Below are 55,387 nucleotides of genomic sequence, written 5' to 3'. Positions count from 1 at the left end.
CGGTTGACCGCGGTCGAGGTGGCCGAGCACCGGGCCCGACTGGTGGCGCAGGCCACCCGCGGGCTGCCGGTCACCGTGGTGCACGCCGACGGGCGGGACGTCGGCGACGAGCCGAAGCTGCCGGCGGGGCACTTCGACCGGGTGCTCGTCGACGCGCCGTGCACCGGCCTGGGCTCGCTGCGCCGCCGGCCGGAGTCGCGTTGGCGTCGCCAGCCGTCGGACCTGCCGCCGCTGACCCGGCTGCAACGGGAGCTGCTCACCGCCGCGTTGCGGGCGGTCCGTCCGGGTGGCGTGGTCGCGTACGTGACCTGTTCGCCGCATGTGGTGGAGACGCACGTGACGGTGACCGAGGCGTCCCGGCGGTGCGGCTTCCCGGTCGACTTCGTCGACGCCCGGCCGCTGCTGCCGGCCGGCATGCCGGGCCTCGGCGACGGTCCGACGGTGCAGCTCTGGCCGCAGCGTCACGGCACCGACGCGATGTTCCTGGCCGTCCTGCGCCGAGGCTGACCCCGCCCCACCCACCCGCTGCTGATTCACGGAAAGTGGGCGCATTCCGGGTGCCATGCCCACTCTTTCGGTGAATCAGCGGGGGAGACCTGCGGGTGCATCCCGGGCGGGGGAGGGGGGTCGTGGGATGTGACGGGACATTGACTGCGCGATCGATACATGTAACTGTTCCGATCACCGGTCAACGGTACGTCACCCCCGCGTTCCCCCGAGGAGTCTCCATGAGACGCAGCACGCCGACCACGAGCCTCGCGCTCGCCCTCGTCGCCACCCTGACGACGGCGAGCCTGGCCGGCACCGCCTCCGCCGCCCCCGCCCCCGCCCCCGCCCCGGCCGCCGCGCTCGCCGCCCCGGACGTCTCCCTGACCAACGTCCAGGCCCACCTCACCCAGCTCAACGCCATCGCCAGCAGCAACGGCGGCAACCGGCGGGCCGGCTCGGCGGGCTACGCCGCGTCGGTCAGCTACGTCAAGGGCAAGCTCCAGGCCGCCGGTTACACCGTCACCGAGCAGACCTGCACCAGCTGCACCTACCCGGGCAGCAACCTGATCGCCGAGTGGCCGCAGGGCCCCGCCGACCAGGTGGTGATGTTCGGCTCCCACCTGGACAGCGTCTCCGCCGGCCCCGGCATCAACGACAACGGCTCCGGCTCGGCCACCCTGCTGGAGAACGCCCTGGTGCTGGCCGCGCAGCGGCCGACCATGACCAAGCGGGTCCGGTTCGCCTGGTGGAACGGCGAGGAGCAGGGGCTGCAAGGGTCGAAGCACTACGTCAACCAGCTCAGCTCCACCCAGCGGGGCTACATCAAGGGCTACTACAACTTCGACATGGTGGGCTCGCCCAACGGCGGCTACTTCATCAACCGGATCACCTCGGCCACCGCCGCGCCGCTGAAGGCGTACTGGGACTCGTTCGGCATCCAGCCGGAGGAGAACACCGAGGGCCAGGGCCGCTCCGACGACTACTCGTTCGCCAACGCGGGCATCCAGACCTCCGGCTACGCCGCCGGCGCCAGCTACAAGAAGACCTCGGCGCAGGCCGCCAAGTGGGGCGGCACCTCCGGCGCGGCCTACGACGGCTGCTACCACCGCTCCTGCGACACCACCAGCAACATCAACACGACGGTGCTCAACCGCAGCGCCGACGGCGTGGCGTACACCATCTGGGCGCTCGCGGTCGGCGGCGGCACCCCGGCCAACGACTTCTCCGTCGCGGTGAGCCCCACCTCCGGCAGCGTCGCCCGGGGCGGCTCCACCACCGCCACGGTCAGCACGGCCACCACCTCCGGCAGCGCCCAGACCGTCGCGCTGTCGGCCAGCGGCGCCCCGAGCGGGGTGACCGTCGCGTTCAGCCCGTCGTCGGTCACCTCCGGCGGCTCCGCCACCATGACGGTCAGCGCGTCCGCCTCGGCGACCACCGGCACGTTCACGCTCACCGTCACCGGGACCGGCTCGGCCACCCGCACCGCCACCTACACGCTCACCGTGACCGGCGGCAGCGGCGGCTGCACCGGCGGGCAGCTCATCGGCAACGGCGGCTTCGAATCGGGCAGCACGCCGTGGACGGCCACCTCGGGCGTGATCACGAACGACTCCGGCCAGGCGGCCCGGACCGGCTCCTACAAGGCGTGGCTGGACGGGTACGGCTCGTCGCACACCGACACGCTGAGTCAGTCGGTGACCCTGCCGGCCGGCTGCACCAGCTACACGCTGGCGTTCTGGCTGCACATCGACACGGCCGAGACCACCACCTCGACCGCGTACGACAAGCTGACCGTGCAGGTCGGGTCGACCACGCTGGCGACCTACTCGAACCTGAACAAGGCCAGCGGCTACACCCAGCGCAGCTTCAACCTCGCCGGGTACGCGGGCCAGACGGTCACGCTGAAGTGGACCGGCGTCGAGGACGCCTCGCTGCAGACCAGCTTCGTCGTCGACGACGTGACGCTGCAGGTCGGCTGAGCGCGGACGGGCGGGGTGGGCCGGTGCCCACCCCGCCCGGGCTCACCTGATCGGCAGGGCCTTGGCGCCCGCGCCACGGACCGAGCGGGTGAGCGTCCGGTCGGAGATCCAGAGGAAGCACTGTACGCCCCGGTCGCCGTCGCGCCACCGCTGCTCGAACGGGTGGTAGATGATCGTGCCGGCCCGATACTGCATGGTGCCGTCGTCGGGCGCCTTGGCGTACTTCGCGATCAAACCCCGGCACGCCTTGTGCGCCCGCAGCGAGGTGCGGTCGAACTCGGCGTAGCTGATGTCGGGCGCCTGCCAGATCCCGACGAACTCGGCGTGGTGCCGGCTGGTGCAGGCGACCGGCCGCATCGCCTGCACCTCGTCCTTGGTCAGCTTGGGGTTGAAGCAGGCCAGCGCCAACGGTGAGCCGGGCTTGAGGGCGCCGCGCAGGCTGCCGGTGCGGGCGGTCACGTTCCCCTCGTCCAGGCCGTCGATCTCGGCGACGTCGCAGCGGTACCAGCGGGCACCGCCGGACCAGGCCAGCGCCGACGGGAAGACCACCGAGAGCTGCAGTCGCCCGGAGCGCCAGTCCGCGCCGACCGCCCCGGTCACCCGCCGGGCGCACTCGGCGTTGGCGGTGCGGACGCCGGCCGAACCGGCCCGCGGTGGCGCGGAGCGCCCGGAGTCCGGGCCGGTCAGGGTGCCGACGTGCAGCGTCTCGACCCGGTGCGTGGTGGCGCAGTCGACCGGCTGGTAGCCGCTGAGGTAGCCCACGTCCGCGACGGTGGGGTGGCAGACGCCCGCCTCGGGCACGAAACCGACCGGGGCGGCGAACGCCGGCCACTCGTCGGTCAGGTCACGGTCGACCCCGGCCGGCGCGCGGCAACCGCCGAGCGCCAGCACCGTCACCGCGCCCGCGGCGACCGCCGCCCACCATCGCCGCATCGCGATCGACCTCCCCGCCGTCCGGAGCCGTCCGGTCGACCGGCACGCCTCGGCGACGCAGCATACGGCACCGGCGGCTAGATGACGGGCAGTCCCTCGGGGCCGGCGCCGCGCATCGAGCGGGTCAGCTTGCGGTCGTCGCTCCACAGGAAACACCGCACCCCCCGGTCGCCCTCCTCCCACTCCCGCTGCGACGGCGGATAGAAGATGGATCCGGCCCGGTAGGGCAGCTCCGCGTTGTCCGGCACGTTGGCGAACGCGGCGATCAGCGTCATGCACCGCCGGTGCGCCGCCGGCGCGGCCCGGGTGAACGCCGCCCAGGTCATGTCGCGTTCGGTGAAGACGCCGACGAACTCGGCCCGGTGCGGTTCGGTGCACAGCACCGGGGCCATGTAGTTCAGGTTCGCGCCGATCATTTTCGGGTCGAAGCAGCGGTGCACCAGCGGGTTGTCGCCGACCAAAGCCCCGCGCAAGCTGCCCACCCGGTTGACCGGCCGGGTGTTGTCGATGCTGCCGGTCTCGGCGAGGTCGCAGCGGAACCAGCGGGCGCCGGCCAGCCAGGCCGTCGCCGGTGGCAGGGCGATGTTGAGGGTGAGCCGGGCGGCGTGCCAGTCCCCGCCGATCATCTCCCGGGCCCGCTGGTCGCACTCGGCCCGGGCGGTGCGCAGCTCCGGTGAACCGGGTTCGGGGCGGGCGCCCAGCGCCGCCGGCCCGCGGAACGTGCCGACGTGCACCGCCTCGGCCAGGTGGCTGCGCGCGCAGTCCACCGTCTCGTACGTGGCCGCCTGCACCACCGCGGTCAGGCGCGGCAGGCAGGCGTCGGTGGCCGGGACGAAGAGCCGGGGCGCCGGCAACGCCGCCCAGTCGTCGACGAGGTCACCGTCGGCCCGGTGCGACTGGACGCAACCGGCGAGCACCGCCGTCATCGCGCCGCCCAGCGCGAGCGCGTGGAGCAACCGTCGCATCGTCCGCCCTTCGCCGGAGTGATGGCAGCCGGTCGCCGCGGGCCCGTGCGGCGTCCCCCGCGCCCGGGCGTGCAGCATATGCGACCGTCCCTGTAGGAGTTTCGCCACCTTTCAGTCGATCGGCCAGTGGCGGACGACTATTCGTGTCGATTTCCCACCCGGACGGGCCGATGCCGCACCGGAGGTGACCGGGAGGTCACCGCCCGTGCCTCGTGGTGCCGCGCCGCAGCCGGGCGGCGACCGCATTCGTACACTGACCCGGTGACCGTACCGCCGCCCGTCGTCGCGCCCAGCATCCTGGCCGCCGATTTCGCCCGCCTCGCCGACGAGGTCCGCGCCGTGGAGTCCGCCGCCGACTGGCTGCACGTGGACGTCATGGACAACCACTTCGTCCCCAACCTGACCATCGGCCTGCCGGTGGTGCAGAGCCTGCTGGCCGCCACCGAGCTGCCGTTCGACGTGCACCTGATGATCACCGACCCGCGCCGGTGGGCGCCGGGTTACGCCGACGCCGGGGCGTACAACGTCACGTTCCACGCCGAGGCCTGCGACGACCCGGTGGCGTTGGCGAAGGACCTGCGCTCCGCCGGGGCGAAGGCGGGGCTGGCGATCGACCGGGACACCCCGATCGAGCCCTACCTGGAGCTGCTGCCGCACTTCGACACGCTGCTGGTCATGACGATCAAGGCCGGCTTCGGCGGCCAGCGGTTCCTGCCGTCGCTGCTGGACAAGGTGCGCGCCGCCCGCCGGCACGTGGACAGCGGCCACCTGGAACTGCGCATCGAGGTCGACGGCGGCATCGCCGCCGACACCATCGAGCAGGCCGCCGCCGCCGGCGCCGACGCGTTCGTCGCCGGCACCGCGGTCTACGGCGCGGACGACCCGGCCGAGGCGGTACGCCGCCTGCGTGGCCTGGCGGAACGTGCGATGACCGGGGCCTGAGATGGACCCGGCCGGCGACCGACCCGACGTCATCCTGGTCGTCGACGACGACGAGGACATCGCCCGCTTCGTCGAGTTCAACTTGCGCCTGCACGGCTTCGAGGTGCTGCACGCCGCCGACGGGCAGGAGGCGCTGGAGGTGATCGAGCGGCAGCGGCCGGACCTGGCCGTGGTCGACCTGATGATGCCCCGCGTCGACGGCCTGGAGCTGACCCGCCGGCTACGCGCCGACCCGATGACCTCGGCGCTGCCGGTGATCATGCTGACCGCCAAGGGCATGACCTCCGACAAGGTGAACGGCCTCAGCGCGGGCGCCGACGACTACCTGGTCAAGCCGTTCGACACCGCCGAGCTGGTCGCCCGGGTCAGCTCGACGCTGCGCCGCAACAAGGAGTTCCGGGAGGTCTCCCCGCTGACCGGCCTGCCCGGCAACAGCCGCATCCGGCGGGAGATCACCGACCGGGTGCGCAGCGGCGTCGACTACGCCGTCGGCTACGTCGACATCGACCGGTTCAAGAGCGTCAACGACCGCTACGGCTTCGTCCGCGGTGACGAGTTCATCTCCGCGCTGGCCCGCAGCCTGCACCGGGCGGTGGTGTCGATCGGGCTGCCGCCGGCCTTCCTCGGCCACGTCGGCGGCGACGACTTCGTCATCGTCTGCGCCCCGACCCAGGTCCGGCCGCTGACCAGCCGCGCGGTGGTCGACTTCGAGAAGGCCGCCGACGCGCTCTACGACGCCACCGACCGGGAGCGCGGCTTCGTCGAGCTGAAGGACCGGCGGGGCAACATCCGCCGGGCCGCCCTGGTCACCCTCTCCATCGGGGTGTCGCTGTCCGACAGCGGCAAGCGGTTCACCGACCCGCTGGAGGCCATCGCCGTGGCCTCCGAGATGAAGACGGTGGCCAAGAGCCAACCCGGGTCGTACGTGGCGGTGGACAGGCGTCGCGGAGTTACGTGATCGTGCGGTCCTGCTGTGAGGTAGCTCGCCTCTGTGGCGCGCGTCGCCGCGGAACGTGTAAGACTTCCGGGGTACCCACCACGCGCTGGCGGGGCTCGGTGAAATTCCGAACCGGCGGTGATCCACGGTCCGACCGTGGTAAGCCCGCGACCCGGACGGCTTCGGCCGGACGGTGGACCTGGTGAAAATCCGGGGCCGACGGTTGGGGTGCGGCTCGTCCGCCCCCAGAAAGTCCGGATGGGAGACAGCGCGCGGAACGGGGGAGGCCCCTGCCGGCCGCTGAGCACCCTCAGCAGCGCGCGTGGGCTCCCCGGGGGCGGCCGTGCCGTTCCCCGGGTTCTCCGCCGCCGCGTGTCCGCGGCCACCGTGCCGCCGCTCCCCGACCCGCCCGCGCGTGACCGGCGAGCGGGAGGGCAGGGCAGGTCATGGCGAGCGTCTCCGTCGACGAGGCGATGCGTCGCGCCGTCGAGCTGGCCGCGCGCGGCCTCGGCGCCACCAGCCCCAACCCGGTCGTCGGCTGCCTGCTGCTCGACGCCGACGGCGAGGTCGTCGGCGAGGGCTTCCACGCGTACGCCGGCGGGCCGCACGCGGAGATCGTCGCGCTGGCGCAGGCCGGCACCCGCGCCCGCGGCGGCACCGCGGTGGTCACGCTGGAGCCCTGCGACCACACCGGCCGCACCGGCCCCTGCAGCCACGCGCTCATCGCCGCCGGCGTGGCCCGCGTGGTGATCGCCGTGCCCGACCCGAACCCGGTGGCCTCCGGCGGCGCGGCCACGCTGCGCGCCGCCGGGGTCGAGGTCATCCTCGGGGTACGCGGCGCGGAGGCCGAGGCCGGTAACGTCGCCTGGCTCACCTCGATGCGCCGGGGTTGGCCCTACCTGATCTGGAAGTACGCGGCCACGCTCGACGGGCGTTCCGCCGCCGCCGACGGCACCAGCATGTGGATCACCTCGGAGGCGGCCCGCACCGACGTGCACGCGCTGCGCGGCACCGTCGACGCGGTGCTCGCCGGGGTGGGCACCGTGCTCGCCGACGACCCCCGGCTCACCGCCCGCAACCTGCGCGACGGCACGCTCGCCATCCGGCAGCCGCTACGGGTGGTGGTGGACAGCTCGGGGCGTACCCCGGCCGACGCCCGGGTCCGCGACGGCGCCGCGCGCACCTGGGTGGCCACCGCCGCGGAGGTCGGCGCCGGCCCGGACGGCCGGGTCGACCTGGCGTCGCTGCTGGCCGAGCTGCACCACCGCGGCGTGCGGGCCGCGCTGCTGGAGGGCGGCCCCACGCTGGCCGGCGCGTTCCTCGCCGCCGGCCTGGTCGACAAGATCGTCGGCTATGTCGCGCCGAAGCTGCTCGGCGCCGGCCCCACCGCGCTGCTCGACGCCGGCGTGACGACCGTCGCCGACGCGATCGACCTGGAACTCACCGACGTTACGCAGGTCGGCCCCGACCTGCGGATCACCGCGCTGCCCCGGAAGAGGGAGGCCTGAACATGTTCACCGGCATCGTCGAGGAGCTGGGCGAGATCGTCCGGAGCACCGAGACCGCCGACGACTCGGCGCTGCTCGCCATCCGCGGCCCGCTGGTCACCTCGGACGCCCGCCACGGCGACTCCGTCGCGGTCAACGGGGTCTGCCTGACCGTCGTCGACGTCGACGGGGGCGTCTTCACCGCCGACGTGATGGGCGAGACGCTGCGCCGCACCGCGCTCGGGGCGCTGCGCCCCGGCGACCCGGTCAACCTGGAGCGGGCCGCCGCGCTCAACAGCCGGCTCGGCGGGCACCTGGTGCAGGGACACGTCGACGGCGTCGGTGAGGTGCTCGCCCGGGAGCCGGCCGCGCAGTGGGAGACGGTCCGCTTCCGGTTGCCGGCCGGGCTGTCCCGCTACGTGGTGGAGAAGGGCTCGATCACCGTCGACGGGGTGTCGCTGACCGTCGCCGAGGTGGGCGACGACTGGTTCTCGGTCGGGCTCATCCCGACCACGCTGAAGCTCACCGTGCTCGGCACGAAGCAGGTCGGCGACCCGGTCAACCTGGAGGTGGACGTGCTGGCCAAGTACGTCGAGCGACTGCTGGGCGGTGCCCGGTGACCGGTCCGCTCGGGTGGCTGCTCGACGCCCAGGTGCACGTCGCCGGCTCGCCGGTGCTGGTCCGGGAGATCGTCGGCAACGTGTTCGGGCTGGCCTCGGCGCTGCTCGGGCTGCGCCGGGTGGTCTGGGCCTGGCCGGTCGGCATGATCGGCAACGGGTTGCTGTTCACCGTCTTCCTCGGCGGCGTCTTCGCCACCCCGCAGGCGCACGACCTCTACGGCCAGGCGGGCCGGCAGGTCTTCTTCTTCGCGGTGAGCGTCTACGGCTGGTGGCGCTGGTCGCGCAACCGCCGCGCCGGTGGCGGCGCGGAGCCGGCCGTGCAGCCGCGCTGGGCCACTCGGCGGGAGCGGCTGGGCCTGCTCGTCGTCGCGGTCGCCGGCACCGCCGCCGCGTACCCGGTGCTGGCCGCGCTGGGCTCGTGGGGCCCGCTGCCGGACGCGTGGATCCTCGTCGGCAGCCTGCTCGCCACCTACGGCATGGCCCGGGGCTGGGTGGAGTTCTGGCTGATCTGGATCGCCGTCGACGCGGTCGGCGTGCCGCTGCTGCTGCGCGGCGGCTTCTATCCGTCGGCCGCCATGTACCTGGTCTACGGCGCGTTCTGCGCCGCCGGCCTCTACGCCTGGTGGCGCACCTCGCGGGCGGCCACCGCCGCGCGCACACCGATCCCGGCGACGTACTCGGAGGTCGTGGCATGAGCAGCTTCGGTTCGATCGAACAGGCGGTGGCGGACATCGCCGCCGGGCGACCCGTGGTCGTGGTCGACGACGAGGACCGGGAGAACGAGGGCGACCTGATCTTCGCGGCCGAGCTGGCCACGCCGGAGCTGGTCGCGTTCATGGTCCGCTACACCTCGGGCTACATCTGCGTGCCGCTGACCGAGGCCGAGTGCGACCGGCTGGACCTGCCGCCGATGCACCACACCAACCAGGACCGGCGCGGCACGGCGTACACGGTGACCGTGGACGCCCGCGAGGGGGTGAGCACCGGCATCTCCGCGGCCGACCGCTCGCACACCATCCGGCTGCTCGCCGACACCGGCACCGACCCGACCGACCTGGCCCGTCCCGGTCACGTGGTGCCGTTGCGCGCCCGCGCCGGCGGGGTGCTGCGTCGGGCCGGGCACACCGAGGCGGCCGTGGACCTGACCCGGTTGGCCGGGTTGCGCCCGGCCGGTGTGCTCTGCGAGCTGGTCAACGACGACGGCACCATGATGCGCCTGCCGGACCTGGAGAAGTTCTGCGCCGAGCACGGGCTGACTCTGGTCACCATCGCCGACCTGATCGCGCACCGGCGGCGCACCGAGAGGCAGGTCGAGCTGGCCGCCGAGGCCCGGATGCCGACGCCGTACGGCGTGTTCCGGGCGTACGGCTACCGCGCCGAGCACGACCCCGCCGAGCACGTGGCGCTGGTCATCGGTGACCTCGGCGACGGGCGCGACGTGCTGGTCCGGGTGCACTCCGAGTGCCTCACCGGGGACGTGTTCGGCTCGCTGCGCTGCGACTGCGGCCCGCAGTTGCAGGCCGCGCTGGCCCGGGTCGGCCAGGAGGGGCGTGGGGTGGTGCTCTACGTGCGCGGGCACGAGGGGCGCGGCATCGGCCTGCTGCACAAGCTGCAGGCGTACCAGTTGCAGGACCAGGGCCGCGACACCGTGGACGCGAACCTCGACCTGGGGCTGCCGGCCGACGCGCGCGACTACGGCACCGGCGCGCAGATCCTGTACGACCTCGGCGTCCGCTCGATGCGGCTGCTGACCAACAACCCGGCCAAGCGGGCCGGCCTGGAGGGCTACGGCCTCACCGTGACCGGCCGGGAGGGCATGCCCGTGCGGTCCAACCCGGAGAACGTGCGCTACCTGCGCACCAAGCGCGACCGGATGGGCCACCTCCTGGACGGGCTGGACGAGGTGACCGGGGCAGGCGAGGTGACCGAGGCGCCGATGGGCCGTCCGGTCGCCGGTGACGAGATCGGAGCGTAGGACGATGGCGGGATTCGGGGAACCGGGTGTCACCGCGGTGGACGCCGCCGGGATGACCGTCGGCGTGGTGGCCGCCCGCTGGCACGGCGAGCTGACCGACCACATGACCGAGCGGGCGGTGGCCGCCGCGCGGGCGTGCGGCGCGCGGGCCGTGGTGGCCCGGGTGGCCGGCTCGGTGGAGCTGCCGGTGGTGGCCCAGGCGATGGCCCGGCGCTTCGACGTGGTGGTCGCGCTCGGCGTCGTGGTACGCGGCGCGACCGCCCACTTCGACTTCGTCTGCCGGTCGGTCACCGAGGGGCTGACCCGGGTGGCGCTGGACGAGGGCAAGCCGGTGGCGCACGGGGTGCTCACGGTGGACACCATCGAGCAGGCCCGGGACCGGGCCGGGCTGCCCGGCTCGGCCGAGGACAAGGGTTGGTCGGCCACCGTGGCCGCGTTGGACGCCGCGCTGGCCGTCCGCGGTTTGGACGCCGCCAACGCCCACCGCGTCGGCTTCGGCTGACCTCTCCGCCAGGGTCGGAGCCCGCGCCGCCGTGGTGCCTGGGCTGTCGCGGTGCGTGGGCTGTCGCGGTGCATGGGCTGTCGCGGTGCGGAGTCGCCGCGGTGGCGTGGGCTCCGACTGGCGGCAGGTGTCCGGCCGGCTGCCTTTGGAGCTGACATCACCAACGACTCACCCTCCGTCGTCGTCATCGACCAGACCCGCTCCGCCGATCGTCGCGTCGATGTGATGAGTCGTTCTCGACATCAGCTCCACAGGCGGTCGAGGCCGATGTTGCCCGGGCGGCGTCGAAGCGACTATCCGGCAAGGATCTCGGCTGTCCGCTGAGTGGTGGAGACGCCGGAGGGATGCTCGCCGCCGCCGGTCGGAGTGGTGAGCCGGCGGCCGGCGAGCAGGTAGCCGGCGGCGGCCGTCAGCACGATCCCGATCACGCCGTACAGCAGCCGGTAGTCGACCAGGCCGACCATCAGCGCGCCGGCGCCGATCGCCACCGCCTGGGGGCCGCTGGCGACCGCGTCCAGCGCCGCCGAGGCCCGTCCGACCAGCGCCGGCGCGGTACGCCGCTGCAGCAACGTCATCACGGCCACCCAGGCGACCGGCAGTCCCAGCCCGATCAGCAGGCTGGCTGCCACGGCGAGGGCCAGCGCCGGCCGGGTCAGCGCCAGGCCGGCGGCGGCGACGCAGGCCATGCCGAGCGCCATCGCGCCCAGCTCCCCGAACCGGCGGACCAGCGCCGCCGACCCGAGCCCGCCGACCAGGCCGCCGACGCCCTGCAGGGAGACCAGCACCCCGAGGAAGGCCGGTTCCCGGCCGAGCCCCTGATCGACGTACGCGAACCAGAGCGTCTCGCCGAAGCCCAGGCCGATCGTGGCGACGACGACGGCCACCAGGGCGCGGCGCAGCGCCGGCTCACCCAGCAGGTGCCGGACCCCGGCGACCAGTTCGCCGCGCCGGCCGTCGAGCGCGCCCCCGCCGTCCGGACCTGCCCCGACCGCGGCGCCTTCCGCCACGGCGGCGCCTTCCGCCACTTCGACCGCGGGCCCCGCCGGTGTCGGCGCCGGCCGCAGGGCCAGCCCGACCAGTGCCGCGAGGAGGAAGCCGGCGGCGCAGGCGGCGGCCAGTGCCGGGCCGCCGAGCAACACGAACAGGCCCGCGCCGAGCAACGGCCCGGCCAGCCGTAGGCCCTGCTTGACGGTCTGCGTCGTGCCGTTGGCGTCGGGCAACAGCGCGCCGGGGACCAGCTCCTGCACGAGCGCGGTGACCGTGGCGCCGAGCGCGAGATAGGACAATCCGTAACCCGCGGCCACCGCGTAGACCACCCAGAGCCGGCCGGCGTCGTGCACGCTCAGCAGCGGCAGCAGCAGGACGGCCGTGGCGGCGTTGAGCGCCACGAACAGCCGGCGTCGGGGTGCCCGGTCCACCACCCAGCCGACCAGTGGCGCGAGCACCATCGGGGCGGTCAGCGCGACGAAGGTGGCGCCGGCCAGCCCGTCCGAGCCGGTGAGCTGCTTGACCCACACGGCCAGCGCGAGCAGCAGCACCGACTCCGCGATCATGCTCACGGTCAGCGCGGCGAAGAACAGTCGGAAGTCCGGGCGGCGCAGCAGCCGTCTCACCGCTCCACCTCCGGCACGCCCCAGGCCATCAGGCGCACCGGGCGGGACCCGGGTGGCCGGTTCGCCGGGTCGTCGAGCCGGCCCAGGTGACGGGCGAACAACGCACGGATCTCGTCCCGCAGCCCGGCCAGTTCCGCAGCGGTGTACCAACCGATGAACTGGTTGAAGAACCCGGCGTCCCGCCACTCGGGGGAGTCCTGGCGGCGGGCGGCCATCCAGTCCCACAGCTTGCGGTATTCGAGGTCGAGCAGGACCCGGGCGGCGGCGTCGCCGGCCCGGGCCAACTCGGGACTCTCGTCGCCGTCGCCCCACCGGTGGCCGTCGGTGACCAGCCGCCACGGCCGCTGCCGTCCGGTGCCGCCGCCGGCCTCGGCGACGAATCCGTACTTGGCGAGCTGGCGCAGGTGCCAGGAGCAGTTGGCCGGGCTCTCGCCGACCCGCTCGGAGACCTCGGTGGCGGTCAGCGGGCCGTAAAGGCCGACCGCGTTCAGGATGCGCAGGCGCAGCGGATGGGTGAACGCCCGGAGAGTCTCTACGTCCGTGATCTCGCGAGGTCGTTGCTCGGTCATGCCGAAAGGGTAGTTTAGAAACCACCCTTTCGAAAGGTGCCTTTCGAGCCGCCCCGACCCGGCACGACCACCCGGCCGGGGCGGCTGGAAGAATCGCCTTCCGTGAAGACGTTCGAGGAGTTGTTCGCCGAGCTGCAGGCCAAGGCCGCCGCCGGCACCCCGGGCTCGGGCACCGTCGACGCGCTCGCCAAGGGCGTGCACTTCATCGGCAAGAAGGTCGTCGAGGAGGCGGCCGAGTCGTGGATGGCGGCCGAGCACGAGGGCCCGGAACGGGCCGCGGAGGAGATCTCCCAGCTGCTCTACCAGGCGCAGGTGCTGATGCTGGCCACCGGTCTCGACCTGAAGGACGTCTACCGACATCTGTGAGTGCCGTCCGCTGATCAGCCGATCGAACGAAGGAGCACTCCCATGCTGCGTGTCGCCGTACCCAACAAGGGCGCCCTGGCCGAGAAGGCCGCCGGGATGCTGCGCGAGGCGGGCTACCGCCAGCGCACCGACCCGAAGGACCTGGTCTGTCGGGACGAGCCCAACGACATCGAGTTCTTCTACCTGCGCCCCAAGGACATCGCCACCTACGTCGGCTCCGGTGACCTGGATGTCGGCATCACCGGGCGGGACCTGCTGATCGACTCCGGCGCGCCGGCCGAGGAGGTGGTGGACCTCAACTTCGCGCGGGCCACCTTCCGGTTCGCCGCCCGCCCGGACGACGTCGCCTCGGTCCAGCAGCTCGGTGGGCACCGGATCGCCACCTCGTACCCGGGTCTGGTCGAGCGGCACCTGGCCGAGTTGGACGTCAAGGCCGAGGTGATCCGGCTCGACGGCGCGGTGGAGAACGCGATCCGGCTCGGCGTGGCCGACGTGGTCGCCGACGTGGTGGAGACCGGCGCCACGCTGCGCCAGGCCGGGCTGGTGGTCTTCGGCGAGCCGCTGCTGCGCTCCTCGGCGGTGCTGGTCCGGCGGGCCGGCGCGCCCGGCGGTGCTCAGCAGGGGCAGTTGGAACGCCGGCTGCACGGCGTGCTGGTCGCCCGCCGCTACGTGATGCTCGCCTACGACGTGCCGGCCGGGCTGCTCGACCGGGCCAGCTCGCTCACCCCGGGCATCGAGTCGCCCACGGTGTCGCCGCTGCACCGGGAGGGCTGGGTCGCGGTGCAGGCCATGGTGCTCCGCGACGACGTGCACCGGATCATGGACGAGTTGTACGAGTTGGGCGCCCGGGCGATCCTGGTCACCAACATCCACGCCTGCCGGCTGTGAGGCCGCTGCCGCTCCCGGCCGCGCTGGCGGTCGTCGTCCTGGGCGGCGTGGCCTCCGCCGCCCAGGGCGTGGTCAACGCCGAGTTGGGGGAGCGGACCGGTGATCCGGTGCTCGGTGCGGTGGTCGACAACCTGGGCGGCTGCCTGATCGTGCTGGCCGGGCTGGCCGTGGTCCCGGCGATGCGGGCCGGGCTGGCCGGGCTGCGCCGGGCACTGCTGGCGGTGCTGGTGGCCGGGGGTCGGCGGCGGGTGCCGGCCCGGGTGGCGGTCGACCGTGAGCGGGAACCGGATGGCAGACTGGTCGGGTGAGCGATTCCGTGGTGACCGTGCGGCCCCGCCGCATCCGGGTGGTCTGCTGGGCGTCGGCGATCACGCTGGTGGTGGTCTTCAGTCTCGTCGCGACCTCGCTGACCGGCGCCACCGGCGACGGCTACGGCTCGTTCCAGCGCGGCGACCAGTTCGCCATGGTCGGGCTGGGCGTGTTCGGCGCGCTCGGGTTCCTGCTGTTCACCCGCCCGCGGGTGGTCGCCGACGCGAAGGGCGTGCGGGTGCGCAACGTGATCGGCTCCTACGAGCTGCCCTGGGAGGTGATCCGCGGCGTCCGGTTCGACCGCGGCGCCCCGTGGGCCAGCCTGGAGCTGCACGACGACGACCTGCTGCCGATGGTGGCGTTGCAGGCGGCCGACAAGGAGAGCGCGGTCGAGGCGGTCCGCGCCCTGCGCCGCCTGCACCAGGCGCACCTGGCCGCGCTCGCGGCCGGCCACCCCGCGCCGCGCTGACCTGCGGACCCGGTTTGGGGTGGCCTGGACCGAGGGTGTAGTGTTGCGGAGTCGACCAGACTGCCCCCGTCCCTGACGAGCGGGCGGTCGTGAAGCGGAGCGCCCGCTCCCACCCGAGTCGCCGTCGAGGTGTCCGGGTCCGGTCCCCGGTTTCGGGCCCGTCCCGAGCCCGGATGCGCGATCCTGTGATCGTGCCGACCGGTCGAGTGGGCCCTGGCATACGCCGGGGCCTTCTGCTTTCCGGGTCGGTTCCCACCCGGGAGCCCGCGGAGTCGGCACCGTAGGACACTCGACTCGAGGAGGCCACATCAGCGTCGAACCACGCGTGAACGAGCAGATCCGGGCACGTGAGGTCCGACTGGTCGGCCCTGAGGGTGAGCAGGTGGGCATCGTCCCGCTGGAGCGCGCCCTGCAGCTGGCCGCGGACGTCGACCTGGACCTGGTCGAGGTTGCGCCGATGGCGCGCCCGCCGGTGTGCAAGCTCATGGACTTCGGCAAGTTCAAGTACGAGAGCGCACTCAAGGCGCGCGAAGCGCGGCGTAACCAGCAGCAGACCGTCATCAAGGAGATGAAGCTCCGGCCGAAAATCGACCCGCACGACTACGAGACCAAGAAGGGTCACGTGGTGCGGTTCCTCAAGGCGGGCGACAAGGTCAAGGTGACGATCATGTTCCGCGGTCGCGAGCAGAGCCGCCCGGAGCTGGGCTACCGGCTCCTGCGCCGGCTCGAGTCCGAGATCACGGACCTGGGATACGTCGAGGCCGCGCCGAAGCAAGACGGCCGAAACATGATCATGGTTCTCGCTCCGCACCGGGCCGTCAAGGCCTCCGCGGTCGCCGCCACGGCGTCGCGCGGTGGTCCTCGGGACCGCGCCGCGGAGGAGTCCGGAGCCCCGGCGGGTGGCGGGGCCCCGGCGGCCGCCGAGACCGCAGCAGCCGGTGAGACCGGCCCGACCGCTGACACCAGCGGCCAGTAACAGGGAGAGACGTTCCACATGCCGAAGATGAAGCGCCACACGGGTATGGGCAAGCGGGTCAAGGTGACCGGCAAGGGCAAGATCGTTGCCCAGCAGGCCGGCCTCCGGCACAACCTGGAGAAGAAGCCCTCCACCCAGACCCGCCGGCTGACCGGCACGGTCGAGCTGGCCAAGGCCGACACCAAGCGCATCAAGAAGCTGCTCGGCCGCTGACGCGAGCCACCTGAACCGAAGAAGGAGTTGAGATGGCACGCGTCAAGCGGGCTGTGAACGCCCAGAAGAAGCGTCGTACCCTGCTGGAGACCGCGAGCGGCTACCGCGGTCAGCGCTCCCGGCTCTACCGCAAGGCCAAGGAGCAGGTGCTGCACTCGATGCAGTACGCCTACCGGGACCGTCGCGACCGCAAGGGCGACTTCCGGCAGCTCTGGATCCAGCGGATCAACGCCGGGGCCCGGGCCAACGGCATGACCTACAACCGGCTGATCCAGGGCCTGCGCCTGGCCGGCATCGAGGTCGACCGCAAGATCCTGGCCGACCTGGCCGTCAACGACGCCGCCGCGTTCGCGGCGATCGTCGAGCTGGCCCGCGCCGCCGTGGCGGCCGAGGGCACCGGTGGCGCCGCGGCCCAGGCCGCCTGACCCCACCGTACGGCAGATCGAGGCGTCTCCCATGCAGTCACCGTCGCAGGGGAGGCGCCTCGCTGCCGTCGCCGGCCCGTTAACCCCGCGTACCCCCAGGGTCGCGGCGGCCCGCCGGCTGCACCGCCGGCGCGACCGGGAGCAGGCCGGCCGGTTCCTGGCCGAGGGACCGCAGGCCGTCCGTGAGGCGCTCGCCCGCGACGGTTCGGTGGTCGAGCTGTTCGGCACCCCGGCCGCCCTGGACCGGTACGCGGACCTCGCCGCCACCGCCGCCCGCGCCGACGTGCCGGTCTCCGAGATAACCGACGACGCCCTGGCGGCGCTCACCGAGACCGTCGCCCCGCAGGGCCTGGTGGCGGTCTGCCGGCACCTCGACGTGCCCCTGGAGCAGGCCCTGGCGCGCGGGCCGCGCCTGGTCGCCGTGCTCGCCGGGATCCGCGACCCGGGCAACGCCGGGACCGTGCTGCGCACCGCCGACGCGGCCGGCGCGGGCGTGGTGGTCTTCGCCGGCGAAGCCGTCGACCCCTTCAACGGCAAGTGCGTGCGCGCCTCCGCCGGCAGCCTGTTCCACGTCGACGTGGTCCGCGCCGACGATCCGGTCCGGGTCGTCGAGGCGCTGCGGGCCGTCGGACTCACGGTCCTGGCCACCACCGGGTACGGCGACAGCGACCTGGACGACCTCGCCGACGCCGGCCGGCTCGCCGCCCCCACCGCCTGGCTGTTCGGTGCGGAGGCGCACGGCCTGCCCGAGGAGTTGACCGCCGCCGCCGACGCCCGGGTCCGGGTGCCGCTGCACGGACGCGCGGAGAGCCTGAACCTGGCTGCGGCGGCGGCCGTCTGCCTGTATTCTTCCGCGAGAGCACTGCGTGCCCCCGGGGGCACGCGAGGCACAGCAGAAGGGTCCGCCTCGTGATGAACGCGCCACGGCGTTCGTTTAGCCAGCCCGCCGGTGTCGGCGGGCGGCGGGCCTGACCCTTCCCTCCTGCACGACTCACACCGGCGGGCTGCGGCGAAGCCGCGCGTCCGTAGACTCGCCTGGCCGCCCTGTGGAAGGGCCGGTGCCGCCGTGAGGGAGTGCCCGTTCGCCATGAGCTACCGCAACGATCCGTACGACCCGAAGCCTGTCGCCCTGCTCGACCCGGACGCCCTGGCCGGGGCCGTGGCCGACGCCGAGAAGGCGTTCGCCGCCGCCGCCGACCCGGACGCGCTGACCGCGCTGCGCCCGGCGCACCTGGGGGACCGGTCCCCCGTGTCGCTGGCCCGCCGGGAGATCGGCGCGTTGCCGCCGGCCGCGAAGTCCGACGCCGGCAAGCGGGTCAACGAGGCTCGCCGCGCCGTCGAGTCCGCGTACGCCGCCCGGCAGGAGATCCTCGACCGCGAGCAGGCCGAGCGGGTGCTGGTCGAGGAGCGGGTCGACGTCACCCTGCCGTACGACCGCCGCCCGCGCGGCGCCCGCCACCCGCTGACCGTGCTGATGGAGCAGGTCAGCGACCTGTTCATCGGCATGGGTTACGAGGTGGCCGAGGGCCCCGAGGTCGAGCTGGAGTGGACCAACTTCGACGCGCTCAACATCCCGGCCGACCACCCGGCGCGGGGCCTGATGGACACGTTCCACATCGCATCCGCCGACGGCTCAGCGGGGTCGGGCCTCGTTCTCCGGACCCACACCTCGCCGGTGCAGGCGCGCACCATGCTCAGCCGCAAGCCGCCGATCTACGTGGTGGTGCCCGGCCGGGTCTACCGCACCGACGAGCTGGACGCCACCCACGCGCCGGTCTTCCACCAGGTCGAGGGCCTGGTGGTGGACAAAGGCATCACGATGGCGCACCTGCGTGGCACGCTCGACCACTTCGCCCGGGCCATGTTCGGCGAGGGCGCGAAGACGCGCTGGCGACCGCACTACTTTCCGTTCACCGAGCCGTCGGCCGAGTTCGACGTCTGGTTCCCCGAGCACCGGGACGGGCCGCAGTGGGTCGAGTGGGGCGGCTGCGGCATGGTCAACCCGCGGGTGCTGCGCGCCTGCGGCATCGACCCGGAGGCCTACTCCGGATTCGCGTTCGGGATGGGCATCGACCGGACCGTGATGGTCCGGCACGGGGTCAGCGACATGCGGGACATGGCCGAGGGCGACGTGCGGTTCACCCGTGCGTTCGGCGCCTGAGCTACGGGAGACGGTGGTCTAACAGTCATGCGAGTTTCTGTCAGTTGGTTGCGGGAGTACGTGGATCTTCCCGCCGACCTGCCCACCGGCGACCTGGAGCAGGCGCTGGTCGACCTCGGCATCGAGGTCGAGTCGATCGTGGACCTGCGGGAGACCGTCAGCGGTCCGCTGGTCGTGGGCGAGGTCCTCCAGATCGAGGAGCTGACCGGGTTCAAGAAGCCGATCCGCTTCTGCCGGGTGGACGTGGGCGCCGCGAACGGCACCGGCGAGCCGCAGGAGATCGTCTGCGGCGCGCGCAACTTCGCCCCGGGCGACAAGGTGGTGGTGATCCTGCCGGGCGGCGTGCTGCCGGGCAACTTCGCGATCGGCGCGCGCAAGACGTACGGGCGCAACTCGCACGGGATGATCTGCTCGGCGCAGGAACTGGGTCTGGGCGACGACCACTCGGGCATCATCGTGCTGCCCGCCGAGGTCAAGGCCCAGCCTGGCGACGACGCGCGACCGGTCGTCGGCCTCGACGACGTCGTGGTCGAGATGGAGATCACCCCGGACCGGGGCTACGCGCTCAGCGTCCGGGGCGTCGCCCGCGAGCTGTCGCACGCGCTCGGGGTGCCGTTCCGCGACCCGGCCGACGCGCCGGCCACCGGCGGGACGGCTGAGCCGGCGTACCCGGTCGAGGTCCGCGACACGGCCGGCTGCGACCGGTTCGCCGCCCGGATGGTGCGCGGCGTCGACCCGACCGTGGAGACGCCCGGCTGGATGCGGCAGCGGCTCACCGCGGCCGGCGTGCGCAGCATCTCGCTGCCGGTCGACATCACCAACTACCTGATGCTCGAACTCGGCCAGCCGATGCACGCCTTCGACGCCGACCGGATCGCCGGGCCGCTTGTGGTGCGCCGCGCCGAACCGGGGGAGAAGCTGACCACCCTGGACGGGGTGAGCCGTGCTCTCGCACCGGAGGACATGGTCATCTGCGACGCTGGGCTGCCCAACGCCCTCGCGAGCGAGGACGCCGGCGTCCCGATCTCGCTGGCCGCGGTGATGGGCGGCGAGACCAGCGAAGTGCTCGCCTCCACCACCGACGTGCTGTTCGAGGCCGCGCACTGGGACCCGGCCATGGTCGGCCGTACCGCCCGGCGGCACAAGCTGTTCAGCGAGGCCGCGAAGCGCTGGGAGCGGGGCGTCGACCCGGCGCTGCCGCTCGTCGCGCTGGAGAAGGCGGTCCGGCTGCTCACCGACCTGGCCGGTGGCACGGCCGGCGCGGAGGTGCTCGACCTCGACCACGTCCGCCCGCCGGCACCTGTCACGCTGCCGGTGGACCTGCCGTCGCGCCGGATCGGCGTGTCCTACCCGGCCGACCGGGTGGTGCAGTTGCTGGAACAGGTCGGGTGCGGGGTCACCCGGGGCGGCGACCGGCTCGGCGAGGACCCGGGCGCGGCCGGGGTGGCCGCCGGCGGCGCCGGCGAGGTGCTGACCGTGACGCCGCCGAGCTGGCGGCCCGACCTGACCGACCCGGCCGACCTGGTGGAGGAGGTGGTCCGCCTCGACGGGTACGACCGGGTGCCGTCGGTGCTGCCCACCGCGCGTCCCGGCCGGGGCCTCACCGCGGCGCAGCAGCGCCGCCGCGCGGTGGCCCGCTCGCTCGCCGAGCGCGGCCTGGTCGAGGTGCTCGCGCAGCCGTTCGTCGCGCCGGAGCTGGCCGACCAGCTCGGCCTGCCGGCCGACGACCCGCGCCGGACGGCGGTGCGGGTGGCCAACCCGCTGTCCGAGGAGGAGCCGCTGCTGCGCACCACGCTGCTCGGCCCGCTGCTCGGCATCGTCCGGCGCAACGTCGGCCGGGGCCAGCGCGACGTGGCGATCTACGAGATCGGCGCGGTCTTCCATCCGCGTCCGGGCGTGGGCGCCCCGCCGGCGATGGGCGTGGACCGCCGGCCCACCGACGAGGAGTTCGCCGCCGCCGACGCGGTGGTGCCGGCGCAGCCCCGGCACGTCGCGGTGGCGCTGTGCGGCGAGATCGAGCCGGCCGGCTGGTGGGGCGCGGGCCGGGCCGCCGGCTGGGCGGACGCGGTCGAGGCGGGCCGGGCGGTGCTCGACGCCGCCGGCATCCCCGCCGACCGGGTCACCGTCCGGGCCGGCGAGCGCGCCCCGTGGCACCCCGGCCGCTGCGCCGAGCTGCTCGTCGACGACGTCGTCGTCGGGCACGCCGGCGAGCTGCACCCGGCGGTGGTGGCCGCGCTGGAGTTGCCCCGGCGGACCAGCGTGATGGAGTTGGACCTGGACGCGCTGCCGGCCGCACCGCTGGCGGCCGGCCCGGCCATCTCCACGTTCCCGCCGGCCCTGATCGACGTGGCGCTCGTCGTCGACGAGGCGGTGCCGGCGGCCGAGGTGCAGGCGGCCCTGGTCGAGGGCGCCGGCGCGCTGCTGGAGGACGTGCGGCTCTTCGACGTCTACGTCTCGGAGCAGCTCGGCGCGGGGCGGAAGTCGCTGGCGTACAAGCTGACGTTCCGCGCTCCGGACCGGACGCTTGCCGGCGAGGAGGCGGTGGCCGCCCGCGACGCCGCGGTGGCGCTCGCCGCGCAGCGCGTCGGCGCCACCCTCCGCGGCGCCTGAGATGTAAGGAGGGGCCCCCGCTTAACGCATTCGGTAGAGGCGGGGGCCCTTCTTAACACCCGGACAACTGCGGTGCAGTGAGGGAGCATCCGCCGGGCCGTCACCGTCGGTCCGGCCGTCACTCCTCGTCCGCGGGCAGTTCGCCGAGTTCCCGCAGGCGTCGCAGGTCCCGCACCGTGATCCGCCGGTAGTCGGTGTCCACGAGGCGGTCGGCGCGCAGTTCGCGCAGCGCCTTCTGAATGGAGGTCTCGGCAGCGCCGCAGATCGTCGCCAGCTCGGGCTGGGTGAGCCGAACGTCGATGACGACTCCGTCCGGGCTCCGACGGCCGTGCGTGCGGCACAACTCGGCGATCACCCTGGCCACTCGGATCTTCACGGCATAAGAGGTGAAATCGATGCGCCGGCGGTTGGACCAGCGGAGCCGATCGGCGACCATCGCCGCGAGTTCGAGCGCGGCGTCTGGATGGTCCCTGAGGAAGTGGGTGAACCGGTCCCTGGTGACGACGCTGTAGCGGGTCGGTCCGCAGGTGGTGACCGTGGCCGAACGTGGCTGGTCGTTGAGGGCGGACATCTCGCCGACCAGGTCGCCGCCAACCCGCAGCGAGAGCAGCGCCGACCGGCCGTCGGGGAGACTCGCCGTCACCTTGGTCAGCCCTTCCTCCAGCAGCACCAGGTGCGACTCCCGAACGCCCTCATGAATGAGGATCTGCCCGGCCGGCACCTGACGCCGCACGCCGAGGTCGAGCACTATCGCGCGGGTATCTGGCCGCAGCCGTTGCAGGAAGGTGCCGTACGGCCACTGCACGTCCGGTGGTGCACCTCGGTGCATCGACAACCTCACTCTCGTCTTCCAGCGAAGGCGGTCGAAGCGTAGCCGAAGCTGAGCGGAGCGCGACGCCCGGCGCAGCAGGGCGATGGCACCGGCGTACAGCGCCACAAGGGCCATTACCTGCGCGGGGTGCCAGCCTGCGGCGAGAAGCAGTTCGCTGAGGACCTCGACCATGTCCCCAGTGCAACGTCAGCCCGGCCGTCGGATCCCGGACGGAGAGGGGAAGACCGGTTCCGGACAGCCTCTGCCGATGCCGTACTTCTACGGGGTAAGGCGGGGATGAGCCCGGTTCGATGTCCCTTGTTGTCCCGTCGATGTCGGCGGGCGGGTGATCTGAAGGGGCGACATGTCGATGCACCATCCCGAGCGACGACTGTTGATCAGTGTGGACATGGAGCGGTACAGCCGCCGCAGCAACCTCCAGCAGTACGAGGCGCAACAGGAGTTCCGGCGGTTGCTGCACGATGCGGCCGTCGCGGTGGGACTGGACCGGTCGGCCTGGCGCACCCAACAGGCCGGTGACGGCGAACTGGCGATCCTGCCTCGTGAAGCGCCAGAGGCACGAGTGATCGGCCGGTTCGTGCCCGAACTCAGCCGGCGGTTGCGGGTCTACAACTCCACTCGGGTGCCAGCGGCGCGGATCCGCCTGCGAATGGCCGTCCACCAGGGAATCGTGCATCTCGACGGCGCGAACGGCTTCCCGGGAACTGCCGTCGTGCGTGTCTGCCGACTCTGTGACGCCGAAGCGGTGAAGCACGCCCTGGCCGCCTTCCCGGGCGCGGGTGTGGCCCTCGTCGTCTCCAGCGACATCTACCAGGACGTCGTCTGCGAGTACCCGGAGGAGTTGCGGCCGGAGCGGTTCCGTCGGGTTCGGGTCAGTCATCCCGCTAAGGACTTCGAGGAGCATGCCTGGCTCCATGTGATCGACGAGGACATGTCGTCGATGCCACCAAAGGGCGGCGAACACACAGCGCCCGCCGGCGCCGCCGAGCGCGCCCCGAGCGGTGCACCGGCTCCGCCCCCGGGCCCGGCCGGATCCGGCGACGCGGGCATTCACATCGGCAGCCTCCAGGTCGACGGACAGAATGCCATCGGCGCGAACGCGACAGCGATCGGATCCGTCGGCCGGGACACCACCATCCGTCGGGACGGTGGTGGCCGGTGACCGCGTTCGTGCCACAGCCGGACGCCGCGCCGGCGCCGGTCGGTCAGGAGACTGCCGAGGAGCTTCCGTTGCCCGTCGCCGCGGATGGTGGGCCCGACGAGGAGCCACCGGATCCGGGGGACGACCAGGGTGGCACGGAGGATGTCGAGGACGATTCCCCGCTCGATCCCGGCGAGGTGCTCGATCGCCTGTCCGCGCTGCTCGGCACCCCGGCCGGCGTCGGGGTCGGGGAGATGCACGTCCGGGGGCAGAACGCCACCGGGGCCGGAGCCACCGCCATCGGCACGGTGAACGTCACCATGGCCGGCACCGGAGGTGGCCGAACCTGGTCCGAGACGTTGAGTGGAACGGTCGTCCGGCAGTCCGCCGACGGCTACGCGCCCGCGCCCAGCGACCAGCAGCTCGACCGACGGCTGAAGCAGGCAGCCCTGGTCTGCCTCTCCGGTCCAGAGGGTACCGGCCGGCACACGGCGGCGCGTCTGGCTGCCGCTCGGCGGCACGGCTACGACCGCGTGGGCCTGGTCAACGTGGAGGGACCCGGGGATCTGATCCAGGCGGCGGGAGCCCTGCGTGCCGGTCACGGCTACGTACTGCCTCTGAGCGATCGGGCGGTCCGGGAACTGGACGGTATGACGTTGGTCGGTGCAGCCACCCGGGTCGCGGCGGCGGGCTGCACGATAGTGCTCGTCGGCGACTTCCGGTCGCGGGTCCGAGAGTTCACCGACCAGCTCGTCGAACACCGCCCCCCGGCTGCGGTGGATGTCTTCCGCGCTCAACTACGCCGGCAGTTGCGCGGCCGGTGCGTCGGTTGGTGCGACATCGGTTGCGTCGGTCGGTGCGTCGACAGCTACGTCGAGGAGGAGTGTGCCGGGCATCCCCTGCTGATCGGTTACCTGGGTGGTGACCCCCGTCCCGGTGAGGTGGTCCGGGTGGTGGAGTCGATCGCGCGAACCCCGGTGAGCGGCCCGGACCTCACCCAGCAGTTGGAGCGCCTGCTGCCCCGGCAGGTGCGTGAACGGGCGGCGCGGATTCTCGACTGCGCTGACGCGGGGCCGGAGCTGTCGGGGAGTTGGCGCGCCGACGAGCGCCGGGCCTTCCGGCTGTCCTGCGCGGTGCTGGCCGGCCAGCCCGTGGTGGCGATCCAGCAGGCGGCGCGGCTGCTGACCGCGCCCGCGTTCGCTGAGCCGCACTCTGCGCCCTTCCCTCGGACCTCGGCCGCGCTCGACGAACTGCTGGGGCCGGAGCTGCGCCAAGCCGTCCGGGTGATCGACGACGACCGGATCGCCGGTGGGCGACGGGTGGAGTTCACTCCCGGCAACGATGCCCTCCGGGCCAGCCTGCTGGAGGCCGCCTGGCAGGACTGGTTCCTACCGGAGCAGCTCCTCGGGTGGTGGATCGAACTGGCACGAGGTGACGTCCCGGGAGTGCGGCAGGCCGCGGCGGGTGCGATCGGCTGGTCGGCGGGGCGTGCCGTGCGGTCCGCGTTGGACACCGTGGACCAGTTGGCCCGGGAGCGTCGCGCGGGCGTACGGCAGGCGGCCGCCATTGCTCTGGTCGCCATGGCGATGCAGGCCCCGCTGCGGCAGCGGATCCGCGCCGAGCTGGACCGCTGGGCTGAGAGCGGTGCCGCGCACCGGCGGGACACCGTGGCCCGGGCGTACGCCCTCGGTTTGGCTCGCCTCTGGCCCGACACGGCGCTGCGTCAGCTGCGGCAGGTGGCCGAGGCTCGCATGCAACGATGGCAGAACTCCGTGGTCCGTGGTCTGGTGGAGGTCTACGACGCCGGCCACGCGCCGGCGGTGATGGTCGCGCTGGCGCAGTGGGCCACCTCAACCGACCCCGAGGTACGCCTGCACGCGGGGCGGGCGTTGCGGACCCTCGCCGACCGGTGGGCACCCGTCCCGCGTGAGCACTGGCCGGAACTGCTGGACCTGGTGCGGGTCGGCACGGTCCGGCTGTCCGATCTGGCCACCTGTTGGGGCGCGGCGCTCAGCCTCCCCGGGACCGCGTTCCGTGCCTGGCGGACGCTCGGGTTCTGGCTCAACCGCGCGGACGGACATCCGGAGGTGGCGGCGTACTGCCTGGAACTGCTCCGGGCGGTCGTGGCCGGCCACGAACCGCTCCGGCGCCGCCTCGACCATCAGCTACGGCACGTCTGGCGGCCCGTGACGCCCCGCAACCCCCTGCTCGACGACATCCGACGACTCACCGACGAGGAACAGCGATGAGCACTCACTCCACGGCCCGTCCGAACACCAGCCCGTCCGGTTCCGCCCACCCGGAGCGCCGCCGCTGGTGGCACGCGATCTTTCCACCCGCCTCCTCGCTGCTGGCCACCGCTCCTCCGGTGCCGACGCCGCCCGTCACCGTGTCGTTCCGTCAGGAGGTGCCGCAGCCCGTCCTGGCGCCGGCGAAGGGCGATGCGTTCGACTTCAGGCTGCACCCTGTGTTCGTCTGGACGGCCCAGCACATGACGTCGGAGCATCTGCGGCTACGGGCCGAGGGCTACCTGCCCTGGGCCGGCGGCATTCTCCGGGAAGAGGCGGTCGGCCTCTCCCGGCAGCATGAGCCCCATCGGTCCCACGAACTGGAGCAGGCGTTGAACGCACGACTCACGGGTCGACGGTGGCCCCGCGAGGGGACGACGCCCTTCTTCACCGTCCAGGTGCGGGTCAGCCCTGACGAACGGGTGCGGGAACGGCTGCGGCCGTACTGGGAGGATCGCATCCGGTTGGAGTGCGACCACGAGCTGCAGAAGATCAGGGCCCGCCAGGCCGACGAACTGACCCGGCGGTGGTGTGAGGTGCTCCAGAACCTGGAGGACGACCCGGTGACGGCGCACGCCGCCCGGCTCACCGGGGAACAGTTCGCCGAGGTGTTCCGCCGCTACGTGGCGGAGCGTCGGGAAACCGTGCCGGAGCTGGTGGAGTTGCTCCGTGAGGCGGTTCGGGGACACAACGACCTGAACATGGGGCCGTCGGAGTACACCCAGGCGTGGGACACCGCCCTGCGTACGTACGAGCAGCAGCACGGGCTTGCCGAGCATCGCCGCTGAGCCCGAGGCGACGACGGCCCTTCCTGACGGGTCCCCGGAAAGGGCCGTCGTCGTCTCAGGCGGTGTGGGACAGGGCGAGCGGCGCCCCGCCCAGCGACGGGGAACGTTCCGTCAGATCTCCCTCCGTACCGGTCAAACATAGTCGACTGACAATGCGTGAAGAGTCGATGCAGTTTCATGCGACATACTGCATGACCTTGCAGTGGTCTAGAGTGGCTGCTAGCCTTCTCTGCATAGTCATGCGGAGGTAGGTATGGGCATTCGAGTAGCTGTCGCCGGGGCGAGCGGGTACGCGGGTGGCGAACTGCTGCGCCTGCTCGCCGCGCACCCCGAGTTCGACCTCGTGGCCGCCACCGCGCACAGCCAGGCCGGCCAGCCCGTCGCCGCCGTACACCCGCAGCTCACCGGCCTGGACCTGGTGCTCGGGGCGACCGAGCCGGCGGCCCTGGCCGACGCGGACCTGATCTTCCTGGCCCTGCCGCACGGCCAGTCGGCGGCCCTCGCCGCGGCCCTGCCCGGCTCCGCTCTGGTGGTGGACCTCGGCGCTGACCACCGGCTGCGCGACGCCGACGCCTGGGCCCGCTACTACGGCGGCACGCACGCCGGTGCCTGGACCTACGGGCTGCCCGAGCTGCCCGGTGCGCGTGGCGCGATCGCGGACGCGCGGCGGGTGGCCAGCACCGGCTGTTACGCGGTCGCGACCACCCTGGCGTTGGCCCCGCTGATCGCCGCCGGCGCGGTACGCCCGGACGACGTGGTGGTGGTCGCCGCCTCCGGCACCTCCGGCGCCGGCCGGGCCGCCAAGGCCCACCTGCTCGGCAGCGAGGTGATGGGTGACCTGTCCCCCTACAAGGTGGGCGCGCACCAGCACGTGCCGGAGATCAAGCAGGCCACCGGCGCGACCGGCCTGTCGTTCACGCCGGTGCTCGCCCCCATGCCGCGGGGGATCCTCGCCACCGTCACCGCGGTGCCGACCCGCGGCGCCGACCCGCGGGCGGTGCTGGCCGCCGCCTACGCCGACGCGCCCTTCGTGCACCTGTTGCCCGAGGGAGCGTGGCCGCACACCGCCGCGACCGCCGGCTCGAACTCCTGCCACCTCCAGGCGACGGCAGACGTCGACTCGGGGCGGGTGATCGTGGTCAGCGCCATCGACAACCTGGGCAAGGGGGCGGCCGGTCAGGCCGTGCAGAACGCCAACCTGATGACGGGTCTCCCGGAGACCACCGGGCTGTCCGTGTTTGGAGTGAACCCGTGAGTGTCACCACCCCCCGCGGCTTCCGCGCCGCCGGGGTCGCCGCCGGTCTCAAGCCCTCCGGCGCCGCCGACGTCGCGCTCGTGGTCAACGACGGCCCGGACGCCGGCGTCGCCGGTGTCTTCACCGCCAACCGGGTGAAGGCCGCCCCGGTGCTCTGGACCCAGCAGGTCGTGCACGGCGGCGTGGTCCGGGCCGTGGTGCTCAACTCCGGCGGCGCGAACGCCTGCACCGGCCCGGCCGGTTTCCAGGACACCCAAGCCACCGCCGAGCACACCGCCGCCGCACTCACCGGCGGCAGCCCTCGGCTGATCGTCGGTGCGGGCGAGGTAGCGGTCTGCTCCACCGGCCTGATCGGGGAGCGGCTGCCGATGCCGAAGCTGCTGCCGGGCGTCCGCGACGCGGTGCGCCGGCTGTCCCGCGACGGCGGGCAGCCGGCCGCCGAGGCGATCATGACCACCGACACCCGGCCGAAGACCACTGTGGCTCGGGGCAGCGGCTGGACGGTCGGCGGGATGGCCAAGGGCGCCGGCATGCTGGCGCCGGCCATGGCCACCATGCTCTGCGTGCTCACCACCGACGCGGTGGCCGGCCCGGACGCACTGGACGCCGCGCTGCGGGCCGCCACCGCGGTCACCTTCGACCGGGTCGACTCCGACGGGTGCATGTCCACGAACGACACCGTGCTGCTGCTGGCCAGCGGCGCCTCCGGCATCGAGCCGACCGGCGCGGAGCTGACCGCCGCGGTCACCGCCGCCTGCCACGACCTGGCCCGGCAGCTCCTGGCCGACGCGGAGGGCGCGACCAAGCAGATCGCCATCGAGGTTCTCGGCGCGGCGAGCGAGGACGACGCGGTCGAGGTGGGCCGCGCGGTGGCCCGCAACAACCTGGTCAAGACCGCGCTGTTCGGCAACGACCCGAACTGGGGCCGGATCCTCGCCGCGGTCGGCACCACTGCCGCCGCGTTCGAGCCGGACGGCGTCGACGTCGCGGTGAACGGCATCTGGGTGTGCCGGGCCGGCGCCGCCGCCGAGGACCGCGCCAAGGTGGACCTCACCGGGCGGGACGTCACCATCCGGATCGACCTGCACGCCGGCGGCGACGCCGCCACCATCTGGACCAACGACCTGTCGCACGCCTACGTGCACGAGAACTCGGCGTACTCCACATGAATCTCACCGCGGACCTCGCCCGGGCGCAGGCCAAGGCCGCCACCCTGATCGAGGCGCTGCCCTGGCTGGCCCGTTTCGCCGGCGCCACGGTGGTCGTCAAGTACGGCGGCAACGCGATGGCCGACCCCGAGCTGCGGCGGGCGTTCGCCGCGGACATGGTCTTCCTCCGGTACGCCGGCCTCAAGCCGGTCGTGGTGCACGGCGGCGGCCCGCAGATCTCCGCCATGCTCGGCCGGCTCGGCATCGCCAGCGAGTTCCGTGGCGGCCTGCGGGTCACCACCGCGGAGGCCATGGACGTGGTCCGGATGGTCCTCGTCGGGCAGGTCGGCCGGGAACTGGTCGGCCTGGTCAACGCGCACGGCCCGTTCGCGGTGGGGCTCTCCGGCGAGGACGGCGGGCTGTTCACCGCGGTGCGCCGCCCGGCGTACGTGGACGGGGAGCCGGTCGACGTGGGGCAGGTCGGCGACGTGGAGTCGGTGGACGTCTCCGCGGTCACCGACCTGATCGCGGCCGGCCGGATCCCGGTCATCTCCACCGTCGCGCCGGACGTCGACGGGGTGCTGCACAACCTCAACGCGGACACCGCCGCCGCCGCGCTCGCGGTGGCGCTGGACGCGCGCAAGCTGGTGGTGCTCACCGACGTGCCGGGCCTCTACGCCGACTGGCCGGACACGTCCAGCCTGGTCAGCGAGATCGCCGCGGACGACCTGGCGAAGCTGCTGCCGTCGCTGGAGTCGGGCATGGTCCCGAAGATGGAGGCCTGCCTGCGGGCGGTGCGCGGAGGAGTGCCCGCCGCGCACGTCGTCGACGGCCGGGTCGCCCACTCCACGTTGCTCGAGGTCTTCACCTCGGAAGGGTTCGGAACGATGGTGATCGGTTCATGAGCACGCTGGTGCAGCGGTGGAACGCCGCCATGATGGACAACTACGGCACGCCGCCGCTCGCGCTCGTCGCCGGCTCCGGCGCCGTCGTGGTCGACGAAGCCGGCCGGGAGTACGTCGACCTGCTCGGCGGCATCGCCGTCAACGCGCTCGGGCACGCCCACCCGGCGGTGGTGGCCGCCGTGTCGAAGCAGGTCGCCACGCTCGGGCACGTGTCGAACCTGTTCGTCGCCGAGCCGCCGGTCGCTCTCGCCGAGCTGCTGCTGGCCCTGGCCGGACGGCCCGGCCGGGTCTTCCTCGCCAACTCCGGCGCGGAGGCCAACGAGGCCGCGTTCAAGCTCTCCCGGCTGACCGGGCGCCGGCACGTGGTGGCCACCCACGGCGGCTTCCACGGCCGGACGATGGGCGCGCTGGCGCTCACCGGGCAGCCGGCCAAGGCCGACCCGTTCCGCCCGCTGCCCGGCGACGTCACCCACGTGCCGTACGGCGACGCGGACGCGCTCGCCGACGCGGTCGCCGACGACACCGCCATGGTGATCGTCGAGCCGATCCAGGGCGAGAACGGCGTGGTCGTCCCGCCGCCCGGTTACCTGGCCGCGGCCCGGCGGATCACCGCCGCGCGCGGCGCGCTGCTGGTGCTCGACGAGGTGCAGACCGGCGTCGGGCGGACCGGGCACTGGTTCGCCCACCAGGCCGACGGCGTGGAGCCGGACGTGGTCACGCTCGCCAAGGGGCTCGGCGGCGGCCTGCCGCTGGGCGCCTGCCTGGCCTTCGGCCCGGCCGCCGACCTGCTCACCCCCGGCTCGCACGGCACCACGTTCGGCGGCAACCCGGTGAGCTGCGCCGCCGCGCTCGCGGTGATCGCCACGATCGCCAACGAGGGGTTGCTCGACCACGTCAAGCGCGTCGGCGAGCGGCTGCGGCGCGGCGTGGAGGCGCTCGGGCACCCCCTGGTGCGTCAGGTGCGCGGCGCCGGCCTGCTGCTCGGCGTCGCGCTGGACCGGCCGGTCGCCGGCGCGGTGACGGCCGCGCTGCGTGAGGCGGGTTTCCTGGTCAACCCGGTGCAGCCGGACGTGGTCCGGCTCGCCCCGCCGCTGATCCTCACCCCGGCGCAGGTCGACGCGTTCCTCGCCGCGCTGCCCGCCGCCCTCGACCGCGCGCCCGCCGACGCCGCTGCGTCCGCCGCGCCCCCTGAGCCTGCCGAGCCCGCGGAGGCCGCCGTGCCGACCGAAGCCGCCGCGCCCGCCGCGCCGGCGCCCACCCCCGCGACCCGCACGGAGGCCCCCGCATGATCCGCCACTTCCTGCGCGACGACGACCTCAGCCCCGCCGAGCAGGCCGCCGTGCTGGACCTGGCCGCCCGGATGAAGGCCGACCGGCACGCGCACCAGCCGCTCGCCGGACCGAAATCGGTGGCGGTGCTGTTCGACAAGCAGAGCCTGCGCACCCGGATCTCGTTCGACGCCGGCATCGCCGAGCTGGGCGGGCACCCGCTCGTGGTGGACACCCAGGTGACCCACTTCGGTCGTGGGGAGTCCCTCGGCGACGCCGGGCGGGTGCTGTCCCGTTACGTGGCCGCGATCGTGCTGCGCACCCACGGCGACGACCGGATCGCCGAGGTGGCCGAGCACGCGACCGTCCCGGTGGTCAACGCGCTCACCGACACCTACCACCCCTGCCAGCTGCTGGCCGACCTGCTCACCGTGCGGGAGCGGTTCGGCGTGACCGCCGGGCGGATCCTCACCTACGTCGGTGACGCGGCGAACAACATGGCCCACTCGTACCTGCTGGCCGGCGCGACCGCCGGGATGCATGTCCGGGTCGCCGGCCCGGCCGGCTTCGCCCCGGATCCGGCGATCCTGGCCCGCGCGGCGAAGATCGCCGCCGGCACCGGCGGCTCGGTCGAGGCGCTCACCGACCCGGTCGCGGCGGTACGCGGGGCGCACGTGGTCGCCACCGACACCTGGACGTCGATGGGCCAGGAGGACGACGGGCTGGACCGGATCACCCCGTTCCGCCCCTACCAGGTCGGCGACGCCCTGCTGGCGCACGCCGCGCCCGACGTGATGGTGCTGCACTGCCTGCCGGCCCACCGGGGCGAGGAGATCACCGGCGAGGTGCTCGACGGCCCGCGCAGCGCGGTGTTCGACCAGGCGGAGAATCGTCTGCACGCCCAGAAGGCGCTGCTGACCTTTCTCCTGGAGGCCTCCTCATGACCGCCCCGCTGACCCGCGCCGCGCGGCACGCCCGCATCGTCGAGCTGATCCGCGACACCGCCATCCACTCGCAGACCGAGCTGGCGGACCTGCTCGCCGGCGACGGCATCCAGGTCACCCAGGCCACCCTCTCCCGTGACCTGAAGGAGCTGGGGGCGGTGACCGCGCGCGGCGGCGACGGGCGCGGCGTCTACCTGATCCCCGAGGACGGCCGGCGTCCGCTGCGCGACGCCGAGGGGGCGCCGGCCCGACTGGTCCGGCTGCTGCACGAGCTGCTCAACGGCGTCGACGCCAGCGGCAACATCGCGGTGCTGCGTACCCCGCCGGGCGCAGCGCACTATCTGGCCAGCGCGTTGGACCGGGCGGGCCTGTCCGAGATCGTCGGCACCATCGCCGGCGACGACACCATCCTCGTCGTCGCCCGCGAGGCCGACGGCGGCGCCGCGTTGGGTGACCGGCTCGCCGGGTGGGCCCGCCGGGGCGAGCACGTGGAAGGGAACGCCGCACCATGAGCGATCCGGTCGATGGCGCCGTACGGCACGCCCGGTGGGGAGGGCCGCTGTCATGACCAGCACAATGGGTGGGGTGGACGACAAGAGCCTGACCGAGAACAGCGCCGCCACCAACCGGACGAGCCTCTGGGGAGGTCGGTTCGCCGGCGGACCGGCCGAGGCGCTCGCGCGGCTGTCGGTGAGCGTGCAGTTCGACTGGCGTCTCGCCCCGTACGACATCGCCGGGTCCCGGGCGCACGCCCGGGTCCTCGCCGGCGCCGGCCTGCTCGACCCGGACGAGTTGGGGCGGATGCTGGCCGCGCTGGACGACCTGGAGGCCGCCTGCGCCTCCGGCGCGTTCCGCCCCACCGTCGACGACGAGGACGTGCACACCGCCCTGGAGCGCGGCCTGCTGGAGCGGCTGGGCAGCCTCGGCGGCAAGCTGCGCGCCGGCCGGTCCCGCAACGACCAGGTCGCCACCGACCTGCGGCTCTATCTGCGCGACCACGCCCGGGGGGTGGCCGCCCGGCTGGTCGAGCTGGCCGAGGCGCTCGTCGAGCAGGCGGAGCGGCACCTGGACACCGCCGCACCGGGCATGACCCACCTGCAGCACGCCCAGCCGGTCACGTTCGGGCACTGGCTGCTGGCGCACGTGCAGCCGCTGCTGCGCGACCTGGAGCGGCTGCGCGACTGGGACGAGCGGACCGCGATCAGCCCGCTCGGCGCCGGCGCGTTGGCCGGCTCGGGGCTGCCGCTGGACCCGGTGGCGGTGGCGAAGGAACTGGGCTTCCGCACCTCGTTCGCCAACTCGATGGACGCGGTGGCGGACCGGGATTTCGTGGCCGAGTTCCTCTTCGTCACCGCGATGACCGGCGTGCACCTGTCCCGTCTCGGCGAGGAGGTGGTGCTCTGGACGTCGCAGGAGTTCGGCTGGGTCGAGCTGGACGACTCGTTCGCCACCGGCTCGTCGATCATGCCGCAGAAGAAGAACGCGGACATCGCCGAGCTGGCCCGGGGCAAGTCCGGCCGGCTGGTCGGCGGCCTGGTGAGCGTGCTCACCATGCTCAAGGGCCTGCCGATGACCTACGACCGGGACATGCAGGAGGACAAGGAGCCGGCGTTCGACGCGGTCGACACGCTGGAGCTGCTGCTGCCCGCGCTGGCCGGGATGATCTCCACGATGACGGTGCGGGTGGACCGGCTCGCGGCCACCGCGCCGTCGGGCTTCTCGCTGGCCACCGAGGTCGCCGACTGGCTGGTCCGGCGCAACGTGCCGTTCCGCGACGCGCACGAGATCACCGGCCGGCTGGTGGCGCTCTGCGCGGCCCGGGACTGCGCGCTGGACGAGGTGTCCGACGCCGACCTGGCCGCGGTGAGCGAGCATCTGGACCCGTCGGTGCGCGACGTGCTCTCGGTGCGCTCGGCCCTCGCGGCCCGCATCACCCCCGGTTCCACTGGGCCCGGGCCGGTCGCCGACCAGCTCGCCACCGCCGCGGACAAGCTGGCCGGCTGGCGGGAGTGGGCCGCCGAGCAGGTCGTGCCCCGCTGACCCGGGCGCCCCGCGCGGCGGTCCGGCCGCCGCGCGGGGTTCAGGCCGTCGGCCGCTCGCGCCTGGGCAGCTTGGCCACCACCGCGTCGTACGACCCGTCGGCCGCGTCGATGAGGTCGTCGTCCGGGATGCCGCCGGTCAGGCGCAGCGTGTTCCACCCCGACCGGCCGATGTAGGGCGACGGCCGGGCGTCGTCGGGGAACCGGTGCAGCCACTCGTCGGCCACCTCGCGGGACGGGCCGCACTTCACCCCGAGCCGCGCCTCGCCGTCGGGGGAGCCGAGGAACGCGAAGATCCGGCTGCCCACCTTCACCACCTCGTCGCCCTCCCATGGCCGGTCCAGCCAGGCGCCCGGCTTGGCCAGGCAGTAGGTCAGCATCTCCTCGCGCGTCATCGCGTCCTCCCGTGCCGTCGTCCGGCACAGTCTCACCCGTCGCTGTGACAAGCCGCCGGCTCAGTCGCCGGTGCCGGTGCGTACGGTGAGCCGCTCGTAGCGCTGCCGGGCGGCCTGGGCGCTGCCCAGACCCAGCCCGAAGGCGATCGCCTGCCAGGTCATGCCCCGGCCGCGGGCCACCTGGAGCAGCCCGGCCTCCAGCACGTCCACCTCGGCCCGGACGTGCGGGATCAGCGTCAGCGCGGCCATCAGGTCGGCCTGGTCGACCGGTTCCTCGCCCGCGTCCAGCTCCGCGCCACCGGCGAGCGCCATCACCAGCGTGGCCGCCTCGTAGGCGTCGGGGACGTCGGGGTGAGCGTAGCGCCGGCGGCGCGAGTTGGTGCCGGCGTGCCGCTCGGCGATCCGCAGCAGCGCCGCGTAGTTGCGGTGGGCGCGGGCCTGGGCAGCATCCGGGGCGGCGAACGGGTCGTTGTCCACGGTGACCATGCCGTCCATCCCACACCGTCAAATGGTGTGTTGTCAACACCTCGTTGAAAGTCATTCGTGCGGTGAGGCGCGCGTCCGCCGAGGTTCAGACGCGCGTCGGGGTGCGGAGGTTGCGGTCAGCGCGGCACGGGCCGGCGGCGCGGGCTGTGCCGGCGGTAGACGCTCACGCTCGGCTCGTCGGCCAGCCAGAACCGCCACGGCAGGTCGTGCGCCGCGGCGACGCCGACCCGCGGCCCGGCGGCGATCCGCGCCGGGTCCACCGGCGTCTCGGGTGGGGTCAGGAGCAGTGGCCCGGTGCCGTCGACGGCCGAGCTGCCGTTTGCCTCGCGGCCGAGGCCGAGCGCGGTGACCAGCCGGGCCGGCCCCCGGGCCAGGTCCCGATCCGAGGCGCGGGGGCGGCGCTCGCGGGCGATCTCGATCCCGTCGACCACCGCGCCGGCGCGCAGCAGCACGGCCGCCGCCTCGCCGTCGCGACCGCAGACGATGTTCGCGCACCAGTGCATGCCGAACACGAAGTACACGTAGACGTGCCCGGCGGGTCCGAACATCACCCGGTTGCGCGGGGTCGGCCCGCGGTGCGCGTGCGAGGCCGGATCCTCCCCGGTCCCGGCGTACGCCTCGACCTCGGTCAGCCGGACGCGCACGCCGTGCGCCGACACGGTCCAGCCGAGCAGGGTCCGCGCGGTCACCGCGACGTCCGCGGCCGGCGCGTCGAGCCAGGGGTACGTGGTCATGGCCGGCAAGGGTAGTCGCCGAACGGGGTTTGGCCTGGTCGAGCTGCGCCGGCTCAGCGCAGAAGTTCGAGAAACTCCGACGGGGTCAGGTCCGCCTGACGAAGAATCGAGGCAAGGGTGCCGCGCTTGATCGTCGCGTGCTCGGGCACGACCACGACCCGGCCGCTCGGATCGCGATAGACCGCATGGCTGTCCTTGGTGCGGACATGCCGAAGCCGGCTTTGCTCAACCCGGCGAGCACCTTGCGCAACGGCAGGTCGGCCAGGGCTGGGCTCACGCCGCTCGCCCGGCCTGGAAGGACGTCACCAGCGGCGTGGTTTCGATCTCGGGGTTCTCGGCCTCCTCCAGGTAGGCCTCGACGGCCTCGCGAAGATTGGTCAGAGCCTCGTCGACGGTCTCACCCTGGCTGGCGACCTCGATCTCCAGACACCGGGCGACGTACCAGTCGTCCTCCTGGTGCACGGCGGCGGTGAAGGTGCGGGCCATCGATCTCCTCCAGGGGCGTCCCGGTAGAGGACGATCCTACGTGCGGCGACCCACTTTTCGGGTGAGCCGGGCCACGTCGGGGGCGCCGGGCGGCGGAATAGTTGACTCGTCAAATAGGTTGTGCGGTGCGACGCCGGGCCGACCGGTCCGGATCTCACCCGAGGAGCTGGTCATGCAGTTCGGAATCTTCACCGTCGGTGACGTCACCGTCGACCCGACCACCGGGCGGCTGCCGTCCGAGCGTGACCGGATCAAGGCCATGACCACCATCGCGCTCAAGGCCGAGGAGGTCGGCCTGGACGTCTTCGCCACCGGCGAGCACCACAACCCGCCGTTCGTGCCCTCGTCGCCGACCACCATGCTCGGCTGGATCGCGGCCCGCACCGAGCGGCTGCTGCTCTCCACCTCCACCACGCTGATCACCACGAACGACCCGGTGAAGATCGCCGAGGACTACGCGATGCTCCAGCACCTGGCCGACGGCCGGGTGGACCTGATGATGGGTCGCGGCAACACCGGCCCGGTCTATCCGTGGTTCGGGCAGGACATGCGCAACGGCATCCCGCTGGCGATCGAGAACTACGACCTGCTGCACCGGCTGTGGCGCGAGGACGTGGTCGACTGGAAGGGCAGGTTCCGCACGCCGCTCCAGTCGTTCACCTCGACGCCGCGCCCGCTCGACGGCGTGCCGCCGTTCGTCTGGCACGGCTCCATCCGCAGCCCGGAGATCGCCGAGCAGGCCGCGTACTACGGCGACGGCTTCTTCGCCAACCACATCTTCTGGCCCAAGGAGCACACCCAGCGGATGGTCGGTCTCTACCGCGAGCGCTGGGCGCACCACGGCCACGGCGCGCCCGAGCAGGCGATCGTCGGCCTGGGCGGGCAGGTGTTCATGCGCCGCAACTCGCAGGACGCGGTACGCGAGTTCCGGCCCTACTTCGACAACGCCCCGGTCTACGGGCACGGCCCGTCGCTGGAGGAGTTCACCCACCAGACGCCGCTGACCGTCGGCAGCCCGCAGCAGGTCATCGACCGCACGCTGGGCTTCCGCGAGTACGTCGGCGACTACCAGCGGCAGCTCTTCCTGGTCGACCACGCCGGCCTGCCGCTGAAGACGGTGCTGGAGCAGCTCGACCTGCTCGGCGAGGAGGTGGTCCCGGTGCTGCGCAAGGAGTTCGACTCGATGCGCCCGGCGCACGTGCCCGAGGCGCCCACCCACGCCGGCCTGCTGGCCGCCCGCGACGCCGCCACGACCGGCGAGGAGGAGCAGCGATGACCCCGCGTACCCTCGCCGTCGTCTCGGCCGGTCTCGGCCAGCCCTCGTCCACCCGCCTGCTCGCCGAGCAGCTCGCCACGGCCGCCCGCGACGAGCTGGCCGGGCGCGGCGCGACCGTCGACCTGCGCCCGGTGGAGTTGCGCGAACACGCCCACGACGTGGTCAACCACCTGCTCACCGGCTTCGCGCCGGCCGCCCTGCGCGAGACGCTGGACGCCGTCGCGGCGGCCGACGGGCTGATCGCGGTCACGCCGATCTTCAACGCGTCCTACACCGGGCTGTTCAAGTCGTTCTTCGACGTGCTCGACCGCGACGCGCTGGCCGGCACGCCGGTGCTGATCGGGGCGACCGGCGGCACCGCCCGGCACTCGCTCGCGCTGGAGCACGCGGTTCGGCCGATGTTCACCTACCTGCGGGCGGTGACGCTGCCGACCGCGGTCTTCGCCGCGCCGGAGGACTGGGCCGGCGACGACGGCGACAGCCCGCTGCGGGCCCGGATCCGCCGGGCCGCCGCCGAGCTGGCCGAGCAGGTGGACCGCCGTGCGCCCGCGACCGGGCCGGCCGACCCGTTCGCCCTCACCACCGACTTCGCCGACCTGCTCGCCGGCCGCGACCCGGCGTGAACCGGCCGGGGCCGGTCAGTCGTCGGCCGGCTCCGGCCGGTGGGCGATCAGCACCGGGCAGTGGGCGTGCTGCACCAGGGCCTGGCTGACCGAGCCGAGCAGCAGGCCGGCGAAGCCGCCCCGGCCGCGCGAGCCGACCACGACCAGTGACGCCTCGCCGCTCGCCTCCCGCAGCGCGGCCTCCGGGGAGGCGGCGACCACCGGGCGTTGCGTCACCCGCAGCCCCGGCTGCGCCGCCCGGACGCGCTCGGCCGCCGCGCCCAGCAACTCGGCCGCCTCGGCCCGCTCGGCGGTGCCCGCCTCGGCCCGCTCGGCGGTGCCCGCCTCGGCCGCCACCTCCGGCGCCGCCGCTGCCGGCGGCGCGTGGACGTGCACCAGCACCAGCTCGGCGTCGCGGCGGGCGGCCTCGTCCGCGGCCAGCTCGACGGCGTACGCCGCAGCCTCGGAGCCGTCGACGCCGACCAGCACCGGACCGGCGACCGGGATCGGCTGTTCCGCCGGGCGGACGACGAGCACCGGGCAGTGCCCGTGCTGCGCGAGCTGCCCGCCCACCGAACCGAGCAGCAGCCCGGCGAAGCCGCCCCCGCCCCGGCTGCCCACCACCACCAGCTCCGCCCGGCGGGACTCCGCCACCAGCGTCGCCCCCGGGCCGCCGGCGACCTGCCGCACCGCCACCCGCAGCCCGGGATGCCGTCCGGCCAGGTTACCGGCGACCCGTTCGAGCATCTTCTCCGCCTCCTCGGTGGGCGCCGGCACCCCGAGGTCGTACGGGTTGAGCGGCACGCCGTAACCGAGCGGGTGCAGATAGCCGTGCACCAGCAGCAGCGGCCGGGACCGTGCCACGGCGGTCGCGGCGGCCTGGTCGGCGGCGGCCAGGCTGGACGGCGATCCGTCCACCCCCGCCACGACGGGTCGGTTCATCGCATGTGTCCCCTCCGGTCGGCTCGACCCATTGTGGCCGTCCCGCCGTCGCCCGGAAACGCCGCCACGCGCGGAGCGGGACCATCGGCCCTGCCGGGCGCGGGCCGGGTGGGGTGGGATGGCGGTACGGCTTTCCGCTGCCGACCGTGGAGGCGTCATGACCCCGCTGGAGATGCTGCGCGTACACCCGTTCCTGGCCGGCCTGCCCGACGGCTGGCTGCCCCGGCTCACCGGCTACGCCCGCCCGGTGGCCTGGCACCCCGGGCACCGGCTGTTCCGCGCCGGGCAGCCGGCCGAGCGGTTCTGGCTGGTCCGCGGCGGCCAGGTCGCGTTGGACTTCCCGGTGCCCGGCCGCGGCGACGTGGGCATCGAGACGATCGGCGCGGGCGGCGTGCTCGGCTGGTCCTGGCTCTTCCCGCCCTACCGCTGGCAGTTCGGCGCGGTGGCCACCCTGCGCAGCACCGCTGTCGAGTTCGACGCGGCGGGCGTACGCCGGTTGATGGAGTCCGACGACACCCTGGGCCGGCACCTCACCGCCCGGTTCATGAGCGTCGTGGTGGACCGCCTCCAGGCGTCCCGGGTCCGCCTGCTCGACCTGTACGGCTATCCGACGAGCGCGGCGAGCTGACTCACCCGTCGAACGGTTCGTCGCGGTGCCGGCCGACCGAACCTGCCCGAGGCGGGCGATCCGGTCAGGTGACGGTCAGCCCGCGCTCGGCGAACTGCCCGCGCACCCGGGCCAGCAGCTCCGCGTCCGGCGGCGCGGTGTCCGCCAGCGGGAAGGCGAGGCCCAGCTCGGCGTACTTGTGCGCGCCGAGCCGGTGGAACGGCAGCACCTCGACGCGGTGCACGCCGGCCAGACCGGCGGCCACGTCGGCCACCCGGGCCACCTCGTCGGCGTCGTCGGTCAGGCCCGGCACCAGCACGTACCGGATCCACATCGGCGTGCCCCGGTCGGCCAACCGGCGGGCGAAGCGCAGCGTCGGCGCGAGCCGGCCGGTGCCGGTGACCCGGCGGTACGTGGCCGGGCTGCCCGCCTTGACGTCGAGCAGCACCAGGTCGGTGGCGTCCAGCAGGGCGTCGTCGGCGCGGTCGCCGAGGAACCCGGAGGTGTCCAGCGCGGTGTGCAGGCCGAGCGCCCGGCAGCGGCGCAGCAGCTCCCCGGTGAAGGCCGGTTGCAGCAGCGGCTCGCCGCCGCTGACCGTGACGCCGCCGCCGGCCACCTGGACGAACCGGCGGTACCGCGCGACCGTGGCGACCACCTCGTCGACGGTGCGCCGCCGGCCGCTGCGGCCGTGCCAGGTGTCCGGGCTGTGGCAGTACCGGCAGCGCAGCGGACAGCCGGCGAGGAAGACCACGAGGCGGGTGCCCGGCCCGTCCACCCCGACGGACGTGTCCCAGGAGTGCACCGCCCCAGCCAGGACCGGCGGCGCCGGGAGCCGGCCGGTCACCGCGACCCGTGGAACGTCCGGGACACCACGTCCCGCTGCTGCTCGGGCGTGAGCCGCACGAAGTTCACCGCGTACCCGGAGACCCGGACGGTGAGCTGCGGGTAGCGCTCCGGGTGGGCCATCGCGTCGAGCAGCGTGTCGCGGTCCAGCACGTTGACGTTGAGGTGGAACCCACCGGCGTCGGTGTATCCGTCGAGCACCCCCGCCAGGTTGGCGATCCGCTCGGCGCGGGTGTGACCCAGCCCGTCCGGGGTGACCGTGCCGGTCAGCGAGATGCCGTCGCGGGTCGCCTCGTACGGCAGCTTCGCCACCGACAGCGCCGAGGCGACCAGTCCGTGGGTGTCCCGGCCGTTCATCGGGTTCGCCCCGGGCGCGAACGGCTCGCCGGCCCGCCGCCCGTCGGGGGTGTTGCCGGTGTGCTTGCCGTAGACCACGTTCGAGGTGATGGTGAGCACCGACATGGTCACCTCCGCGTCGCGGTAGGTGCGCTGCCGGCGCAGCTTCGCCGCGAACGTCTCGACCAGCCACACCGCGATCTCGTCGGCCCGGTCGTCGTCGTTGCCGTACGTCGGGAACTCGCCCTCGACCGCGTAGTCGACGGCCAGCCCGGTGTGGTCGCGCAGCACCTTGACCCGGCCGTACCGGATCGCCGAGAGGCTGTCCACGGCGACCGAGAGGCCGGCGATGCCGGTGGCCATGAAGCGGCGCACCGGGTGGTCGTGCAGCGCCATCTCCAGCCGCTCGTAGGCGTACCTGTCGTGCTGGTGGTGGATCACGTTCAGCGCGTCCACGTACGTCTCGGCGAGCCAGTCGAGCGTCCGGTCGTACGCCGCGAGCACCTCGTCGTGGTCCAGCGTCTCGCCGCCGACCGGCGTGCTCGGCGGCGCCACCTGTTCGCCGGTCAGCTCGTCGCGACCGCCGTTGATCGCGTAGAGCAGCGCCTTCGCCAGGTTCGCCCGGGCGCCGAAGAACTGCATGTCGCGCCCGACGCGCATCGCCGACACGCAGCAGGCGATCGCGGTGTCGTCGTCGTACGCCGGCCGGATCAGCTCGTCGTTCTCGTACTGGATGGCGCTGGTGTCCAGCGACACCTGGGCGCAGAACCGCTTGAACCCGTCGGGCAGCCGGGGCGACCAGAGCACGGTCAGGTTGGGCTCGGGCGCCGGCCCGAGGTTGTAGAGCGTCTGGAGATACCGGAACGTGGTCCGGGTGACGAGCGGGCGGCCGTCGGCGCCCATCCCGCCGAGCGACTCGGTGACCCAGGTCGGGTCGCCGGAGAAGAGCTGGTCGTACTCGGGGGTGCGCAGGAAGCGGACGATCCGCAGCTTGATCACGAAGTCGTCGACCAGCTCCTGGGCGCCGGCCTCGTCGAGCCGGCCCTCGGCGATGTCCCGGCGCAGGTAGACGTCGACGAACCCGGCGGTGCGACCGAGCGACATGGCCGCGCCGTTCTGCTCCTTCGTGGCCGCCAGGTAGGCGAGGTAGAGCCACTGGATCGCCTGCCGGCCGGTCGCGGCGGGGTGGGAGAGGTCGACGCCGTAGCCGGCGGCCATCTCCTTGAGCTCACCGAGCGCGCGGATCTGCTCGGCCAGCTCCTCCCGGTCGCGGATCACGTCGTCGGTGCAGCGCCGGCCGTCCAGTGCCGCCTTGTGCGCGCGGCGCTCGGCGATCAACCGGTCCACCCCGTACAGCGCCACCCGACGGTAGTCGCCGATGATCCGGCCGCGTCCGTAGGCGTCGGGCAGGCCGGTGATGACGTGGGAGCGCCGGGCGGCCAGCACGTTCACCGGGTAGGCGTCGAAGACGGCGTCGTTGTGGGTCTTGCGGTACCGGGTGAAGATCTCGTGCACCCGCGGATCGGGTTCGCGCCCGTACGCCCGTAGCGCGGTCTCCACCATCCGCAGCCCGCCGGCCGGCATGATCGCGCGGCGCAGCGGCGCGTCGGTCTGCAGGCCGACGATCAGCTCCCGTTCCCGGTCGAGGTAGCCGGGCGCGTGCGAGGTGATGGTGGACGGGGTGGCCGCGTCCACGTCGTACACGCCGCGCCGCCGCTCCTCGGGGAACATCTCCCGCAGCCGGTCCCACACCGCGAGGGTCCGTTCGGTCGGTCCGGTGAGGAACGACGCGTCCCCGGTGTAGGGCTCGTGGTTGCGGCGGACGAAGTCGGCGACGTCGACGCTCTCCCGCCACGGTCCGTCGGAGAACCCTCGCCACGGATCCACGACGCGCTGGTTGCCGCTCATGATCGCTCCCATCGGGCCGGTCCACTTCCACCCCCAACCCTTCCGCCCCTCCCGCCCACCCGGCAGAGCCCCCGGACCCCCACCCCAGGACCAAAGCCCCACCCCCCACCCCGCGTTGATCATGAAGTTGGCGGCAGGATCGGAGATCCACATCGCCGCCAACTTCATGATCAACGAAAAGAGGTGGGGTCAGTGGGGGAGGGGGTGGGCGCGGAGGAGGCGGGCCCACCAGGGGCGGTGGTCGGGGTGCGGGGCCGGGAGGCCGCGCAGACTCAGCCAGCCGCCGGGGCCCATCGTCACGGTCTGCACCGCCGGTGGGCGGCGGCGGGACCAGACCGCCACGGCGGCGGTGAGCGCGGCCACCGCGAACGCGCCGGTGGTGGCCGCGACGAACCGGTCCGGGTCGACCACCCGGCGGTAGCGGACCCGGTCGCCGGTCACGACGAACGCGCCCACCGGGCGACCGGCGTGGGTCACCGGCACCAACGCCGCGCCGGGCAGCTCCAGCACCGGACCGACCGGCCCGGGGGCCGGGGCCGGCGTCGGGTCGGCGGCCGGCGGCGCGGGCCGGGGCACCGGAGGTACGGTGTTCAGCCCGGTCGGGTTCAAGATGGCCGTCATGATGCTGCCCTCCTAGCGGGAGTCGGACGATTCGGTGCCGGCCTCGACCGCGGCCCGGCCGGCGGCCAGTCGCGCCACCGGCACCCGGTACGGCGAGCAGGAGACGTAGTCGAGTCCGGCCGTGGCGAAGAACGCGATCGAGTCCGGGTCGCCGCCGTGCTCGCCGCACACCCCGACGGTCAGCTCCGGTCGGGCGGCCCGCCCCTCGACCACGGCGAGCCGGACCAGCCGTCCCACCCCGGCGGCGTCGAGGCTCTCGAACGGCGACACGCCGAAGATCCCCCGGGCCAGGTAGGCGGGGAAGAACGAGCCCTCCACGTCGTCGCGGGAGAACGCCCAGGTGGTCTGCGTCAGATCGTTGGTGCCGAGGGAGAAGAACCGCGCCTCGGCGGCGATCTCCGCGGCGGTCAGCGCGGCCCGGGGCGTCTCGATCATGGTGCCGATCGGGATCTCCGGGGCGCCGTCCACCTCGCCCAGCACGCGCCGCGCCTCGTCCGCGACGGCGGCCAGCTCCCGCACGTCCCCGACCAACGGCACCATGATCTCCGGTCGCGGGTCGCCGCCGGCGCGCACCCGCTGCGCGGCCGCCTCGGCCAGCGCCCGCACCTGCATCGCGAACAGGCCCGGCACCACCAGCCCGAGCCGGACGCCGCGCAACCCCAGCATCGGGTTCGCCTCGTGCATCCGGCGCACCGCGGTCAGCAGCGTGGCGTCGCGGCCCGGGTCCGCGCCGCGCGCCCGCGCGGCGGCCACCCGGGCGGTCAGCTCCACCAGTGGGGGGAGGAACTCGTGCAGCGGCGGGTCGAGCAGCCGGACGGTCACCGGCAGCCCGTCCATGGCGGCGAGCAGCCCGACGAAGTCGTCCCGTTGCAGCGGCAGCAGGGCGTCCAGCGCGGCGGCGGTCTCCGCCGGCCCGTCAGCCAGGATCAGCCGTTCGACCAGCTCCCGGCGTTCGCCGAGGAACATGTGCTCGGTGCGGCACAGCCCGATCCCGGCGGCGCCGAGCCGGCGGGCCCGACGGGCGTCGTCCGGGGTGTCCGCGTTGGCCCGCACGCCGAGGGTCCGCACCGCGTCGGCGTGCGCGAGCAGCCGGTGCACGGCGGCGACCAGCGGATCCGACTCGGGGCGCAGCTCGCCGGCCAGGTAACGGGCCACCGGCGACGGCCGCGCCGGCACCTCGCCCAGCCAGATCCGTCCACTGGTGCCGTCGATCGAGACCAGCTCGCCGGCCCGCACCACCTGATCGCCGGCGGTGAACTCGCCGCGCTCCACGTCGATGCGCAGCTCGTCGGCCCCGCACACGCAGGTCCGACCCATGCCCCGGGCCACCACGGCGGCGTGCGACGTCTTGCCGCCGCGTGAGGTGAGCACGCCGGCCGCGGCGATCATGCCGGGCAGGTCGTCCGGGTTGGTCTCGGGACGGACCAGGATCACCGGCTCGTCGGCCGCCGTCGCGGCGGCGGAGTCGAAGACGACCCGGCCCACCGCCGCGCCCGGCGAGGCGCCCACCCCGACGGCGAGCGGCGCGGGCGCGGTCGCGGCGTCGAACGCGGGGAACATGAGCTGGGCGAGCTGCGCCCCGGTGACCCTGGTCAACGCCTCGTCGGCGGTGATCACTCCTTCCTCGGCGAGCTGCGCGGCGATCACGAACGCGGCGGCGGCGGTGCGTTTGCCGACCCGCGTCTGCAACATCCACAACCGGCCGCGCTCGATGGTGAACTCGACGTCGCACAGGTCGCGGTAGTGCCGCTCCAGCGTCGCCATGATCTGCCGCAGCCGCCGGTAGCTCGCCGGGTCCAACCGCTCCAGCTCGGTCAGCGGCACCGTGTTGCGGATGCCGGCCACCACGTCCTCGCCCTGCGCGTCGGTCAGGTAGTCGCCGTAGACGCCGGGCAGGCCGGTGGCCGGGTCGCGGGTGAAGGCCACCCCGGTGCCGGAGTCCGGGCCGAGGTTGCCGAAGACCATCGCCATCACGGTGACCGCGGTGCCCAGGTCGTCCGGGATCCGCTCCTGCCGCCGGTAGACCCGGGCCCGCTCCGAGTGCCACGAGGCGAAGACCGCGCGGACGGCGAGGAAGAGCTGCTCGTGCGGGGCCTGCGGGAAGTCGTGCCCGACGTGCCGGACGAAGATCTTCTTGTACGTGTCGACCAGGTCGCGGAGCTGCTCGGCGCTGGGTCCGCCGGGCCCGGCGGTGGCCCGCACCGCGGCCAGCTCGTGCGCGAACTCCTCGGCCGGGACGCCGTGCACGGTGCGGCCGAACATCTGGATCAACCGCCGGTACGAGTCCCAGGCGAACCGCTCGTCGCCGGCGTGGGCGGCCAGCCCGGCGACGGTGGCGTCGTTGAGCCCGATGTCGAGGATCGTCTCCATCATCCCCGGCATCGAGTACCGGCCGCCGGAGCGGACGGCCAGCAGCAGCGGGTCAGCGGGGTCGCCGAGCGACCGGCCCAGCCGCGCCTCCACCTCGCGCAGGTGGGTGTTGATCTCCTCGTACAACCCGTCCGGTGGCGCGCCGGTGGCCAGGTAGGCGCGGCACGCGTCGGTGGTGACGGTGAACCCGGGCGGCACGGGCAGCCCGAGGCGGGTCATCTCGGCCAGGTTGGCGCCCTTGCCGCCGAGCAGGTCGGCGCGGCTCCGGTCACCCTCGATGAAGTCGTAGACGTACTTCGGCATGGTCCGCCTCCTCGACTGCGTCGTTCCTCCCTCTTCGTACCGGCGCGGCCGGCCCCACCGGCAGGGCCGGTCGGGACCCCGGGCGGGCCGGAGGTCCCGACCGGTGTCGGTGCGTCCGCGTATCGTTCCCGGCCGTGACCCCCGCTGTGGAAATCCGTCCGGTACGCGACGACGACCTGTCCGCGTTCTTCGCCCACGAGCAGGACCCGCAGGCCAACTGGATGGCCGCGTTCGGCCCGACGGACCCGTCGGACCGGGCCGCGTTCGACGCGCACTGGGCCCGCATCCGCGCCGACGCGCGCGTCGTCAACCGCACGATCGTCGTCGGCGGCGAGGTGGTTGGGCACGTGGCGGCGTTCCCGGTCGACGACCAGACCGAGGTCAGCTACTGGATCGACCCGCAGCGCTGGGGGCGCGGCCACGCCACCGCCGGGCTGACCGCGCTGTTGCGCGAGCTGCCCCAGCGCCCGGTGCGCGCCCGTGCCGCGAAGGACAACGCCGCCTCGCTCGCGGTGCTGCGCAAGTGCGGCTTCGTCGTGGTCGGCGAGGACTCGGGATACGCCCCGGGCCGCGGCGCGGAGGTCGAGGAGTGGGTGCTGGAGCTGCCCGCCGAGGGGGCTGACCAGCGCGACCACTAGTGTCGCCGGGGTGAACTGGCTGGAACTCGTCGGCTGGGCCGGCTCCGCGCTGCTGGTCTGGTCCCTGCTGCAGACGCGCATCCTGCGGCTGCGCGCGCTCAACCTGGTCGGCTGCCTGATCCTGATCGGCTACAACGCCGCGGTGCAGGTGTGGCCGATGGTCGGGCTGAACGTGGTGCTCACCGCGATCAACGTCTGGTACCTGCGCAAGCTGCTGGCCACCCGGCACGACGAGCAGACCTACCAGGTGGTGGAGGTGGGCACCGGCGACGCGTTCCTGGCACACACCCTGCGGGTGCACGCCGCCGACATCGCCCGGTTCAACCCGGCCTTCCGCTGGGATCCGGCCGCCGCCGACCGGTCGGCGTTCCTGGTGGTGCGCTCCGACGAGGTGGTCGGCGTGATGGTGTCGCACGCCGAGGCCGGCGGGGTGGCCCAGATCGACCTGGACTACGTGACCCCGCCGTTCCGGGACTTCACCCCGGGCGAGTTCGTCTACCGCCGCAGCCGGCTGTTCACCGATCGGGGCTTCCGGCGGGTGGTCAGCCCGCCGGGCATGGTCGCGCCCTACTACCACCGGCTGGGCTTCCGTCCGGAGGGCGGCGCGTACGTGCTCGACCTGCCCGACCCGGCCTGACTCCGGTCAGGTGCGGGGTGGGCCGAACCAGCGGGTGAGCGCCGCACGCAACCGGTCGCCCTCCGGCGCGGTCTCGTGCGACGCCCAGGCCAGGTAGCAGTCCGGCCGCAGCAGCAGCGCCGTCGACGGGGTTCCGGCCAGCCGCCCGCCGACCATGTCGACGCGGTCCCGCCAGGGCGCGACCGCCGTGCCGAGGGTGCCGGTGCCGTCGAGCAGCAGCGGACGCGCGCCGCGGGTCAGCTCGGCCAGTGGCACCGACCCGGCGTCGCCGTGCACCACCAGGTCCGGCGCCCAGGTGCCGACCGGCGGCCCGTCCGGCCCCGGGTCGTAGCGGATGTCCGCACCGGCCATCAGCGCGGCCACGTGCGCGGCGTTCGCGGGCCGGGCGAGCAGCTCGCCGACCAGCTCCCGCAGCGCGGTGACCTCGCTTCCCGGCGCGATCAACGCGGACTGGGCCTGGGTCGACATGGTGACCCGTCGGGCCGCCGGCCGCCGCTCGGTCTCGTAGGTGTCGAGCAGCCCGTCCGGTGCCCGGCCGTGCACCTGGGCGGCCAGCTTCCAGCCGAGGTTGACCGCGTCCTGCAGGCCCAGGTTCAGCCCTGGGCCGCCGATCGCGGAGTGCACGTGGGCGGCGTCACCGAGCAGCAGCACCCGGCCGTCGCGGTAGCGCTCGGCCAGCCGTGTGTTGCCGCCGACGACGCGGCGCAGCACGTGCGGCCCGGCGCCGGCCGGCGGGCGCAGCGGCACCTCGGCGCCGAGCACCCGGGCCACGCTGGCCCGCATCTCGTCGAGCGTCATCGGCGTGTCCGCCGCCGGATCGTCCGGCCATTCGGCGGTGCTGACCAGCGGCTGCCGGTCTCCGAACGGCGCCCATACGATCAAGCCGCGCTCGGTGCGGGTGTGGCGGAACGGCGGGACGACCCCGTGACCGGGCACGGCGAGGCCGCCGGTCGCCGGGTCGATCGACTCCGGCGGCACGCCGACTTGGGCCGTGCGCGAGACGGACCGGTCGGTGGTCACGCCGGGGAAGCCGATTCCGGTGAGTTTCCGGACCGTGCTGCGCCCGCCGTCCGCACCGACCAGGTAGCGGCAGGTGAGCACGGCGCCGTCGGCGAACTCGACGGTCACCGCGTCGTCGCGCTGCCGCAGCCCGCTGACCTCGCATCCGCGGCGGACCCGCACGCCCAACTCGGCGGCGCGGTCGGTGAGCATCCGCTCGATCTGCCGCTGCGGCACCGGCAGGCCGTGCAACGGGTTGTCCGCGACACCCCGCAGGTCCAGCGGCAGCGCGCCGAAGACGAACTCGGACGCCGGTAGCGGCGGCGCGGCGTCGCCGGTGAGCCGCTGGCGCAGGCCGCGTCGGTCGAGCATCCGGACCACCTGGCCGACCAGCCCGTTGGCCCGGTTCTCGGTGGTCGGCTCGACCAGCCGGTCGCACACCACCGGCCGGATCCCGGCCAGCGCCAGCTCGACGGCGAGCATCAGCCCGTTCGGCCCCGCCCCGACAACTAGAACATCGATCACGACAAGATCCTTCGGATTGAAAGGCGGGGCCCCTTGTTAACGCCTGCGGTAGAGAAGGTGCCCCTTCTCACCGCGGGACGGGTCAGTTTGGCGGTGGCAGGCCGGCAGCGAGTTGGGCCAGCGCGGCGGAGAGCAGTTGTCCGACCGGCTCCGGCCGTTCGGCGCGGAGGAAGTGCCGCGTCGCCGCGCCGGCCGCCGCGCCGACCGCGGCGGCCACCAGGTGCGGGTAGAGGTCGTGGGCGGCGTCGGTGCCGGTGCGCTCGGCGACAGCCTCGGCCAGTTCGGCCTCGGCGACCGCGCCGGCGCGCAGCATCTCGCCCTGCAACGCCGGCTCGGCGAGCATCACCCGCAGCCCGGCGACCCACTCGTCGTGGGCGTCCGGGGGCGCTTGCTCGACCTCGGGCCCCGGCGCCCACGCCGAGTGGACCGCCGCCTCGATCGCGGCCCAGAGCGGCTCGCCGGCCGGGCGGCCCCGCAGCGCGTCCGCCACCCGCCGGCTGCGGTCCAGGTGTCGGGCCGCGATCGCCTCGGCCTTGCTGGCGAAGTAGTTGTTGAACGTGCGGGGGGACACCCCGGCGGCGTGGGCGATGTCCTCCACCAGCACGGCGTCGTAGCCGCGGGTCACGGTCAACCGGATGGCCGCCCAGCTCAACGCCGCCCTGGTCTCGGCCTTCTTGCGCTCCCGTAGTCCGCTCACGTCGCCACCGTACCAAAACCTGCGTGGCACGCAAAGATGCGGACGGCGCATCTTTTGCCGCGATGCCGGTGCGAGCCCAGGATTCAGGCGCGCGCCGGTTGGGCACAGAGGGGGCCACGCCGACCGGATCTGCCGGCCGGCGAGTCGGCCACAGCCGACCCGGATCACGCCGAGGGAGAGAACCGCTCGTGCAGAGCTACTGGAGCCAGTTGGCCCTGGTCGGTGTGCTGGTGATCGTCAACGCGGCCTTCGCCGGCAGCGAGATGGCCCTGGTCTCGCTGCGGGACAGCCAACTGCAACGGCTGGAGCGCAGCAGCCGAGGCGGCCGGACCCTGGCCCGACTCGCCAAGGATCCGAACCGCTTCCTGGCCACCATCCAGATCGGCATCACCCTCGCCGGGTTCCTCGCCTCCGCCGCGGCGGCCGTCTCCCTGGCCCGACCGCTCGTGCCGCTGCTCGGTGTGTTCGGCAACGCCGCCGAGACGGTCGCCATCGTCGCCGTCACCCTGGTGCTCACGTTCGTCACGCTGGTCTTCGGCGAACTGGCCCCCAAGCGCATCGCCATGCAGTCCGCCGAGCGGTGGGCGCTGGTCGTCGCCCGACCGCTCGACGTGCTGGCCAGCGTGACCCGACCGGCGGTCTGGCTGCTCGGCGCCACCAGCGACATGGTGGTCCGCCTCTTCGGTCTCGACCCGAGGCACGAGCCGGACGAGATCGGCCCCGACGAACTGCGCGACATCGTCGCCGGAAACCACGGCTTCACCAAGGAGCAGCGCACGATCATCGCCGGTGCCGTGGAGATCGCCGACCGGCAGTTGCGGGCCGTCCTCGTACCCCGGTTGCAGGTCTTCACGCTCGACAGCGGCACCACCGCGGACGCCGCCCGGCTCGTCCTCGCCGCGACCGGCCACTCCCGGGCGCCCGTGGTCCGGCACGGCGGCCTGGACGACGCGGTCGGCGTCATCCACCTGCGCGACCTGGTGGGCATCCCCGACGACCGGCCGGTGGACGAGATCGCCCGCCCGCCCATGCTGCTGCCCGACTCGCTGCCCGTGGTCGACGCGCTGCGCCAGTTCAAGGCCGAGCGGCAGCACATCGCCCTGGTGGTGGACGAGCGCGGCGCGGTCGACGGGATCGTGACGCTGGAGGACATCCTGGAGGAGATCGTCGGCGAGATCTACGACGAGACCGACCGGGACCTGCGGGCGGTACGCACCGAGGCGGACGGCTCGTTGGTGCTGCCGGGCACCTTTCCGGTGCACGACCTCACCGACCTCGGGGTCGAGCTGCCCAACCGCCCGGTCGGCGACTACACCACCGTCGCCGGGCTGGTGCTGATCTGCCTCGGACACATCCCGACCGTGGCGGGGGAGCGGGTCACCGTCGACGGCTGGGAGCTGGCGGTCGCCGGCGTCGACCAGCGCGCCATCACCGAGGTGCACGTCCGACGCCGGCCCCGCCGCGAACGGACCGACAGCGACGACGCGACCGACGCCGAGCCCGGGAGCGACGCCGAGCCGGCCGACACCCCGGCGCTCGACGAGGCGCGTCACTGAGGACAACCCGCCGAGCGGCGCGATCGGCCGCGCCGACGGACCACACCCCGGGTCGGCAGGCGGGCCGGTCGCGCGGGCGGCTCAACGCCGGTGCGCCGGCGGGCCGAACGGGAAGCCGGGCACCGGCGGGCGGAGCTGCACCGCGTCGGCGGGCACCTGGTGGGTGCTGCGCCCGGCCAGCCGGGCGATCGCGCGCAGCAGCCAGGGCCCGCCCGGATGCCGCTCCGGCCCGATCAACCGGCTGGTCACCCGGGTCCACCAGTGCCCGGCCACGATGACATCGGTGATCCGCAGCCGCTCCGGCGGCCAGCCCCCGCGCACCACCACGTCCACCACCCGGCCCAGCCGCCGGCCGTGCAGGTCGTACGCGGCGCGGCCGAGCAGCTCACCCGCTCGCACGATGGGACCCCGGGATCCGCTCGATCAGGTGCCGCCGCAACCACGCCTCCACCGGCGAGGACGGCAGGTCCGCCGCCCGGCACCGCAGCCGCACCGCGCTGTCCACCCCGGCCACGGTCGCCAGCGGCACCCGCAACGGCGGCGCCGGCGGATCCTCGGTGAACCGGTCGGCGACCGCCACCAGCAGCCGCCCGACCCGGCCGCCGATCCGCTGCCCGAGCGCGCCCTGACCGGTGAGCAGCCCGTCCACGTACGGGTAGCCCTCGTCGTCCACCGCGAACGCGATGTCGTCGACCCGCCCGACGAGCCGCCCGTCGACGTCGACGATCTGCCGGTCGAGCAACTGCCGGGCGAGCTGAACCCTCATCGTCCCATCCCCGTCACGATCGCCAGTGGGATCGCCGCCACCGAGGCGGCGACGATGAGCAGCAGGAACACCGCGCCGAGCAGGTTCGTCCACCAGCCGTTGACCCGGTCGCCGAGGTAGGTGCGGTCGTTGGCCACCACCAGGATCGGCAGGTAGGTCAACGGCAGCACCACCGCGCTCAGCACCAGCATGTACTCGGTCAACCGCACCGGGTCCACTGCCGTCATCAGCATCACCACCCCGAGCAGCAGCCCGACCAGCAGGACGCTGTGGAACCGGGCCGCGTCGCGAGGGCTGACCCGCTTGCCCCACTGCCAGCCGAAGTACTGCGCCACCGCGTACGCCGCCGACAGCCCGGTCTCCAGCGCGGCGCCGAAGGTCACCGCGAAGAACGCCAGCACGGCGGCGGCCAGGCCGGCGCCGCCCAGCGCGGTCGCCACCGGCCGGGCCACCTCGTCGAGCGAGCCCAGGGAGGCGTCCGACGGGTGGTAGGCCACCGTCGCCACGGCGATCAGCGACAGTGCCAGGAACCCGCCGACCGGGAAGCCGACCAGCACGTTCGACCGGGCCCGCGCCAGGTCCGCCGCGCCCCACCGTTCCTCCACCCCGCCGGAGGAGAAGAAGAAGACCTCATACGGGCTGACCGTCGAGGCGAACAGCGCCACCGCCACGAACCAGTACAGCGACCAGCCGTGCCCGGCGGAGCTGATCCGCCAGGCGCCCTGCCCCAGTTCCGCCCAGTCGGTCGGCAACGCCACCAACGCGACCGCGAAGATCAGCAACGCCAGCCCGGCCAGGCCGAAGATCCGTTCCATCAGCTCGAAACGCATCCGCCACAGCACCAGCCAGACCGCCAGCGCGGCCAGCGGCACCCAGAGCAGATGGCTCACCCCGGTGGCCAGGCGCAGCGCCAGCGCCACCCCGCCCAGCTCGGCGGCGAGCGTGATCACCGTGACCAGCCACGACGCGACCAGGTTGAGCAGCGCCACCCGTGGGCCGAGCCGCTCCCGGACCAGGTCGAACACCGCCCGGCCGCTCACCGCCGCGATCCGGCCGGCCATGTCCGCGTACGCGCAGATGCCCACCACGCCGACCAGCAGCACCCAGGCGTGGGCCATGCCGAACAGCGCGCCGGCCTGGCTGGCCGCCACCAGGTCGCCGATGTCGACGAAGCCGCCGATGGCCGACAGCACGCCCAGGGTGGCGGCGAGCAGCTTCCTCACGTCGCAGCGGCAGTGGGTGGTCTCATCGACGCGACGATATCGGCGTCAGCGCCCGGTTTCGGGCGAATGCCTCACCCGGCGCTGAGGTTCTGCAACCGCACCTGCCCACGGGCCACCAGCCGAGCGTCGCCGTCGGTGATCTCCACCAGCCACAGCTGCTGGCTGCGACCCCGGTGCACCGGCGTGCCGACTGCGGTCAGCTCGCCCTCGCGCACCGCGCGCAGGAAGTCGGTCTGGTTCGACACCCCGACCACGTTGCCCCGGTCGCCCAGCCAGAGCGCCCCGCCGACGCTGGCCGCCGTCTCCACCACCGAGCAGTAGACCCCGCCGTGCTGGATCCCGTACGGCTGGTGCAGCTCCGGGCGGACCTGCCAGCGAATCACCACCCGGTCCGCGCTGACCTCGTCGAACTTCAGTCCCAACAGGGACACGAAGCCCCCGGTCAGCTCCGGCTCTTCCACGGTGGTTCCTCCTCGTGCTCGGCGGCGCCGTCAGCCTAGTCCGCGGCCCGAGCGGCAAACCCGGTACGGCCCGGGGGCGGGGATGGGGGAGAATCGGTGACCGTGACCGACAGCAACCTCCCGCAGGGGCGGGACTCCCTGACCGAAGACCTGCGGTGGCGGGGCCTGATCCAGGACTCGACCGGCCCGGACGAGCTACGGGCGCTGCTCGACGGCCCGAGCGCCACGTTCTACGTGGGCTTCGACCCGACCGCCCCCAGCCTGCACGTCGGCAATCTCATGCAGGTCGTCATGGCCCGCCGGCTCCAGCTCGCCGGGCACCGGCCGCTCCTGCTGGTCGGCGGCGCGACCGGCCAGATCGGTGACCCCAAGGAGAGCGCCGAGCGCACGCTCAACCCGCCGGAGGTCATCGCCGGCTGGGTCCAGCGCATCCGCGACCAGCTCTCACCGTTCGTCACCTACACCGGCGACAACGCGGCCCAGCTGGTCAACAACCTGGACTGGACCGGCCAGATGTCGGTGGTGGAGTTCCTCCGGGACGTGGGCAAGCACTTCCCGGTGAACAAGATGCTGGCCCGCGAGGTGGTCAAGGCCCGGCTGGAGAGCGGCATCAGCTACACCGAGTTCAGCTACCAGCTGCTCCAGGCCAACGACTTCTTCGAGCTGCACCGGCGGCACGGCTGCCAGCTCCAGTACGGCGGCTCCGACCAGTGGGGCAACATCACCGCCGGGGTCGACTACGTGCGTCGGCGCGGCGCCGGGCCGGTGCAGGCGTTCACCACGCCGCTGGTCACCAAGTCCGACGGCACGAAGTTCGGCAAGAGCGAGACCGGCGCGGTCTGGCTCGACCCGGAGATGACCAGCCCGTACGCCTTCTACCAGTTCTGGCTCAACGCGGACGACCGCGACGTCACCCGCTACCTGCGCTACTTCAGCTTCCGCTCCCGGGAGGAACTGGAGGAGCTGGAGAAGGCCACCGGCGAGCGCCCGCAGGCGCGTGCGGCCCAACGGGCGCTGGCCGAGGAGCTCACCGCGCTGGTGCACGGTGAGCGCGAGACGGCGCAGGCGGTGGCGGCCAGTCAGGCGCTGTTCGGCCGCGGCGCGCTGGAGGAGCTGTCGCCGGAGACGCTGCGGGCGGCGCTCACCGAGGCCGGGCTGGTACACGTCGACGAGCTGCCGGACGTCGCCGGCCTGCTGAAGGAGTCGGGCCTGGTGCCGAGCATGAAGGAGGCCCGGCGGGTGATCGCCGAGGGCGGCGCCTACGTCAACAACTCCCGCATCGCCGAGGCGGACGCGACCGTCACTCCGGCCGACCTGCTACACGGGCGCTACCTCGTACTACGCCGGGGCAAGCGGTCGTTCGCGGGCGTCGAGCTGCGCGGATAGTCGGCGGTCGACGATGTGACGCGGGACGCGCCCGGCGGATTTGACGATCAAACCGCTGGGCGCGTAACTTTCTCTCTGCCAGCGCGGAACGGACGAACAGGACGAAAGACCTGGAAGGCCGGAGCGCAGGACCGGAAACGCGGGCGGTGCCCCGGATCCGCCGGCAGGCGGATTTGGTGAGGCGGAACCGACCGGGTAAGGTTACCGGCCGGCGGGGAAACGGACGGGTCAGCGGGAAACCGCGATCGGCCGTCCTGCCGAAATCCTCGACGCAACCGACTCGGGTCGGCGCATCGTGGTGTGACCGAGGTAAGCGGACGATGCACGACAAACCGGGAAACACCGGTTTGACACGGCAGAAACCAGCGGGTAACGTAGTAAAGGTGCCCGGCGCGAGAGCGGCGGGCGCGGTGAACGAAATGCCCCGGGTCGGGGCCCCTTGGATGGGGGGTTTCGGGCGGTGTGTGGTTGTTCTTTGAGAACTCAACAGGGTGCTTGATAAGCCAGTGCCAATTGTTTTATACCCCGGACTGGTCAGGCTTTGGTCTGTCTGG

At 73.6% G+C, this 55,387-nt stretch carries 57 protein-coding genes and 1 riboswitch (1 of these 58 cut by a window edge); of the genes, 36 read left to right on the top strand and 21 right to left on the bottom strand.

Annotated features, from left to right (window positions below):
* Window positions 1-507: the final stretch of a transcription antitermination factor NusB gene (locus AB0H28_RS21580; protein WP_358042883.1), read on the top strand. 1,104 nt of this gene lie to the left of the window's left edge; the window shows 507 of its 1,611 coding nt (coding positions 1,105-1,611); the start codon falls outside the window, past its left edge; the stop codon is at window positions 505-507.
* A 221-nt stretch (window positions 508-728) separates the two neighbouring features.
* On the top strand, window positions 729-2,468 hold the full coding sequence (locus AB0H28_RS21575; protein ID WP_358042880.1) for a M28 family peptidase: 1,740 nt from the start codon (window positions 729-731) through the stop codon (window positions 2,466-2,468).
* A 42-nt stretch (window positions 2,469-2,510) separates the two neighbouring features.
* Here AB0H28_RS21575 and AB0H28_RS21570 read toward each other — a convergent pair whose 3' ends face one another.
* Entirely contained in the window at window positions 2,511-3,401 is an 891-nt protein-coding gene (locus AB0H28_RS21570) for a septum formation family protein (protein WP_358042877.1), read from the bottom strand.
* Window positions 3,402-3,478: 77 nt separating this feature from the next.
* Entirely contained in the window at window positions 3,479-4,366 is an 888-nt protein-coding gene (locus AB0H28_RS21565) for a septum formation family protein (protein WP_358042874.1), read from the bottom strand.
* A gap of 261 nt (window positions 4,367-4,627) precedes the next feature.
* On the opposite strand from AB0H28_RS21565, the gene rpe reads away from it, so the two are divergent.
* The 7 genes from rpe (at window position 4,628) to ribH (ending at window position 10,829) form a co-directional block, all read left to right on the top strand.
* Window positions 4,628-5,308, top strand: a complete 681-nt coding sequence (gene rpe / locus AB0H28_RS21560; RefSeq protein WP_358042872.1) for a ribulose-phosphate 3-epimerase — start codon at window positions 4,628-4,630, stop codon at window positions 5,306-5,308.
* Between the two features lies 1 nt (window position 5,309).
* The gene (locus AB0H28_RS21555; RefSeq protein ID WP_358042869.1) at window positions 5,310-6,266 is read left to right on the top strand and encodes a response regulator; all 957 of its coding nucleotides are present in this window, start codon (window positions 5,310-5,312) and stop codon (window positions 6,264-6,266) included.
* Between the two features lie 80 nt (window positions 6,267-6,346).
* Window positions 6,347-6,519, top strand: a riboswitch (FMN riboswitch).
* Window positions 6,520-6,691: 172 nt separating this feature from the next.
* Window positions 6,692-7,753, top strand: coding sequence for a bifunctional diaminohydroxyphosphoribosylaminopyrimidine deaminase/5-amino-6-(5-phosphoribosylamino)uracil reductase RibD (gene ribD, locus AB0H28_RS21550; RefSeq protein ID WP_358042866.1), 1,062 nt, complete (start codon window positions 6,692-6,694; stop codon window positions 7,751-7,753).
* A gap of 2 nt (window positions 7,754-7,755) precedes the next feature.
* Window positions 7,756-8,352, top strand: a complete 597-nt coding sequence (locus tag AB0H28_RS21545; RefSeq protein WP_358042863.1) for a riboflavin synthase — start codon at window positions 7,756-7,758, stop codon at window positions 8,350-8,352.
* The gene (gene pnuC, locus AB0H28_RS21540; RefSeq protein ID WP_358042861.1) at window positions 8,349-9,047 is read left to right on the top strand and encodes a nicotinamide riboside transporter PnuC; all 699 of its coding nucleotides are present in this window, start codon (window positions 8,349-8,351) and stop codon (window positions 9,045-9,047) included. Before AB0H28_RS21545 ends, pnuC begins: the two co-directional genes overlap by 4 nt.
* Window positions 9,044-10,327: a bifunctional 3,4-dihydroxy-2-butanone-4-phosphate synthase/GTP cyclohydrolase II gene (locus tag AB0H28_RS21535; RefSeq protein WP_358042858.1), complete on the top strand. Its 1,284-nt coding sequence runs from the start codon at window positions 9,044-9,046 to the stop codon at window positions 10,325-10,327. Before pnuC ends, AB0H28_RS21535 begins: the two co-directional genes overlap by 4 nt.
* Before the next feature lie 4 nt (window positions 10,328-10,331).
* On the top strand, window positions 10,332-10,829 hold the full coding sequence (ribH, locus tag AB0H28_RS21530) for a 6,7-dimethyl-8-ribityllumazine synthase (RefSeq protein ID WP_358042855.1): 498 nt from the start codon (window positions 10,332-10,334) through the stop codon (window positions 10,827-10,829).
* Window positions 10,830-11,122: 293 nt separating this feature from the next.
* On the opposite strand, the gene AB0H28_RS21525 is transcribed toward ribH, so the two are convergent.
* Together AB0H28_RS21525 and AB0H28_RS21520 are read right to left on the bottom strand one after the other, a co-directional pair.
* Window positions 11,123-12,442, bottom strand: a complete 1,320-nt coding sequence (locus AB0H28_RS21525) for an MFS transporter (RefSeq protein ID WP_358042852.1) — start codon at window positions 12,440-12,442, stop codon at window positions 11,123-11,125.
* Window positions 12,439-13,011 (bottom strand): helix-turn-helix domain-containing protein, encoded by a 573-nt coding sequence (locus tag AB0H28_RS21520; protein ID WP_358042849.1) that lies wholly within the window; start codon window positions 13,009-13,011, stop codon window positions 12,439-12,441. The genes AB0H28_RS21525 and AB0H28_RS21520 overlap by 4 nt, the downstream gene beginning before the upstream one ends.
* Before the next feature lie 84 nt (window positions 13,012-13,095).
* Here AB0H28_RS21520 and AB0H28_RS21515 point away from each other — a divergent pair, with 84 nt between their 5' ends.
* The 10 genes from AB0H28_RS21515 to pheT all read left to right on the top strand — a co-directional run bounded on the left by AB0H28_RS21515 (window position 13,096) and on the right by pheT (window position 21,428).
* A complete protein-coding gene (locus AB0H28_RS21515) occupies window positions 13,096-13,377 on the top strand; it encodes a phosphoribosyl-ATP diphosphatase (RefSeq protein ID WP_216642383.1) in 282 nt (93 codons plus the stop codon).
* Between the two features lie 42 nt (window positions 13,378-13,419).
* Window positions 13,420-14,265, top strand: coding sequence for an ATP phosphoribosyltransferase (gene hisG, locus AB0H28_RS21510; protein WP_358042846.1), 846 nt, complete (start codon window positions 13,420-13,422; stop codon window positions 14,263-14,265).
* On the top strand, window positions 14,262-14,573 hold the full coding sequence (locus tag AB0H28_RS21505) for a DMT family transporter (protein ID WP_358042843.1): 312 nt from the start codon (window positions 14,262-14,264) through the stop codon (window positions 14,571-14,573). Before hisG ends, AB0H28_RS21505 begins: the two co-directional genes overlap by 4 nt.
* Entirely contained in the window at window positions 14,570-15,043 is a 474-nt protein-coding gene (locus AB0H28_RS21500) for a PH domain-containing protein (RefSeq protein ID WP_358042840.1), read from the top strand. The genes AB0H28_RS21505 and AB0H28_RS21500 overlap by 4 nt, the downstream gene beginning before the upstream one ends.
* A gap of 325 nt (window positions 15,044-15,368) precedes the next feature.
* Window positions 15,369-16,019 (top strand): translation initiation factor IF-3, encoded by a 651-nt coding sequence (gene infC / locus AB0H28_RS21495; protein ID WP_358042837.1) that lies wholly within the window; start codon window positions 15,369-15,371, stop codon window positions 16,017-16,019.
* An 18-nt stretch (window positions 16,020-16,037) separates the two neighbouring features.
* The gene (rpmI, locus tag AB0H28_RS21490; protein ID WP_358042834.1) at window positions 16,038-16,232 is read left to right on the top strand and encodes a 50S ribosomal protein L35; all 195 of its coding nucleotides are present in this window, start codon (window positions 16,038-16,040) and stop codon (window positions 16,230-16,232) included.
* 32 nt (window positions 16,233-16,264) lie between these two features.
* Window positions 16,265-16,657, top strand: a complete 393-nt coding sequence (gene rplT, locus AB0H28_RS21485) for a 50S ribosomal protein L20 (protein ID WP_030335718.1) — start codon at window positions 16,265-16,267, stop codon at window positions 16,655-16,657.
* 31 nt (window positions 16,658-16,688) lie between these two features.
* The gene (locus tag AB0H28_RS21480; RefSeq protein ID WP_358042830.1) at window positions 16,689-17,570 is read left to right on the top strand and encodes an RNA methyltransferase; all 882 of its coding nucleotides are present in this window, start codon (window positions 16,689-16,691) and stop codon (window positions 17,568-17,570) included.
* Window positions 17,571-17,744: 174 nt separating this feature from the next.
* Window positions 17,745-18,818, top strand: coding sequence for a phenylalanine--tRNA ligase subunit alpha (gene pheS / locus AB0H28_RS21475; protein ID WP_358042827.1), 1,074 nt, complete (start codon window positions 17,745-17,747; stop codon window positions 18,816-18,818).
* A gap of 27 nt (window positions 18,819-18,845) precedes the next feature.
* A complete protein-coding gene (pheT, locus tag AB0H28_RS21470; RefSeq protein WP_358042824.1) occupies window positions 18,846-21,428 on the top strand; it encodes a phenylalanine--tRNA ligase subunit beta in 2,583 nt (860 codons plus the stop codon).
* 118 nt (window positions 21,429-21,546) lie between these two features.
* Here the strand turns inward: pheT and AB0H28_RS21465 are convergent, their stop codons facing one another.
* Entirely contained in the window at window positions 21,547-22,431 is an 885-nt protein-coding gene (locus AB0H28_RS21465; protein WP_358042822.1) for a Crp/Fnr family transcriptional regulator, read from the bottom strand.
* A 172-nt stretch (window positions 22,432-22,603) separates the two neighbouring features.
* On the opposite strand from AB0H28_RS21465, the gene AB0H28_RS21460 reads away from it, so the two are divergent.
* The 10 genes from AB0H28_RS21460 (at window position 22,604) to argH (ending at window position 34,037) form a co-directional block, all read left to right on the top strand.
* Window positions 22,604-23,422, top strand: coding sequence for a hypothetical protein (locus tag AB0H28_RS21460; RefSeq protein WP_358042819.1), 819 nt, complete (start codon window positions 22,604-22,606; stop codon window positions 23,420-23,422).
* A complete protein-coding gene (locus tag AB0H28_RS21455) occupies window positions 23,419-25,650 on the top strand; it encodes a hypothetical protein (protein WP_358042817.1) in 2,232 nt (743 codons plus the stop codon). Before AB0H28_RS21460 ends, AB0H28_RS21455 begins: the two co-directional genes overlap by 4 nt.
* Window positions 25,647-26,477 (top strand): hypothetical protein, encoded by an 831-nt coding sequence (locus AB0H28_RS21450; RefSeq protein ID WP_358042815.1) that lies wholly within the window; start codon window positions 25,647-25,649, stop codon window positions 26,475-26,477. The genes AB0H28_RS21455 and AB0H28_RS21450 overlap by 4 nt, the downstream gene beginning before the upstream one ends.
* A 253-nt stretch (window positions 26,478-26,730) precedes the next feature.
* Window positions 26,731-27,732 (top strand): N-acetyl-gamma-glutamyl-phosphate reductase, encoded by a 1,002-nt coding sequence (gene argC / locus AB0H28_RS21445; RefSeq protein ID WP_358042811.1) that lies wholly within the window; start codon window positions 26,731-26,733, stop codon window positions 27,730-27,732.
* Window positions 27,729-28,901 carry a bifunctional glutamate N-acetyltransferase/amino-acid acetyltransferase ArgJ gene (gene argJ / locus AB0H28_RS21440; RefSeq protein ID WP_358042808.1) on the top strand — a complete coding sequence of 391 codons (1,173 nt, stop codon included), beginning with the start codon at window positions 27,729-27,731 and terminating at the stop codon, window positions 28,899-28,901. Before argC ends, argJ begins: the two co-directional genes overlap by 4 nt.
* The gene (argB, locus tag AB0H28_RS21435; protein ID WP_358042805.1) at window positions 28,898-29,785 is read left to right on the top strand and encodes an acetylglutamate kinase; all 888 of its coding nucleotides are present in this window, start codon (window positions 28,898-28,900) and stop codon (window positions 29,783-29,785) included. The genes argJ and argB overlap by 4 nt, the downstream gene beginning before the upstream one ends.
* Window positions 29,782-31,074: an acetylornithine transaminase gene (locus AB0H28_RS21430; RefSeq protein ID WP_358042802.1), complete on the top strand. Its 1,293-nt coding sequence runs from the start codon at window positions 29,782-29,784 to the stop codon at window positions 31,072-31,074. The genes argB and AB0H28_RS21430 overlap by 4 nt, the downstream gene beginning before the upstream one ends.
* A complete protein-coding gene (argF, locus tag AB0H28_RS21425; protein WP_358042799.1) occupies window positions 31,071-31,997 on the top strand; it encodes an ornithine carbamoyltransferase in 927 nt (308 codons plus the stop codon). Before AB0H28_RS21430 ends, argF begins: the two co-directional genes overlap by 4 nt.
* A complete protein-coding gene (locus AB0H28_RS21420; RefSeq protein ID WP_358042796.1) occupies window positions 31,994-32,509 on the top strand; it encodes an arginine repressor in 516 nt (171 codons plus the stop codon). The genes argF and AB0H28_RS21420 overlap by 4 nt, the downstream gene beginning before the upstream one ends.
* Before the next feature lie 64 nt (window positions 32,510-32,573).
* Entirely contained in the window at window positions 32,574-34,037 is a 1,464-nt protein-coding gene (gene argH, locus AB0H28_RS21415; protein WP_358043103.1) for an argininosuccinate lyase, read from the top strand.
* Window positions 34,038-34,077: 40 nt separating this feature from the next.
* Here the strand turns inward: argH and AB0H28_RS21410 are convergent, their stop codons facing one another.
* From AB0H28_RS21410 to AB0H28_RS21390, 5 genes are all read right to left on the bottom strand, one after another.
* Window positions 34,078-34,431 (bottom strand): MmcQ/YjbR family DNA-binding protein, encoded by a 354-nt coding sequence (locus AB0H28_RS21410; protein WP_358042793.1) that lies wholly within the window; start codon window positions 34,429-34,431, stop codon window positions 34,078-34,080.
* Between the two features lie 60 nt (window positions 34,432-34,491).
* Window positions 34,492-34,926 (bottom strand): DNA-binding protein, encoded by a 435-nt coding sequence (locus AB0H28_RS21405; protein WP_358042790.1) that lies wholly within the window; start codon window positions 34,924-34,926, stop codon window positions 34,492-34,494.
* 107 nt (window positions 34,927-35,033) lie between these two features.
* Window positions 35,034-35,651 carry a DNA-3-methyladenine glycosylase gene (locus AB0H28_RS21400; RefSeq protein WP_358042787.1) on the bottom strand — a complete coding sequence of 206 codons (618 nt, stop codon included), beginning with the start codon at window positions 35,649-35,651 and terminating at the stop codon, window positions 35,034-35,036.
* A gap of 53 nt (window positions 35,652-35,704) precedes the next feature.
* Window positions 35,705-35,806 carry a type II toxin-antitoxin system HicA family toxin gene (locus AB0H28_RS21395; RefSeq protein WP_358042784.1) on the bottom strand — a complete coding sequence of 34 codons (102 nt, stop codon included), beginning with the start codon at window positions 35,804-35,806 and terminating at the stop codon, window positions 35,705-35,707.
* 118 nt (window positions 35,807-35,924) lie between these two features.
* Window positions 35,925-36,137 carry a type II toxin-antitoxin system HicB family antitoxin gene (locus tag AB0H28_RS21390; protein ID WP_358042781.1) on the bottom strand — a complete coding sequence of 71 codons (213 nt, stop codon included), beginning with the start codon at window positions 36,135-36,137 and terminating at the stop codon, window positions 35,925-35,927.
* A gap of 172 nt (window positions 36,138-36,309) precedes the next feature.
* Here AB0H28_RS21390 and AB0H28_RS21385 point away from each other — a divergent pair, with 172 nt between their 5' ends.
* Both AB0H28_RS21385 and AB0H28_RS21380 read left to right on the top strand, forming a co-directional pair.
* The gene (locus tag AB0H28_RS21385) at window positions 36,310-37,413 is read left to right on the top strand and encodes an LLM class flavin-dependent oxidoreductase (RefSeq protein ID WP_358042778.1); all 1,104 of its coding nucleotides are present in this window, start codon (window positions 36,310-36,312) and stop codon (window positions 37,411-37,413) included.
* On the top strand, window positions 37,410-38,036 hold the full coding sequence (locus tag AB0H28_RS21380; RefSeq protein ID WP_358042775.1) for a CE1759 family FMN reductase: 627 nt from the start codon (window positions 37,410-37,412) through the stop codon (window positions 38,034-38,036). Before AB0H28_RS21385 ends, AB0H28_RS21380 begins: the two co-directional genes overlap by 4 nt.
* 15 nt (window positions 38,037-38,051) lie before the next feature.
* Here AB0H28_RS21380 and AB0H28_RS21375 read toward each other — a convergent pair whose 3' ends face one another.
* Entirely contained in the window at window positions 38,052-38,957 is a 906-nt protein-coding gene (locus AB0H28_RS21375) for a universal stress protein (protein ID WP_358042772.1), read from the bottom strand.
* 157 nt (window positions 38,958-39,114) lie between these two features.
* On the opposite strand from AB0H28_RS21375, the gene AB0H28_RS21370 reads away from it, so the two are divergent.
* The gene (locus tag AB0H28_RS21370) at window positions 39,115-39,585 is read left to right on the top strand and encodes a cyclic nucleotide-binding domain-containing protein (protein ID WP_358042769.1); all 471 of its coding nucleotides are present in this window, start codon (window positions 39,115-39,117) and stop codon (window positions 39,583-39,585) included.
* 64 nt (window positions 39,586-39,649) lie between these two features.
* Here AB0H28_RS21370 and pflA read toward each other — a convergent pair whose 3' ends face one another.
* From pflA to ppdK, 4 genes are all read right to left on the bottom strand, one after another.
* On the bottom strand, window positions 39,650-40,408 hold the full coding sequence (gene pflA, locus AB0H28_RS21365; RefSeq protein WP_358042766.1) for a pyruvate formate-lyase-activating protein: 759 nt from the start codon (window positions 40,406-40,408) through the stop codon (window positions 39,650-39,652).
* Window positions 40,405-42,651, bottom strand: a complete 2,247-nt coding sequence (pflB, locus tag AB0H28_RS21360; RefSeq protein ID WP_358042763.1) for a formate C-acetyltransferase — start codon at window positions 42,649-42,651, stop codon at window positions 40,405-40,407. Before pflB ends, pflA begins: the two co-directional genes overlap by 4 nt.
* 189 nt (window positions 42,652-42,840) lie before the next feature.
* Window positions 42,841-43,272: a hypothetical protein gene (locus tag AB0H28_RS21355; protein WP_358042760.1), complete on the bottom strand. Its 432-nt coding sequence runs from the start codon at window positions 43,270-43,272 to the stop codon at window positions 42,841-42,843.
* A gap of 12 nt (window positions 43,273-43,284) precedes the next feature.
* Entirely contained in the window at window positions 43,285-45,945 is a 2,661-nt protein-coding gene (gene ppdK / locus AB0H28_RS21350; RefSeq protein WP_358042757.1) for a pyruvate, phosphate dikinase, read from the bottom strand.
* 134 nt (window positions 45,946-46,079) lie between these two features.
* Between ppdK and AB0H28_RS21345 the strand changes: the two genes are divergently transcribed.
* Window positions 46,080-46,583, top strand: coding sequence for a GNAT family N-acetyltransferase (locus tag AB0H28_RS21345; RefSeq protein WP_358042754.1), 504 nt, complete (start codon window positions 46,080-46,082; stop codon window positions 46,581-46,583).
* A gap of 10 nt (window positions 46,584-46,593) precedes the next feature.
* A complete protein-coding gene (locus AB0H28_RS21340) occupies window positions 46,594-47,220 on the top strand; it encodes a hypothetical protein (RefSeq protein WP_358042751.1) in 627 nt (208 codons plus the stop codon).
* Between the two features lie 6 nt (window positions 47,221-47,226).
* Here the strand turns inward: AB0H28_RS21340 and AB0H28_RS21335 are convergent, their stop codons facing one another.
* A complete protein-coding gene (locus AB0H28_RS21335) occupies window positions 47,227-48,744 on the bottom strand; it encodes an FAD-dependent monooxygenase (protein WP_358042748.1) in 1,518 nt (505 codons plus the stop codon).
* Window positions 48,745-48,826: 82 nt separating this feature from the next.
* The gene (locus AB0H28_RS21330) at window positions 48,827-49,441 is read right to left on the bottom strand and encodes a helix-turn-helix domain-containing protein (RefSeq protein ID WP_358042745.1); all 615 of its coding nucleotides are present in this window, start codon (window positions 49,439-49,441) and stop codon (window positions 48,827-48,829) included.
* A 188-nt stretch (window positions 49,442-49,629) separates the two neighbouring features.
* Here AB0H28_RS21330 and AB0H28_RS21325 point away from each other — a divergent pair, with 188 nt between their 5' ends.
* Window positions 49,630-50,997 carry a hemolysin family protein gene (locus AB0H28_RS21325; RefSeq protein ID WP_358042742.1) on the top strand — a complete coding sequence of 456 codons (1,368 nt, stop codon included), beginning with the start codon at window positions 49,630-49,632 and terminating at the stop codon, window positions 50,995-50,997.
* An 81-nt stretch (window positions 50,998-51,078) separates the two neighbouring features.
* Here the strand turns inward: AB0H28_RS21325 and AB0H28_RS21320 are convergent, their stop codons facing one another.
* From AB0H28_RS21320 to AB0H28_RS21305, 4 genes are all read right to left on the bottom strand, one after another.
* Window positions 51,079-51,396, bottom strand: coding sequence for a PRC-barrel domain containing protein (locus AB0H28_RS21320; protein WP_358042739.1), 318 nt, complete (start codon window positions 51,394-51,396; stop codon window positions 51,079-51,081).
* Window positions 51,383-51,763, bottom strand: coding sequence for a hypothetical protein (locus AB0H28_RS21315; protein ID WP_358042736.1), 381 nt, complete (start codon window positions 51,761-51,763; stop codon window positions 51,383-51,385). The genes AB0H28_RS21320 and AB0H28_RS21315 overlap by 14 nt, the downstream gene beginning before the upstream one ends.
* Complete coding sequence (locus tag AB0H28_RS21310; RefSeq protein WP_358042733.1) at window positions 51,760-52,986, bottom strand: divalent metal cation transporter; 1,227 nt, start codon at window positions 52,984-52,986, stop codon at window positions 51,760-51,762. The genes AB0H28_RS21315 and AB0H28_RS21310 overlap by 4 nt, the downstream gene beginning before the upstream one ends.
* Before the next feature lie 71 nt (window positions 52,987-53,057).
* Window positions 53,058-53,447, bottom strand: coding sequence for a PaaI family thioesterase (locus AB0H28_RS21305; protein ID WP_358042730.1), 390 nt, complete (start codon window positions 53,445-53,447; stop codon window positions 53,058-53,060).
* A gap of 102 nt (window positions 53,448-53,549) precedes the next feature.
* Between AB0H28_RS21305 and tyrS the strand changes: the two genes are divergently transcribed.
* A complete protein-coding gene (tyrS, locus tag AB0H28_RS21300; protein WP_358043101.1) occupies window positions 53,550-54,833 on the top strand; it encodes a tyrosine--tRNA ligase in 1,284 nt (427 codons plus the stop codon).
* Window positions 54,834-55,387: the final 554 nt, after the last annotated feature.

It is taken from the genome of Micromonospora sp. NPDC050980 (assembly GCF_040653835.1).
Taxonomy (GTDB): domain Bacteria; phylum Actinomycetota; class Actinomycetes; order Mycobacteriales; family Micromonosporaceae; genus Micromonospora.
Note: the sequence above shows the minus strand (reverse complement) of the source record. Positions and strands in the feature narration are given on the sequence as shown.

Excerpts from the sequence above, each read along its gene's own strand:
- AB0H28_RS21575 (WP_358042880.1), top strand. The coding sequence starts at position 729 with ATGAGACGCAGCACGCCGACCACGAGCCTCGCGCTCGCCCTCGTCGCC.
- AB0H28_RS21570 (WP_358042877.1), bottom strand. The coding sequence starts at position 3,401 with ATGCGGCGATGGTGGGCGGCGGTCGCCGCGGGCGCGGTGACGGTGCTG.
- AB0H28_RS21565 (WP_358042874.1), bottom strand. The coding sequence starts at position 4,366 with ATGCGACGGTTGCTCCACGCGCTCGCGCTGGGCGGCGCGATGACGGCG.
- AB0H28_RS21555 (WP_358042869.1), top strand. The coding sequence starts at position 5,310 with ATGGACCCGGCCGGCGACCGACCCGACGTCATCCTGGTCGTCGACGAC.
- ribD (WP_358042866.1), top strand. The coding sequence starts at position 6,692 with ATGGCGAGCGTCTCCGTCGACGAGGCGATGCGTCGCGCCGTCGAGCTG.
- AB0H28_RS21545 (WP_358042863.1), top strand. The coding sequence starts at position 7,756 with ATGTTCACCGGCATCGTCGAGGAGCTGGGCGAGATCGTCCGGAGCACC.
- AB0H28_RS21535 (WP_358042858.1), top strand. The coding sequence starts at position 9,044 with ATGAGCAGCTTCGGTTCGATCGAACAGGCGGTGGCGGACATCGCCGCC.
- ribH (WP_358042855.1), top strand. The coding sequence starts at position 10,332 with ATGGCGGGATTCGGGGAACCGGGTGTCACCGCGGTGGACGCCGCCGGG.
- AB0H28_RS21520 (WP_358042849.1), bottom strand. The coding sequence starts at position 13,011 with ATGACCGAGCAACGACCTCGCGAGATCACGGACGTAGAGACTCTCCGG.
- hisG (WP_358042846.1), top strand. The coding sequence starts at position 13,420 with ATGCTGCGTGTCGCCGTACCCAACAAGGGCGCCCTGGCCGAGAAGGCC.
- rpmI (WP_358042834.1), top strand. The coding sequence starts at position 16,038 with ATGCCGAAGATGAAGCGCCACACGGGTATGGGCAAGCGGGTCAAGGTG.
- rplT (WP_030335718.1), top strand. The coding sequence starts at position 16,265 with ATGGCACGCGTCAAGCGGGCTGTGAACGCCCAGAAGAAGCGTCGTACC.
- AB0H28_RS21480 (WP_358042830.1), top strand. The coding sequence starts at position 16,689 with ATGCAGTCACCGTCGCAGGGGAGGCGCCTCGCTGCCGTCGCCGGCCCG.
- pheS (WP_358042827.1), top strand. The coding sequence starts at position 17,745 with ATGAGCTACCGCAACGATCCGTACGACCCGAAGCCTGTCGCCCTGCTC.
- pheT (WP_358042824.1), top strand. The coding sequence starts at position 18,846 with ATGCGAGTTTCTGTCAGTTGGTTGCGGGAGTACGTGGATCTTCCCGCC.
- AB0H28_RS21465 (WP_358042822.1), bottom strand. The coding sequence starts at position 22,431 with ATGGTCGAGGTCCTCAGCGAACTGCTTCTCGCCGCAGGCTGGCACCCC.
- AB0H28_RS21460 (WP_358042819.1), top strand. The coding sequence starts at position 22,604 with ATGTCGATGCACCATCCCGAGCGACGACTGTTGATCAGTGTGGACATG.
- AB0H28_RS21450 (WP_358042815.1), top strand. The coding sequence starts at position 25,647 with ATGAGCACTCACTCCACGGCCCGTCCGAACACCAGCCCGTCCGGTTCC.
- argC (WP_358042811.1), top strand. The coding sequence starts at position 26,731 with ATGGGCATTCGAGTAGCTGTCGCCGGGGCGAGCGGGTACGCGGGTGGC.
- argB (WP_358042805.1), top strand. The coding sequence starts at position 28,898 with ATGAATCTCACCGCGGACCTCGCCCGGGCGCAGGCCAAGGCCGCCACC.
- AB0H28_RS21430 (WP_358042802.1), top strand. The coding sequence starts at position 29,782 with ATGAGCACGCTGGTGCAGCGGTGGAACGCCGCCATGATGGACAACTAC.
- argF (WP_358042799.1), top strand. The coding sequence starts at position 31,071 with ATGATCCGCCACTTCCTGCGCGACGACGACCTCAGCCCCGCCGAGCAG.
- AB0H28_RS21420 (WP_358042796.1), top strand. The coding sequence starts at position 31,994 with ATGACCGCCCCGCTGACCCGCGCCGCGCGGCACGCCCGCATCGTCGAG.
- argH (WP_358043103.1), top strand. The coding sequence starts at position 32,574 with ATGGGTGGGGTGGACGACAAGAGCCTGACCGAGAACAGCGCCGCCACC.
- AB0H28_RS21410 (WP_358042793.1), bottom strand. The coding sequence starts at position 34,431 with ATGACGCGCGAGGAGATGCTGACCTACTGCCTGGCCAAGCCGGGCGCC.
- AB0H28_RS21405 (WP_358042790.1), bottom strand. The coding sequence starts at position 34,926 with ATGGACGGCATGGTCACCGTGGACAACGACCCGTTCGCCGCCCCGGAT.
- AB0H28_RS21400 (WP_358042787.1), bottom strand. The coding sequence starts at position 35,651 with ATGACCACGTACCCCTGGCTCGACGCGCCGGCCGCGGACGTCGCGGTG.
- AB0H28_RS21390 (WP_358042781.1), bottom strand. The coding sequence starts at position 36,137 with ATGGCCCGCACCTTCACCGCCGCCGTGCACCAGGAGGACGACTGGTAC.
- AB0H28_RS21385 (WP_358042778.1), top strand. The coding sequence starts at position 36,310 with ATGCAGTTCGGAATCTTCACCGTCGGTGACGTCACCGTCGACCCGACC.
- AB0H28_RS21380 (WP_358042775.1), top strand. The coding sequence starts at position 37,410 with ATGACCCCGCGTACCCTCGCCGTCGTCTCGGCCGGTCTCGGCCAGCCC.
- AB0H28_RS21375 (WP_358042772.1), bottom strand. The coding sequence starts at position 38,957 with ATGAACCGACCCGTCGTGGCGGGGGTGGACGGATCGCCGTCCAGCCTG.
- AB0H28_RS21370 (WP_358042769.1), top strand. The coding sequence starts at position 39,115 with ATGACCCCGCTGGAGATGCTGCGCGTACACCCGTTCCTGGCCGGCCTG.
- pflB (WP_358042763.1), bottom strand. The coding sequence starts at position 42,651 with ATGAGCGGCAACCAGCGCGTCGTGGATCCGTGGCGAGGGTTCTCCGAC.
- AB0H28_RS21355 (WP_358042760.1), bottom strand. The coding sequence starts at position 43,272 with ATGACGGCCATCTTGAACCCGACCGGGCTGAACACCGTACCTCCGGTG.
- ppdK (WP_358042757.1), bottom strand. The coding sequence starts at position 45,945 with ATGCCGAAGTACGTCTACGACTTCATCGAGGGTGACCGGAGCCGCGCC.
- AB0H28_RS21315 (WP_358042736.1), bottom strand. The coding sequence starts at position 51,763 with ATGAGGGTTCAGCTCGCCCGGCAGTTGCTCGACCGGCAGATCGTCGAC.